Source organism: Streptomyces sp. NPDC054842 (assembly GCF_053611025.1).
The window spans coordinates 57,672-115,342 of record NZ_JBSGZN010000025.1; the positions used below are offsets into that span (position 1 = coordinate 57,672).

General features: G+C 72.2%; 45 protein-coding genes and 1 tRNA gene (2 of these 46 cut by a window edge). 20 read left to right on the plus strand and 26 right to left on the minus strand.

The genetic code is table 11. The annotated features are described in order from the left end of the window. The 5 genes from rbsK to ACWGIS_RS20725 form a co-directional block, all read right to left on the minus strand. A protein-coding gene (rbsK, locus tag ACWGIS_RS20705; protein WP_453363893.1) for a ribokinase crosses the window boundary here: on the minus strand, positions 1 to 506 show its 5' portion. It extends 397 nt beyond the left edge of the window; 506 of the gene's 903 nt are visible here — the first part of the coding sequence; its start codon is at positions 504 to 506; the stop codon falls past the left edge of the window. After that, entirely contained in the window at positions 503 to 1,885 is a 1,383-nt protein-coding gene (locus tag ACWGIS_RS20710; protein ID WP_453363894.1) for an ADP-ribosylglycohydrolase family protein, read from the minus strand. Before ACWGIS_RS20710 ends, rbsK begins: the two co-directional genes overlap by 4 nt. After that, a complete protein-coding gene (locus ACWGIS_RS20715) occupies positions 1,873 to 3,036 on the minus strand; it encodes an ADP-ribosylglycohydrolase family protein (protein WP_453363895.1) in 1,164 nt (387 codons plus the stop codon). The genes ACWGIS_RS20710 and ACWGIS_RS20715 overlap by 13 nt, the downstream gene beginning before the upstream one ends. 7 nt (positions 3,037 to 3,043) lie before the next feature. Continuing rightward, complete coding sequence (locus ACWGIS_RS20720) at positions 3,044 to 4,156, minus strand: ADP-ribosylglycohydrolase family protein (protein ID WP_453363939.1); 1,113 nt, start codon at positions 4,154 to 4,156, stop codon at positions 3,044 to 3,046. A 596-nt stretch (positions 4,157 to 4,752) separates the two neighbouring features. Then, the gene (locus ACWGIS_RS20725; protein WP_453363896.1) at positions 4,753 to 5,841 is read right to left on the minus strand and encodes an ADP-ribosylglycohydrolase family protein; all 1,089 of its coding nucleotides are present in this window, start codon (positions 5,839 to 5,841) and stop codon (positions 4,753 to 4,755) included. Positions 5,842 to 6,153: 312 nt separating this feature from the next. Here ACWGIS_RS20725 and ACWGIS_RS20730 point away from each other — a divergent pair, with 312 nt between their 5' ends. The 3 genes from ACWGIS_RS20730 (at position 6,154) to ACWGIS_RS20740 (ending at position 13,291) form a co-directional block, all read left to right on the plus strand. Continuing rightward, positions 6,154 to 6,885, plus strand: coding sequence for a VIT1/CCC1 transporter family protein (locus ACWGIS_RS20730; RefSeq protein ID WP_453363897.1), 732 nt, complete (start codon positions 6,154 to 6,156; stop codon positions 6,883 to 6,885). 360 nt (positions 6,886 to 7,245) lie between these two features. Next, entirely contained in the window at positions 7,246 to 11,838 is a 4,593-nt protein-coding gene (gene gltB, locus ACWGIS_RS20735) for a glutamate synthase large subunit (RefSeq protein ID WP_453363898.1), read from the plus strand. Next, positions 11,831 to 13,291, plus strand: coding sequence for a glutamate synthase subunit beta (locus tag ACWGIS_RS20740; protein WP_453363899.1), 1,461 nt, complete (start codon positions 11,831 to 11,833; stop codon positions 13,289 to 13,291). The genes gltB and ACWGIS_RS20740 overlap by 8 nt, the downstream gene beginning before the upstream one ends. 147 nt (positions 13,292 to 13,438) lie before the next feature. Here the strand turns inward: ACWGIS_RS20740 and ACWGIS_RS20745 are convergent, their stop codons facing one another. Continuing rightward, entirely contained in the window at positions 13,439 to 14,326 is an 888-nt protein-coding gene (locus ACWGIS_RS20745; RefSeq protein ID WP_453363900.1) for a chitosanase, read from the minus strand. A gap of 37 nt (positions 14,327 to 14,363) precedes the next feature. Next, on the minus strand, positions 14,364 to 15,281 hold the full coding sequence (locus ACWGIS_RS20750) for a rhomboid family intramembrane serine protease (RefSeq protein ID WP_453363901.1): 918 nt from the start codon (positions 15,279 to 15,281) through the stop codon (positions 14,364 to 14,366). 170 nt (positions 15,282 to 15,451) lie between these two features. On the opposite strand from ACWGIS_RS20750, the gene ACWGIS_RS20755 reads away from it, so the two are divergent. Beyond that, complete coding sequence (locus tag ACWGIS_RS20755; RefSeq protein ID WP_453363902.1) at positions 15,452 to 16,171, plus strand: vWA domain-containing protein; 720 nt, start codon at positions 15,452 to 15,454, stop codon at positions 16,169 to 16,171. Beyond that, positions 16,168 to 16,719 carry a HutD/Ves family protein gene (locus tag ACWGIS_RS20760; RefSeq protein ID WP_453363903.1) on the plus strand — a complete coding sequence of 184 codons (552 nt, stop codon included), beginning with the start codon at positions 16,168 to 16,170 and terminating at the stop codon, positions 16,717 to 16,719. The genes ACWGIS_RS20755 and ACWGIS_RS20760 overlap by 4 nt, the downstream gene beginning before the upstream one ends. A 341-nt stretch (positions 16,720 to 17,060) precedes the next feature. On the opposite strand, the gene ACWGIS_RS20765 is transcribed toward ACWGIS_RS20760, so the two are convergent. Together ACWGIS_RS20765 and ACWGIS_RS20770 are read right to left on the minus strand one after the other, a co-directional pair. Further along, entirely contained in the window at positions 17,061 to 18,038 is a 978-nt protein-coding gene (locus tag ACWGIS_RS20765; protein ID WP_453363904.1) for an acyl-CoA dehydrogenase family protein, read from the minus strand. After that, positions 18,038 to 19,183, minus strand: coding sequence for an acyl-CoA dehydrogenase family protein (locus ACWGIS_RS20770; RefSeq protein WP_453363905.1), 1,146 nt, complete (start codon positions 19,181 to 19,183; stop codon positions 18,038 to 18,040). Before ACWGIS_RS20770 ends, ACWGIS_RS20765 begins: the two co-directional genes overlap by 1 nt. 82 nt (positions 19,184 to 19,265) lie before the next feature. On the opposite strand from ACWGIS_RS20770, the gene ACWGIS_RS20775 reads away from it, so the two are divergent. The 3 genes from ACWGIS_RS20775 to ACWGIS_RS20785 are packed head-to-tail and all read left to right on the plus strand — an operon-like array spanning position 19,266 to position 21,863. Then, a complete protein-coding gene (locus ACWGIS_RS20775; RefSeq protein WP_453363906.1) occupies positions 19,266 to 20,057 on the plus strand; it encodes an SDR family oxidoreductase in 792 nt (263 codons plus the stop codon). 15 nt (positions 20,058 to 20,072) lie between these two features. Continuing rightward, entirely contained in the window at positions 20,073 to 20,687 is a 615-nt protein-coding gene (locus tag ACWGIS_RS20780) for a TetR/AcrR family transcriptional regulator (protein ID WP_453363907.1), read from the plus strand. Positions 20,688 to 20,705: 18 nt separating this feature from the next. Next, positions 20,706 to 21,863 carry an acetyl-CoA C-acetyltransferase gene (locus ACWGIS_RS20785; RefSeq protein WP_453363908.1) on the plus strand — a complete coding sequence of 386 codons (1,158 nt, stop codon included), beginning with the start codon at positions 20,706 to 20,708 and terminating at the stop codon, positions 21,861 to 21,863. 316 nt (positions 21,864 to 22,179) lie between these two features. Here the strand turns inward: ACWGIS_RS20785 and ACWGIS_RS20790 are convergent, their stop codons facing one another. The 4 genes from ACWGIS_RS20790 to ACWGIS_RS20805 are packed head-to-tail and all read right to left on the minus strand — an operon-like array spanning position 22,180 to position 25,710. After that, positions 22,180 to 23,241, minus strand: a complete 1,062-nt coding sequence (locus tag ACWGIS_RS20790; protein ID WP_453363909.1) for an NAD(P)H-dependent flavin oxidoreductase — start codon at positions 23,239 to 23,241, stop codon at positions 22,180 to 22,182. After that, positions 23,241 to 24,056 (minus strand): CoA-transferase subunit beta, encoded by an 816-nt coding sequence (locus tag ACWGIS_RS20795; protein WP_453363910.1) that lies wholly within the window; start codon positions 24,054 to 24,056, stop codon positions 23,241 to 23,243. The genes ACWGIS_RS20790 and ACWGIS_RS20795 overlap by 1 nt, the downstream gene beginning before the upstream one ends. Further along, entirely contained in the window at positions 24,053 to 24,919 is an 867-nt protein-coding gene (locus tag ACWGIS_RS20800) for a CoA transferase subunit A (protein ID WP_453363911.1), read from the minus strand. Before ACWGIS_RS20800 ends, ACWGIS_RS20795 begins: the two co-directional genes overlap by 4 nt. Beyond that, positions 24,916 to 25,710, minus strand: a complete 795-nt coding sequence (locus ACWGIS_RS20805) for an enoyl-CoA hydratase family protein (RefSeq protein WP_453363912.1) — start codon at positions 25,708 to 25,710, stop codon at positions 24,916 to 24,918. Before ACWGIS_RS20805 ends, ACWGIS_RS20800 begins: the two co-directional genes overlap by 4 nt. A 93-nt stretch (positions 25,711 to 25,803) precedes the next feature. On the opposite strand from ACWGIS_RS20805, the gene ACWGIS_RS20810 reads away from it, so the two are divergent. Further along, a complete protein-coding gene (locus tag ACWGIS_RS20810; RefSeq protein ID WP_453363940.1) occupies positions 25,804 to 26,544 on the plus strand; it encodes an SDR family oxidoreductase in 741 nt (246 codons plus the stop codon). Between the two features lies 1 nt (position 26,545). After that, positions 26,546 to 27,478: an SDR family oxidoreductase gene (locus ACWGIS_RS20815; protein WP_453363913.1), complete on the plus strand. Its 933-nt coding sequence runs from the start codon at positions 26,546 to 26,548 to the stop codon at positions 27,476 to 27,478. A 242-nt stretch (positions 27,479 to 27,720) separates the two neighbouring features. Here the strand turns inward: ACWGIS_RS20815 and ACWGIS_RS20820 are convergent, their stop codons facing one another. Then, positions 27,721 to 28,620, minus strand: a complete 900-nt coding sequence (locus tag ACWGIS_RS20820) for a hypothetical protein (protein WP_453363914.1) — start codon at positions 28,618 to 28,620, stop codon at positions 27,721 to 27,723. A gap of 519 nt (positions 28,621 to 29,139) precedes the next feature. Between ACWGIS_RS20820 and ACWGIS_RS20825 the strand changes: the two genes are divergently transcribed. Beyond that, entirely contained in the window at positions 29,140 to 29,916 is a 777-nt protein-coding gene (locus ACWGIS_RS20825; RefSeq protein ID WP_453363915.1) for a S1 family peptidase, read from the plus strand. Positions 29,917 to 30,214: 298 nt separating this feature from the next. Here the strand turns inward: ACWGIS_RS20825 and ACWGIS_RS20830 are convergent, their stop codons facing one another. Next, the gene (locus ACWGIS_RS20830) at positions 30,215 to 32,122 is read right to left on the minus strand and encodes a glycoside hydrolase family 35 protein (protein WP_453363916.1); all 1,908 of its coding nucleotides are present in this window, start codon (positions 32,120 to 32,122) and stop codon (positions 30,215 to 30,217) included. Between the two features lie 142 nt (positions 32,123 to 32,264). On the opposite strand from ACWGIS_RS20830, the gene ACWGIS_RS20835 reads away from it, so the two are divergent. The 5 genes from ACWGIS_RS20835 (at position 32,265) to ACWGIS_RS20855 (ending at position 39,759) form a co-directional block, all read left to right on the plus strand. After that, positions 32,265 to 33,149 carry a helix-turn-helix domain-containing protein gene (locus ACWGIS_RS20835; RefSeq protein ID WP_453363917.1) on the plus strand — a complete coding sequence of 295 codons (885 nt, stop codon included), beginning with the start codon at positions 32,265 to 32,267 and terminating at the stop codon, positions 33,147 to 33,149. 11 nt (positions 33,150 to 33,160) lie between these two features. Beyond that, the gene (locus tag ACWGIS_RS20840) at positions 33,161 to 33,532 is read left to right on the plus strand and encodes a chorismate mutase (protein ID WP_453363918.1); all 372 of its coding nucleotides are present in this window, start codon (positions 33,161 to 33,163) and stop codon (positions 33,530 to 33,532) included. Between the two features lie 134 nt (positions 33,533 to 33,666). Continuing rightward, the gene (gene pepN / locus ACWGIS_RS20845; RefSeq protein WP_453363919.1) at positions 33,667 to 36,165 is read left to right on the plus strand and encodes an aminopeptidase N; all 2,499 of its coding nucleotides are present in this window, start codon (positions 33,667 to 33,669) and stop codon (positions 36,163 to 36,165) included. Positions 36,166 to 36,943: 778 nt separating this feature from the next. Beyond that, positions 36,944 to 38,344 carry a pyridoxal phosphate-dependent decarboxylase family protein gene (locus ACWGIS_RS20850; protein WP_453363920.1) on the plus strand — a complete coding sequence of 467 codons (1,401 nt, stop codon included), beginning with the start codon at positions 36,944 to 36,946 and terminating at the stop codon, positions 38,342 to 38,344. Beyond that, positions 38,341 to 39,759, plus strand: coding sequence for a lysine N(6)-hydroxylase/L-ornithine N(5)-oxygenase family protein (locus ACWGIS_RS20855; protein ID WP_453363921.1), 1,419 nt, complete (start codon positions 38,341 to 38,343; stop codon positions 39,757 to 39,759). The genes ACWGIS_RS20850 and ACWGIS_RS20855 overlap by 4 nt, the downstream gene beginning before the upstream one ends. Positions 39,760 to 39,847: 88 nt before the next feature. On the opposite strand, the gene ACWGIS_RS20860 is transcribed toward ACWGIS_RS20855, so the two are convergent. Then, on the minus strand, positions 39,848 to 41,653 hold the full coding sequence (locus tag ACWGIS_RS20860; protein ID WP_453363922.1) for a bifunctional metallophosphatase/5'-nucleotidase: 1,806 nt from the start codon (positions 41,651 to 41,653) through the stop codon (positions 39,848 to 39,850). A gap of 141 nt (positions 41,654 to 41,794) precedes the next feature. Here ACWGIS_RS20860 and ACWGIS_RS20865 point away from each other — a divergent pair, with 141 nt between their 5' ends. Then, a complete protein-coding gene (locus ACWGIS_RS20865) occupies positions 41,795 to 42,490 on the plus strand; it encodes an SIMPL domain-containing protein (protein WP_453363923.1) in 696 nt (231 codons plus the stop codon). Positions 42,491 to 42,617: 127 nt separating this feature from the next. Continuing rightward, positions 42,618 to 44,054 carry a pyruvate kinase gene (pyk, locus tag ACWGIS_RS20870; RefSeq protein WP_453363924.1) on the plus strand — a complete coding sequence of 479 codons (1,437 nt, stop codon included), beginning with the start codon at positions 42,618 to 42,620 and terminating at the stop codon, positions 44,052 to 44,054. Between the two features lie 44 nt (positions 44,055 to 44,098). Here the strand turns inward: pyk and ACWGIS_RS20875 are convergent, their stop codons facing one another. Further along, entirely contained in the window at positions 44,099 to 44,857 is a 759-nt protein-coding gene (locus ACWGIS_RS20875; RefSeq protein WP_453363925.1) for a helix-turn-helix domain-containing protein, read from the minus strand. Between the two features lie 106 nt (positions 44,858 to 44,963). Continuing rightward, positions 44,964 to 45,038 (minus strand) — tRNA-Leu (locus ACWGIS_RS20880). Between the two features lie 104 nt (positions 45,039 to 45,142). Between ACWGIS_RS20880 and ACWGIS_RS20885 the strand changes: the two genes are divergently transcribed. Next, positions 45,143 to 45,799 carry an ANTAR domain-containing response regulator gene (locus tag ACWGIS_RS20885; RefSeq protein ID WP_355790610.1) on the plus strand — a complete coding sequence of 219 codons (657 nt, stop codon included), beginning with the start codon at positions 45,143 to 45,145 and terminating at the stop codon, positions 45,797 to 45,799. 273 nt (positions 45,800 to 46,072) lie between these two features. Here the strand turns inward: ACWGIS_RS20885 and ACWGIS_RS20890 are convergent, their stop codons facing one another. The 8 genes from ACWGIS_RS20890 to ACWGIS_RS20925 form a co-directional block, all read right to left on the minus strand. Next, positions 46,073 to 46,789, minus strand: a complete 717-nt coding sequence (locus ACWGIS_RS20890; protein ID WP_453363926.1) for an ABC transporter ATP-binding protein — start codon at positions 46,787 to 46,789, stop codon at positions 46,073 to 46,075. After that, positions 46,786 to 47,676, minus strand: coding sequence for an ABC transporter ATP-binding protein (locus ACWGIS_RS20895; RefSeq protein WP_453363927.1), 891 nt, complete (start codon positions 47,674 to 47,676; stop codon positions 46,786 to 46,788). Before ACWGIS_RS20895 ends, ACWGIS_RS20890 begins: the two co-directional genes overlap by 4 nt. 5 nt (positions 47,677 to 47,681) lie before the next feature. Next, the gene (locus tag ACWGIS_RS20900) at positions 47,682 to 49,475 is read right to left on the minus strand and encodes a branched-chain amino acid ABC transporter permease (RefSeq protein ID WP_453363941.1); all 1,794 of its coding nucleotides are present in this window, start codon (positions 49,473 to 49,475) and stop codon (positions 47,682 to 47,684) included. A 5-nt stretch (positions 49,476 to 49,480) separates the two neighbouring features. Then, entirely contained in the window at positions 49,481 to 50,413 is a 933-nt protein-coding gene (locus ACWGIS_RS20905) for a branched-chain amino acid ABC transporter permease (RefSeq protein WP_355779188.1), read from the minus strand. A 300-nt stretch (positions 50,414 to 50,713) separates the two neighbouring features. Continuing rightward, positions 50,714 to 51,937 carry a branched-chain amino acid ABC transporter substrate-binding protein gene (locus tag ACWGIS_RS20910; RefSeq protein WP_453363928.1) on the minus strand — a complete coding sequence of 408 codons (1,224 nt, stop codon included), beginning with the start codon at positions 51,935 to 51,937 and terminating at the stop codon, positions 50,714 to 50,716. A gap of 740 nt (positions 51,938 to 52,677) precedes the next feature. After that, entirely contained in the window at positions 52,678 to 53,568 is an 891-nt protein-coding gene (locus tag ACWGIS_RS20915; RefSeq protein WP_453363929.1) for a trypsin-like serine protease, read from the minus strand. Between the two features lie 131 nt (positions 53,569 to 53,699). Beyond that, complete coding sequence (locus ACWGIS_RS20920; protein WP_453363930.1) at positions 53,700 to 54,188, minus strand: PaaI family thioesterase; 489 nt, start codon at positions 54,186 to 54,188, stop codon at positions 53,700 to 53,702. Between the two features lie 61 nt (positions 54,189 to 54,249). Further along, complete coding sequence (locus tag ACWGIS_RS20925; RefSeq protein ID WP_453363931.1) at positions 54,250 to 56,529, minus strand: FdhF/YdeP family oxidoreductase; 2,280 nt, start codon at positions 56,527 to 56,529, stop codon at positions 54,250 to 54,252. A gap of 169 nt (positions 56,530 to 56,698) precedes the next feature. Between ACWGIS_RS20925 and polA the strand changes: the two genes are divergently transcribed. Continuing rightward, positions 56,699 to 57,671, plus strand: partial view of a DNA polymerase I gene (gene polA / locus ACWGIS_RS20930; RefSeq protein ID WP_453363932.1) — the 5' end (the start) only. Its footprint extends 1,754 nt past the window's final position; only the first 973 of its 2,727 coding nucleotides appear in the window; its start codon is at positions 56,699 to 56,701; the stop codon falls past the right edge of the window.

Genomic DNA, 57,671 nt, shown 5'->3' on the forward strand with positions numbered 1-57,671 from the left:
GGCAGCGGCCGGACGGGGGAGGGGGTCAGGATCGTGCGGACTCCGTGGGCGCGGGCGGCCTCGGCGCCGGCGATCACGGCCGCGAGCGGGATCTCCAGCTGGAGCAGCAGCGCGTCGGCGGCGGCGATGAGGGCCTCGTCGCCGGGGGCCAGGTGGTCGACGGTGCCGTTCGCGCCGGGGATGACGACGATGGCGTTGGCACCCTCGTCGTCCACGACGATGTGCGCGGTGCCGGACGGGCCCTCGGTGGTGCGCAGATGGTCGGTGTCCACGCCCGAGTGTTCGAGGGTGGCGCGCAGTCCGGCCCCGAACGTGTCGGAGCCGACCGCGCCGATCATCGAGACGTCGGCGCCCGCGTGGGCGGCGGCGACGGCCTGGTTGGCGCCCTTGCCGCCGGGGATGGTGCGGAACTCCCGGCCCGTCACGGTCTCCCCGCGCCGCGGGGCCTTGGCGACGTACGCGACGAGGTCCATGTTCGTGCTGCCGAGCACGGCGATGAGGGTCATGGGCGGCTGGCCTCCTGAGGGCTCTGGTGGTGGGTGAGCTGGGCGAGGGTGTCGAAGCCGACGCCGTCGAAGTCGGCGATCGAGGTGGCCAGTCGGTTCTTCAGGAGCGCGGTCCACCGGTCGGGCAGGGCGGCGGGGTCCCGCGCCAGCAGGCCCGCGACGCTGCCCGCCGTCGCGCCGTTGGAGTCGGTGTCCCAGCCGCCCGACACCGCGCGGCAGACCGAGCCGGTGAAGTCGCCGTCCGCGTGGGTGAGCGCGGCGGCGAGCAGGGCGGTGTTGGGGACGGCGTGCACCCAGTGGTAGGCGCCGTGCGTGGCGTGCAGTACGTCCACCACCGCGTCGAAGTCCTCGGTCGTACGGGCCAGTTCGACGGCGTGGCGGACCGCCGCGGCCAGCCGGGAGCCGGCCGGGACGACGGCGAGTCCCGCGCCCAGGCAGGCGTGCACGTCGCTCCCGCCGCCGGCCGCCTCGGCGATGACGGCCGCCGCGAACATGGCCGCGTAGACGCCGTTCGCCGTGTGGGTGAGGACGGCGTCCCGGTGGGCCTGCTCGGCGGCGGCCGCCGGGTCCCCGGGGTTCGTCCAGCCGTGGACGTCCGCGCGGATGAGGGCGCCGATCCACTCGCGGAACGGGTTGCGGTGGCGGGCCGTGCGCGGGGGTTCCACCCCGCTGAGGAGGTTGCGGTACGCGACGCGTTCCGCGGTGAACGTGCGGCCGGCCGGGAGTTCGTCCAGCCAGAGCCGGGCCACGTCGGCGGTGGTGAAGCCGCGGCCGTACCGCTGGAGCAACAGCACGTTCAGCAGCGGGTAGTTGAGGTCGTCGTCCTCTGGCATGCCGTCGATGTTCTCGGCGAGGGAGTTCGGTGCGGAGCGCCGGTTCCAGGGGTGGGCCGCCGCCAGCGCGGGGGGCAGTCCGCGGGCCGTGAACCACGTGTGCAGGGGCCAGTTGCCGGTGGCCCGGGCCAGTGCGCGGATCGCGTGCAGGGGCAGTTTCTCCACCGGTTTGCCCAGGAGGCAGCCGACGGCCCGGCCGACCCAGGCGGCCTCCAGCGGGAGCGGGCCGGGCGCCCGCGCCGGGGTGCCGGCCGCGTCGCGGGCGGGCCAGTCCGGGCAGCGGTCCCTGATCCCTTCGAGGCCGGTCGGCTCCCGGTCCGCCAGGGCGGCGGGCAGGTCGGCCAGTTCGTCGAGCAGGTCCTCGGCGAGGACACGCAGGTAGGGGGAGGCCGGAGCCGTCGAGGCGCCCGCCCGGGCGGGCGACGCGGGGCCGCCGGCCGCCCGCCAGCGGGCCGCGACGGCGGCCGGCTCGCGGCCGTCCTCGGCCGCCTGGCGCAGTTCGTGGCCGAGCAGGTCCTCGGGCTGCACCCACGTCAGCCGGAGCATGGCGCCCCCGTGAGGGCGCCGAACGCCGCCTCGTGGGCCCGCCGGCGCCGTACGTCCCGGGCGAAGATCTCGCGGGCGACCTCCGCGAGGGCCGTCGCGGGCGCGTGCAGGTCGAGACGGCTCGCCTCGGCGACCGCCTTCGCCCAGTCCTCGGGGACCGCCGAGCCCAGTGCGCCGGCCAGGGCGCCGGACATCGTGGCGATGGAGTCGCAGTCCCGGCCGTAGTTGACCGAACCCAGCACGGCGTGCCGGTAGTCGCCGCCGGCGACCAGCAACATGCCCAGCGCGACCGGGAGTTCCTCGATCGCGTGCAGACGGGAGGGGCGGCGGGCGCCGAGCGAGGGGGAGCGGTAGTCCGGGCCGACCGTGTCGTAGGGGGCCACGGCCTCGCGCAGCGGCCGCAGCGCCGACTCGAAGTCCGTGTGCCGGACGGCGACTTCGCAGACGGCCTCGACGGCGGCCCGCGTCCCGTCCTTGGCCAGGGCGAGGCAGGCGTCGACGACCGAGGCGGGGGTGGCCCCCGGGGCGCACGCCGCGGCGACCGCCGCCGCGAAGACGCCCGCCGCCTCACGGCCGTACGACGACTGGTGGGCGCCGGCGACGTCGAGCGCCTCGGCGTACGCGGCGGCGGGATGGCCCGCGTTGACCAGGCCGACCGGCGCCATGTACATCGCCGCACCGCAGTTGACGATGTTCCCGGTGCCGGCCTCGCGGGGGTCGACGTGCCCGTAGTGGAGCCGGGCCACCAGCCACTTCTCGGCGAGGAAGATCCGCTGGAGCGGGAGGGCCTCCGCCTCCAGCTCGGGGATCCAGCGCGGGGTGCCCATCAGGTCCGGGACCAGGTGCTCGGCGACCGCGTAGGCGTCGAGGTGGTCGCGGACCGCGGCGTACACGCGGACCAGGGCGTGCGTCATCAGGGTGTCGTCGGTGACGTGCCCGTCGCCCTTGTGGTACGGGGCGATCGGGCGGGCGGTGCGCCAGGTGTCGCCGTTCCAGGGGCCGACGACACCGTGCACGCGGCCGCCGTGACGTCCGAGGATCTGCTCCGGGGCGTAGCCCTCGACCGGCCCGCCGAGGGCGTCGCCGACGGCGGCTCCGACGAGGGCCCCGGTGATCCGTTCTTCCAGGGTTTCCGTGGTGGTGGGCGTCATGCCCGAATCATCCCCCTGGTGTGCTCGGTTCCGTGGCTGCCAGGAGTCCGGCGAGTTCCACCAGGTCGGTGCCCGTGAGGCGGGGCAGGGCGCAGCCCGAGAGCGTGCGGCAGGCGTCGCGCCAGGCGGCGGGGACCGAGTCGCCGCCGCCGAGCGCGCCGGTCAGCGCGCCCACCAGGGCGGGGGCGGAGTCGGCGACCCGGGACAGGCACGCGGCGGCCGGCACCGCCTCGGCGATCCGGCCGCCCGCCGCGGTGGCGAGGGCGAGGGCGACCGGGACGGTCTCGGCGGCGGCGATGCCGTAGCTGTAGACGTGGTCGACGATCTGGTGCTCCAGCAGCGGTACGAGCCCGAACGTGCTGTCCGCCGCCCTGGCGAGGGCGATCGCGTGCCGGGCGTTGCGCCCGATCTCCGTCGCCTCCGGCAGCTCGGCGAGCGCGGCCGTCACGCAGGCGTCGACGTGCGCCCCGGTCAGGGCGAGCGCGAGCGCGGCGGCCATGGCGCGGGCGCCGTGCACGCCGTCGCCGTCCTGGGTGTAGCGGGCGTCGAACTCGGCGAGTTCCGCGGCGGGTCCGGGCTCGCCGGGGTGGGCCACGGCGAGCACGCAGGCGCGTACGCAGGCAGCGTCGTCGAAGTAGTGCGGGTTGTCGTGGCCGGTGGCGGGCGGGCGCAGGCCGGCGGCGAGGTTGCCGAGGCCGGCCCGGACGGAGATCCGGGCGCGCAGCGGCAGGACGGCCGACTCGACCTCCGGGGCGCGTTCGGCCGCGGCGGCGACCTCGCCGGCGACGGCGTTCCACGCCAGGTCGATGGCGGCGCGCATCCGGCGCTCCCGGCTGAGGTCGCCTAGCGCCCCGGCGTCCCCGGCCCGCAGGACCGCCTCGGCCGCGAACGCCGCCCACTCGGCGTCGTCCGACGGGCCGAGCCGCAGGGGCTCGGGCGGCTGGTTGAGGGCGATCGGCACGGGCAGCGTGGTGGTGGCGTTCTGCTCCGCGAAGGTGTCCAGCTCCCGGGTGAGGCGCCGCGTCCACTCGGGCATCCGCGCGGCCCGGTGCCGGGCCGCGGGCCATCCGGCCGCGTCCCCCGCGGCCAGCCCGAGCAGTAGCCCCTCGATCCGCCGCACCGCCGCCCCGCCCCGGCCCTGGGTGACCCGGCCGGACCCCGCCTCGGGGACCGTCTTGATGAGGATGACGAGCGGCGAGCCGGGCCGTGACGCTGGGCCGTCGCCGACGGTGGGTCCGGTCGCCGGGGTGGTGGGAGGTGGGGCGGGGTGGGGCGTGGGGGTGTCGTCGGTGGGGGCGGTCGGTGTCGTGGCGAGGGCGCTGGGCGGGGTGCCGGGGAGGGCCGGGGAGGTGTCCTTGCACGGGGTGTTGGGGCCGGTTGCCGGGGTTGTGGGTGGTGGGACCGGGTGGGGCCTGGGGGTGTCGTCGGTGGGGGCGGTCGGTGTCGTGGCGAGGGCGCTGGGCGGGGTGCCGGGGAGGGCCGGGGAGGCGTCCTCGCTCGGGGCGGTGGGGCCGGGTGCCGGAGTGGTGAGCGGTAGGTCGGGGCGGAGTGCCGGGGTGTCCCTGCCCGGCGTGCAGGCCGGGGCCGCGGTAGGGGGTCCAGCGGGTGTCGGCGGGGTGTCGTCGGTGAGTGCCGGGGCCGTGAGGCCGGTGGGGAGTGCGGCGGGGGCGTCGGACGCCGCGCCCTCGCCGGGCTCGTCTCCGACCAGGCCGGGCGTCACGGCCGTACCCCGTCGAGGTGGGCCGCGCCGCGCTGCGGGTCCTGGACCGTGCGGGCCGCGGGGCCGGCGCCCGCGGTCCACCTGTCCTCGTCCTCCGGGGTCAGCAGCTCCGCCACGTCCAGCACGTGGTGGCCCGCCATGGAGGGCAGGCAGCTGCCCCGGGCCGGACCGATGGCGGACGCCCACGCGGCCGGCACGGAGCGGGCGCCGCACGTGGCGCCGGCCAGCGCCCCGGCGACCGCCGCCGTCGTGTCCGCGTCGCGTCCCATGTTCACGGCCGTGAGGACGGATTCCGTGAAGTCGCCGTCGGCGGCCGCGTACGCGCCGAAGGCGAGGGCGACGGCCTCGGGGGCCAGGTCCGTCCACGGGTAGCCGCCGATGACGACCGCGGAGCGGACCGCGCGTTCGCCCCGGTGGGCGACCGCGACCGCGCGCCGCAGGGACCGGGCCGTCCAGGAGTCGTCCGGGATCACAGCGAGGGCGCAGGCCACGACGGCGATGGTCGGCGCCCCGGTCATCGCCGCCGCGACGCCCGCCGCCACCGCCTGGCCGCCGTAGATGCCCTCCCCCTCGTGGCTGACCGAACCGTCGATCGCCACCAGGCGGGCCGCCTCCGCCGGACGCCCCGCCGCGAAGACGCCGAAGGGGGCCGCGCGCATCGCGAGACCGTCGCTCCAGGCGTGCCGGTGCTGGGCGGAGATCGGCGCCGCCAGCCCCCGGCGCAGGTTCTCCAGGGTGCCCCGCTCGCTGAACCCGGCGCCCCGGAACGGGCCCTCGTCCCGGTCGGCGATCCACTGGTGCCAGGCCGTCTCGACATGGGTCACGGTGAGGGCCGAGCCGTGGCGGGCCAGCAGCAGCCCGGAGAAGATCGCGTACTCGGTGTCGTCGGTGCCGGCCGGGTGCTCGGCGACGTAGCCGGTGATCCGGCCCCACCGCGCCCGGATCTCGGACGGCTTCATGTTCTCGGCGGGCGCTCCGAGCGCGTCCCCGACGGCGAGGCCGAGGAGCGCACCGCGCGCCCGGTCGCGCAGGTCGGCGGCGTCCTGGGATGCCGGGCCCGAGGGAATGCAGGCGATGGAAGCCATACGGTGCCTCTCTCTCGCGGCTCCCGTCACGGCGGGCGGAGCCACAGCGCGGAACCGTGTGCGGCACCAGGGCGCGGAACCGTGCGCGGAACCCTTTGCGGATCTGTCCCACCGGAACGGTTCGGCACTGCCTCGCGGCCCGTAGCGTCACCCGGTCGACAGCCGTGCGAGGTGATCCACGGAAGAGCGGCGGAGGGCAAAGATGCAGGTTAGCGCAGCCTTTCCTTGCTGGCGGGCGTGAAATTCCCGGCGTACCTTTGTTGTTGTCGAAAAGTAGAACTCGTCCAAACAATGCCTGCCTGGGGGACCGCGATGGCCATCATCGACACCGAAGCCGCACTGCACGAAGCCCACCGCGACAACCACACGCACCGCGACGTCACCGGCGGATGGCTGCGTCCCGCCGTCTTCGGCGCGATGGACGGACTGGTGTCCAACCTCGCCCTCATGACCGGCGTCGCCGGCGGGTCCGTGGCCCACCAGACCATCGTCGTCACCGGGCTCGCGGGTCTCGCGGCCGGCGCCTTCTCGATGGCCGCGGGCGAGTACACCTCGGTCGCCTCCCAGCGCGAGCTGGTCGAGGCCGAACTCGACGTCGAGCGGCGCGAGCTGCGCAAGCACCCGAAGGACGAGGAGCGCGAGCTCGCCGAGCTGTACGAGGCCCGCGGCGTCGACCCGGAGCTGGCCGGGGAGGTCGCCAGGCAGCTGTCGCGCGACCCCGAGCAGGCACTGGAGATACACGCGCGCGAGGAACTCGGCATCGACCCGGGCGACCTGCCCTCGCCGTCCGTCGCCGCCGTCTCCAGCTTCGGGTCCTTCGCCCTGGGCGCCCTGCTTCCCGTCCTGCCCTACCTGCTGGGCGCGACCGCGCTGTGGCCCGCGGTGCTGCTGGCGCTCCTGGGGCTCTTCGCGTGCGGCGCCGTGGTGGCCAGGGTGACGGCGCGTTCCTGGTGGTACAGCGGTCTGCGGCAGCTCGCTCTCGGTGGCGCCGCGGCGGGTGTGACGTACGCCCTGGGCAGCTGGTTCGGCACGGCCGTAGGATGAGGCCCGACGGACTTATGCACGGGACTGCATAAGTAGTTGTTACTCGGCGGTTTCGAACGCTTAACCACTGGGCATGACCCGTAAGCGCGTGGGCAACGAGGCCCGCGCCGCACCCTGCGCGACGGGCGACGACGCCCGCCGGGCCCGGGCCCCAGGACATCGATCTGTCCGCGGGGGCCCCACACTCCACCGCCGTGCGCGGTACCCCCGCCGCGACCGCGGTGTCCGCATGTTGGAACGAAGTATCCGGTTCCCGAGAACCGTCCCATCATGTAACCTGCACGAAATTTTGCACTCCACCGCAGAGGGCCAACGTCGTCCCTCGGCAATGCATATGCCACGACGACGACGGGAGAGCCGATGCGTACGCCGCGCCAGCCGTCCCAGCACTCCGCGAATGGCCAGAACTGGTCCTTCATGGATGCTCGCCCTGCTGCGCAGGGTATGTACGACCCCCGCAACGAGCACGACGCCTGCGGCGTCGGCTTCGTGGCCACCCTCACCGGCGAGGCGAGCCATGCGCTGGTCGAGCAGGCGCTCACGGTTCTGCGCAACCTGGAGCACCGCGGTGCCACCGGCTCCGAGCCCGACTCGGGCGACGGTGCCGGCATCCTGTCCCAGGTCCCGGACGCCTTCTTCCGTGAGGTGGCGGCCTTCGAGCTGCCCGAGGCCGGTTCCTACGCGGTCGGCATCGCCTTCCTGCCCCAGGACGGCGCCGACGCCGCCGTCTCACGGATCGAGACGTTCGCCGCGGAAGAGGGCCTCACCGTCCTCGGCTGGCGCGAGGTCCCGGTCGCCCCGCAGCTCCTCGGCGCCACCGCGCGCTCGACGATGCCCGCCTTCCGCCAGCTCTTCGTGGCCGACGGTGTGAGCAGTGGCATCGCGCTCGACCGCAAGGCGTTCGTGCTGCGCAAGCGCGCCGAGCGCGAGGCCGGTGTCTACTTCCCGTCCCTGTCGGCCCGCACCATCGTCTACAAGGGCATGCTGACCACCGGCCAGCTCGAGCCCTTCTTCCCGGACCTGTCCGACCGCCGCTTCGCCTCCGCGATCGCGCTCGTGCACTCCCGGTTCTCCACCAACACCTTCCCCAGCTGGCCGCTCGCCCACCCGTACCGCTTCGTCGCGCACAACGGCGAGATCAACACGGTCAAGGGCAACCGGAACTGGATGAAGGCGCGCGAGTCGCAGCTCGTCTCCGACCTGTTCGGCAGCGACAAGCTGGAGCGCATCTTCCCCGTCTGCACGCCGGACGCCTCCGACTCGGCGTCCTTCGACGAGGTCCTGGAGCTGCTGCACCTCGGCGGCCGCTCCCTGCCGCACAGCGTGCTCATGATGATCCCGGAGGCGTGGGAGAACCACGACTCCATGGACCCGGCCCGCCGCGCGTTCTACCAGTACCACGCCACGCAGATGGAGCCCTGGGACGGCCCCGCCTGCGTCACCTTCACCGACGGCACCCAGGTCGGCGCGGTCCTCGACCGCAACGGCCTGCGCCCCGGCCGCTACTGGGTCACCGACGACGGCCTCGTCGTCCTCGGCTCCGAGGTCGGCGTCCTCGACATCGACCCCGCGAAGGTCGTCCGCAAGGGCCGCCTCCAGCCCGGCCGCATGTTCCTCGTGGACACCGCCGAGCACCGCATCATCGAGGACGACGAGATCAAGGCCGCCCTCGCCGCCGAGAAGCCCTACGCGGAGTGGCTGGAGGCCGGCGAGATCGAGCTGTCCGACCTGCCCGAGCGCGAGCACATCGTGCACACGCACGCGTCGGTCACCCGCCGCCAGCAGACCTTCGGCTACACCGAGGAGGAGCTGCGCGTCATCGTCGCGCCGATGGCCCGGGCCGCCGCCGAGCCGATCGGCTCGATGGGCACGGACACCCCCATCGCCGCGCTCTCGCAGCGCCCGCGCCTGCTCTTCGACTACTTCACGCAGCTGTTCGCGCAGGTCACCAACCCGCCGCTGGACGCCATCCGCGAGGAGCTCGTCACCTCCCTGCGCTCCTCGCTGGGCCCGCAGGGCAACCTCCTGGAGCCGACCGCCGCGTCCTGCCGGAGCGTCACCCTGCCGTTCCCGGTGATCGACAACGACGAGCTGGCCAAGCTCATCCACATCAACGCCGACGGCGACATGCCCGGTATGAAGGCCGCGACGCTGTCCGGCCTGTACCGGGTCTCCGGCGGCGGCGACTCGCTGGCCGCCCGGATCGAGGAGATCTGCGCCGAGGCCGACGCCGCCATCGAGAACGGCGCCCGGCTCATCGTCCTGTCCGACCGGCACTCCGACGCCGAGCACGCGCCGATCCCCTCGCTGCTGCTCACCGCGGCCGTCCACCACCACCTCATCCGCACCAAGCAGCGCACCCAGGTGGGTCTGCTGGTCGAGGCCGGCGACGTCCGCGAGGTCCACCACGTGGCCCTCCTCATCGGCTACGGCGCCGCCGCCGTCAACCCGTACCTGGCCATGGAGTCCGTCGAGGACCTGGTCCGCGCGGGCACGTTCCTGGAGGGCATCGAGCCCGAGCAGGCCATCCGCAACCTGATCTACGCCCTCGGCAAGGGCGTCCTGAAGGTCATGTCCAAGATGGGCATCTCGACCGTCGCCTCCTACCGCGGCGCCCAGGTCTTCGAGGCCGTCGGCCTGGACCAGGCCTTCGTCGAGAAGTACTTCAACGGCACCGCGACGAAGATCGGCGGCGCCGGCCTCGACGTCATCGCCAAGGAGGTCGCCGCCCGCCACTCCAAGGCGTACCCGGCCTCCGGCATCGCGCCCGCGCACCGCGCCCTGGAGATAGGGGGCGAGTACCAGTGGCGCCGCGAGGGCGAACCGCACCTGTTCGACCCGGAGACGGTCTTCCGCCTCCAGCACTCCACGCGCACCCGCCGCTACGACATCTTCAAGAAGTACACGGACCGCGTGAACGAGCAGTCCGAGCGCCTGATGACGCTGCGCGGCCTGTTCGGCTTCTCCTCCGGCCGCGAGCCGATCTCCATCGACGAGGTCGAGCCGGTCACCGAGATCGTCAAGCGCTTCTCCACCGGCGCCATGTCGTACGGCTCCATCTCCAAGGAGGCGCACGAGACCCTCGCCATCGCCATGAACCAGCTGGGCGGCAAGTCCAACACCGGTGAGGGCGGCGAGGACGCGGACCGGCTGTACGACCCCGCGCGCCGTTCGTCGATCAAGCAGGTCGCCTCCGGCCGCTTCGGCGTCACCTCCGAGTACCTGGTCAACGCCGACGACATCCAGATCAAGATGGCGCAGGGCGCCAAGCCCGGCGAGGGCGGCCAGCTGCCCGGCCACAAGGTGTACCCCTGGGTCGCCAAGACCCGGCACAGCACCCCCGGCGTCGGCCTGATCTCGCCGCCGCCGCACCACGACATCTACTCCATCGAAGACCTCGCCCAGCTGATCCACGACCTGAAGAACGCGAACCCGCGGGCGCGGATCCACGTCAAGCTGGTCTCCGAGGTCGGCGTCGGCACGGTCGCCGCGGGTGTCTCCAAGGCGCACGCGGACGTGGTGCTCATCTCCGGCCACGACGGCGGCACCGGCGCCTCCCCGCTGACCTCGCTCAAGCACGCGGGCGGCCCCTGGGAGCTCGGCCTCGCCGAGACCCAGCAGACCCTGCTGCTCAACGGCCTGCGCGACCGCATCGTCGTGCAGACCGACGGCCAGCTGAAGACCGGCCGCGACGTCGTCATCGCCGCGCTGCTCGGCGCCGAGGAGTTCGGTTTCGCGACCGCGCCGCTCGTCGTCTCCGGCTGCGTCATGATGCGCGTCTGCCACCTCGACACCTGTCCGGTCGGCATCGCCACCCAGAACCCCACCCTGCGGGACAGGTTCGCGGGCAAGGCCGAGTACGTCGTGAACTTCTTCCAGTTCATCGCCGAGGAGGTCCGCGAGATCCTCGCCGAGCTGGGCTTCCGCTCCATCGAGGAGGCCGTCGGCCACGCAGAGGCGCTCGACGTCACCCGTGCCGTCGACCACTGGAAGGCGCAGGGCCTGGACCTGTCCCCGCTGTTCTACGTGCCCGAGCTGCCCGAGGGCGCCTCGCTGCACCAGGTGATCGAGCAGGACCACGGCCTGGAGAAGGCGCTGGACAACGAGCTGATCAGGCTCGCCGGCGACGCGCTGGCCGCGAACTCCCAGGCCGACGCCCGCCCGGTCCGCGCCCAGGTCCCGATCCGCAACATCAACCGCACGGTCGGCACGATGCTCGGCCACGAGGTGACGAAGAAGTTCGGCGGCGCGGGCCTGCCCGACGACACCATCGACATCACCTTCACCGGTTCCGCGGGCCAGTCCTTCGGCGCCTTCCTGCCGCGCGGTGTCACGCTGCGCCTGGAGGGCGACGCCAACGACTACGTCGGCAAGGGCCTGTCCGGCGGAAGGGTCGTCGTCCGTCCCGACCGGGGCGCCGACCACCTCGCCGAGTACTCCACCATCGCGGGCAACACGATCGCGTACGGCGCGACGGGCGGAGAGCTGTTCCTGCGCGGCCGCACCGGCGAGCGCTTCTGCGTCCGCAACTCCGGCGCCACCGTGGTGTCCGAGGGCGTGGGCGACCACGGCTGCGAGTACATGACCGGCGGTCACGCGGTCGTCCTCGGCGAGACCGGCCGCAACTTCGCGGCCGGCATGTCCGGCGGCATCGCGTACGTCATCGACCTGAACCCCGACAACGTGAACGCCGCCAGCGTCGGCGCGGTCGAGGCCCTCGACGACACCGACAAGCAGTGGCTGCACGACGTGGTGCGCCGCCACCAGGAGGAGACGGGCTCGACCGTCGCCGAGAAGCTCCTGGCCGAGTGGGACACCGCGGTGGCCCGCTTCAGCAAGATCATCCCCAGCACGTACAAGGCAGTGCTCGCCGCCAAGGACGCCGCCGAGCGAGCCGGTCTCTCCGAGACCGAGATCACCGAGAAGATGATGGAGGCGGCGACCAATGGCTGATCCCAAGGGCTTTCTCAACCACGGCCGCGAGGTCGCCCGGTCCCGCCCCGTCGAGGAGCGCGTGCGGGACTGGAACGAGGTCTATGTTCCCGGCTCGCTGCTGCCGATCATCCCCACGCAGGCCTCGCGCTGCATGGACTGCGGCATCCCGTTCTGCCACAACGGCTGTCCGCTCGGGAACCTGATCCCCGAGTGGAACGACTACGCCTACCGCGAGGACTGGCAGGCGGCGTCGGAGCGGCTGCACGCGACCAACAACTTCCCGGAGTTCACCGGGCGCCTGTGCCCGGCGCCCTGTGAGTCGGCCTGCGTGCTCGGCATCAACCAGCCCGCCGTGACCATCAAGAACGTCGAGGTCTCGATCATCGACAAGGCGTGGGACACCGGGGACGTCGCCCCGCAGATCCCCGAGCGCCTCAGCGGCAAGACGGTCGCCGTCGTCGGCTCGGGCCCGGCGGGCCTCGCCGCCGCCCAGCAGCTGACCCGGGCCGGCCACACGGTCGCGGTGTACGAGCGCGCCGACCGCGTCGGGGGCCTGCTGCGCTACGGCATCCCCGAGTTCAAGATGGAGAAGCGGCACATCAACCGGCGTATCGAGCAGATGCGCGCGGAGGGCACCCGCTTCCGGACCGGCATCGAGATCGGCCGCGACCTCAAGGCGACGGACCTGCGCAAGCGGTACGACGCCGTGGTCGTCGCCGCCGGCGCCACCACCGCCCGCGACCTGCCCGTCCCGGGCCGCGAACTGAACGGCATCCACCAGGCGATGGAGTACCTGCCCCTCGCCAACAAGGTGCAGGAGGGCGACTACGTGGCGCCCCCGATCACCGCCGAGGGCAAGCACGTCGTCGTGATCGGCGGCGGGGACACCGGCGCCGACTGCGTCGGCACCGCCCACCGCCAGGGCGCCGCCTCCGTCACGCAGCTGGAGATCATGCCGAGGCCCGGCGAGGACCGCGCCCCGCACCAGCCGTGGCCGACCTTCCCGATGCTGTACAAGGTCACCTCCGCGCACGAGGAGGGCGGTGAGCGGGTCTACTCCGTCAACACCACCCACTTCGAGGGCGACGAGGACGGCAACGTCCAGTGGCTGCACCTCGTCGAGGTGGAGTTCGTCGACGGCAAGCTCACCCAGAAGCCGGGCACGGAGCGGAAGATCCCGGCCCAGCTGGTCACCCTGGCGATGGGCTTCACCGGCACGGACGTCCAGAACGGCCTGGTCTCGCAGTTCGGCCTCGACCTCGACGAGCGCGGCAACATCGCCCGCGACGGCGACTACCAGACCAACGTGCCCGGCGTCTTCGTCGCCGGTGACGCGGGCCGCGGCCAGTCGCTCATCGTCTGGGCCATCGCGGAGGGCCGCTCGGCCGCCCGCGGGGTCGACCGCTTCCTGACCGGGGCCAGCGACCTGCCGGCCCCGATCCGCCCGACGGACCGCTCCCTCATGGTCTGACGCCCCACCCCCACAGTCGTCCCGTACAAAGGCGTACGGAACTGAACGCGGCGCCTGCCCGTCCCCGACCGGACCTGGGTGGGCGCCGTGGTGCGTCCGCGTCCGGGCGGTCCGGGTGGGCGCCGTGGTGCGTCCGCGTCCGGGCGGCTACCCGACCTCGTACGTCTCCCCGTAGACCTTCCACGTCAGCGGGGTGTCCAGGTCCAGGTTGCCGTCGTACAGGAAGCGGCGCTGGGCGGTGTCGATGCGGCTGGTGTCGCGGTGGTCGGGGGACGCCTTCATGGCGCGGCGGCGGATGTCCAGGAAGATGTCGAGGTACGCCTTCTCGGAGCCGCCCTCGGCCGGGGTGTCCGCCTGCGCGATCGCCCTCTCGCGCATGCCGTCGAAGCCGTCGGGGCCCCGCCCGGCGCCGTGCATGACCATCGCGTCGTAGTAGACGAACTGGCCGAGCGTGCCGAGACCGTCGAGCTTCGCGCGCCGGACCGCGGGATCGAAGTACACGCGGTCGCGCTCCTCGTCCTGGACCCGGCGGAACGCCGCGACGCGGGCCTCCGCCTTCCAGGCCGCAGTGAACCGCGGCCCGAGACCGCGGTGGGAGTCCGTGCCGTCCACCTCGCGCAGCGCCGGGAGGTAGCGCGCGAGCGGGTTGCCGGGCCGCTCCTCGGTGTAGCGCTCCACGACGGTGAGCAGGTCGTGGGTGCCGGAGCAGAAGCCGACGATGCCGGCGGTGTAGCCCCGGCCGTCCCCGATGTCCTCGATGTAGCCGTACTGCCCGCGCCAGTCGAGCGTGGAGTTCTCGGCGCTCGCCACCAGCTGCTGGGCCAGTTCCTTCTTGCCGGGCGCGGCGAGGCCGGACGGCCGGGGAGCGGTCCGTCCGCCGCCCGCCTCGGGCGCGGCGGACGGACCGGCGGGCCGCGACGCGGTCGCGCCGCCCTTGTCGTCCCGCGTGCCCGCGTGATCGGGCAGCGCGCACCAGACGGCCGCCGCGGCCACGAGGGGGACGGTGGCCCACAGCAGGCCGACGGCACGTTTCATGCCGCACAGGGTACGGCGGGCACGCACCCCGCAGGGCTCAGGCCAGTCCGCTCGCCAGGGCCGACTGCTTGACCACCGCCAGTACCACCAGGAGCGTCAGCAGCGCCACGCACGCGCAGGCCTGCACCAGCGCCCGGTGGCGCCCGCGCGGCGCGTAGGCGTAGGCGAGGGTCACGGCGCCGCCCGTCAGCAGACCGCCCAGGTGGCCCTGCCAGGACGTCAGGCCCGCCGAGATCAGCAGCCAGAGCAGCAGACTCCCGATGAACTGGTTGACCTGCCGCATGTCCCCGCCGATCCGGCGGGCCGTCACGTAGTACGCGGCACCCACTCCGAAGATCGCGCCCGAGGCGCCGACCACGGGGACGTACGGCGCGATCAGCAGCACCAGGACCGAGCCGCCGAGCGCCGACAGCAGGTACAGGGCGAGGTAGCGGACGCGGCCGAGCCGGGCCTCCACGACGACGCCCAGGCTCCACAGCGAGGCCATGTTCATCACGATGTGCAGGATGCCGAACGGCGTCTCCGTGGCGGGCAGATGGAGGAACGCGCCGGTCAGCAGCCGGTACCACTCCCCGTCGATCACACCCTCCGGGTGGTAGCCGGCGGGGTAGCCGTCCAGCCAGCCGTAGTGCCCGTCCGGTCCGGACAGGCCGGCGCCCAGCATCTGGAAGCGGCTCGTCACGTCGGAGCGGGCCAACTGGGCGAGGTAGGCGAGCACGTTGAGCGCGATCAGCACGTACGTCACCACGGGCACCGTCGAGATCCGGCCACCGAAGACGGTCCGGGCCTGCCGGATCGACCGCGCGCCGTCCCGCACGCACTCCACGCACTGGTGACCGACGGCCGCCTCCCGCATGCAGTCCGGGCAGATGTAGCGGTCGCAGCGGGTGCAGCGGACGTGCGACTCCACCTTGGGATGGCGGTAGCAGGTGGTGACGGTGGACTCGGACTCCACGCCGGCTCCTCACAGATACGGATGACACGGGGACGGTGTGCCGGTGGGGTCGGCGGCGAACAAACTAGCGAACGCAGGTCAGGGGCCCGGAAGCGGGGCCGTCCGGGTGACCGCGGTGGCGTAATCTCGGCATGCGCGTGTCCGGGGAGCGCAGCGAGAGGGGAGCCCGCATGGCCGGGATCAGTCTGAGCAAGGTGCAGGAGACGGCGCCCGCGCTGGTCAGCCTGTACAAGACCGCCGGGGTGTCCCTCACCGAGCACGGGCTGGACGGGCAGCGGGCCGCCGTCTACCTCGTCGTGGACTACTCCGGCTCCATGAAGCCGTACTACAAGGACGGCAGCGTGCAGGCGCTCGCCGACCGGGTGCTGGGTCTCGCGGCGCACTTCGACGACGACGGGAGGGTCCCCGTCGTCTTCTTCTCGACCGACATCGACGCGGTCACCGACATCGCGCTCGTCAACCACCGGGGCCGGATCGAGCAGATCGCTTCCGGGCTCGGCCACATGGGCAGGACCAGCTACCACCTGGCGATGGACGCGGTCATCGACCTGCACCTGGACAGCGGCGCCACGGAACCGGCGCTCGTCGTCTTCCAGACCGACGGCGGCCCCATCAACAAGCTCGCCGCGGAGCGGTACCTGTGCAAGGCGGCCGAACTCCCGCTGTTCTGGCAGTTCGTCGGCTTCGGCGACCCGGGCAGCAGGCAGTTCGATTTCCTGCGCAAGCTCGACGAGCTGGCCGTCCCGCAGAAGCGCGCCGTCGACAACGCCGGTTTCTTCCACGCCGGTTCGGACCCGAGCGCGGTGTCCGACGCCGAACTGTACGACCGTCTCGTGGGCGAGTTCCCGCAGTGGCTCGCCGCGGCGCGGGCGCGCGGCATCGTACGGTGACCCGGCTGCTGCCCGCCGCCACACGCACCGCCGTGCCCTGGCGCAACGGGGGCGGTGTCACGCGCGAGATCGCGGCCTGGCCGCCGGGCGCGGACATGACCGACTTCGTCTGGCGCGTGAGCCTGGCCGAGGTCGGCGCGGACGGGCCGTTCTCCGCGTTCCCCGGCGTCGACCGCACGCTGACCGTCGTCGAGGGCGCCGGGATGGACCTCACGGTGGGCGGCGAACGGCGGCTCGTCGACACCCGCCACGTGCCGCGGCACTTCCGGGGCGACGTGCCGACCCACTGCCGGCTGATCGCCGGACCCGTCGTGAACCTCAACGTCATGTGGCGCAGGGACTGCGGCCGTCCGGCTCCGACCGTCGCGGTGGTCCGCGGCCACCTCGCCCTGCCCGCCGCGCCCGTGCTCGTCGTCGCGCTCGACGGGACCGCCGAGGTCGCCGGGACGGTCCTCGGCCGGTACGACGCCGTCCTACTGGCCGGCCCGGACACCGTGCTGCACGCCGAGGGCCGCACCGCCGTCATCGGCAACGTCCGGCAGGACTGACGCGGCCCGCCGTACACCCCCGACTCCCGCGCGTCCGGGCCTCGTTGACCTTGCGGAGTCTCCGGGCCGCCCTGAGGCCGAGCCCTCGTGCCGCCCTGAGAAGGCTCGAAAGGAGCGGCGCCTCGCGGTGGTTGCGCGCACGGCCGCCCCGCGCCCTGCCCGGAAGGGGCACCGCCCGCCGCCCCGCGCCTCACCCGGAAGCGGTGTCTCGCGGTGGGCCCGCGCGCGGCCGCCCGCGCCCCGCCCGGAAGCAGCCCCGGGGACCCCGCGTACGGCCGCCCGAGTCCCGCCCGGGCCGCGGACCCGCATCCCGGAGCCGGCGCGGGAGGAGCACCCGGGCCTCACGGGCGGCGGGCGCCGTCCATGACGCGGGCCCGGCACTCGGACGGCGTCCCCCACGCCGTCCGCAGGGCGCGGGCCCGGGTCAGCCAGAGCGAGAGGTCGTACTCGGTGGTGTAGCCGATCGCGCCGTGCAGTTGCAGCGCGGTCCTGGCCGTCGCGTACGCGCTCTCGCAGGCCAGCACCTTGGCGGCGGCCACGTCGGCCGGGTCCATCGTGAGCGCGGCACCGAACAGCATCGGCCGGGCGAACTCCAGCGCGGTCCGCGCGTCCGCGAGCCGGTGCTTGACGGCCTGGAACGAGCCGACGGGGACACCGAACTGGGTGCGCCGCTTCACGTACGCGACGGTGCGGTCCAGCAGCGTGAGCCCGGCACCGAGGGCCTGGGCGGCGGTGGCGACGCGGGCCCAGAGCAGGGCGCGGGCACAGGCCCGGGTGACGTCGGGGCCGGCGGCCAGCAGTTCGCCGCCCGGCAGGGGGCGGGTCAGCCGGCGGGACGAGTCCAGCGACACCCGCGCCGGACCGTGGCCGGGAGCCGCCCGCAGCTCGTCGCCGCTCACCGCGAGGACCACCTCCGCCGCCTCGCCGTCCAGCGCGTACGCGTCCCCGAAGGCCAGCGTCGCCAGGGACCCGCCCGACACCAGCGCCGGCAGCAGCCGCCCGGCCGGGCCCGGGTCGTCGAGCCCCGCCAGCAGGGCGGCCGCCGCCACCGTCTCCGCCAGCGGACCGGGCACCGCGTGCCGCCCCGACTCGACGCAGGCGACGGCCAGTTCCACCGGCAGCGGCCCGACCCCGCCGTACGCCTCGGGCACCGCCAGCGCGAAGACGCCCGCGTCGGCCAGCCGGGACCACAGCGCCCGGCCCGGCGCCCGCTCGCCTGCGCCCCAGGCCCGCACGACCGCCGGGGTGTCCGCGGACGTCAGCATCGCGTCGAGCGAGCGGGCGAAGGCACGCTGCTCGGCGTCCGGCAGGAAACGCATCACCGGCGCCCCTTTGGCAGGCCGAGCAGCCGCTCGGCGACGATGTCGCGCTGGATCTCGTTCGTGCCCGCGTAGATCGGGCCGGCCAGCGCGAAGACGTACCCCTGCGCCCACTCGGTGCCGGACAACTCCCCGTCCGGGCCCAGCAGATCGAGCGCCGTCTCGTGCAGCGCGAGGTCGAACTCGGACCAGAACAGCTTGTTCAGGCTGGACTCCGCGCCCGGGGTCTCGCCCGCGGTGGCACGGGACGCGTGCGCGTACGTGAACAGCTGATAGGCGCGGGCACCGATCACCGCGTCGGCCACCCGGTCCCGCAGCGCCGTGTCCGCCGGGTCGGCGCGCTCGTGCCAGAGCCGGGTCAGCCGGTCGGCGGCGGCGAGGAAGCGGCCGGGGGAGCGGAGCGTCAGACCGCGCTCGTCCCCCGCTGTCGACATGGCGACCCGCCAGCCGTCGCCCGGCTCGCCGATCACGTCCTCGTCCGGCACGAAGACCCCGTCCAGGAAGAGTTCGGCGAAAGCCGGCTTGCCGTCCAGGCGGCCGACCGGCCGGACCGTCACCCCGGGCGCCCGCAGGCCGAACATCAGATACGTCAGCCCCTGGTGCCGCCTCGGCGCGTCCGGGTCGCTGCGGAACAGCCCGAACGCCCGGTCCGCGAACGCCGCCCGCGACGACCACGCCTTCTGCCCGCTCAGCAGCCAGCCCCCCGCGGTGCGCACCGCGCGGGACCTGAGCGAGGCCAGGTCGGACCCCGCCTCCGGCTCGGACCACGCCTGCGCCCAGATCTCCTCACCGCGCGCCATCGGCGGGAGGACGCGGGCGCGCTGCTCCCGCGTGCCGTGCGCGAAGAGGGTCGGGGCGAGGAGGCTGACGCCGTTCTGGGCGACCCGGCCCGGGGCGCCGGCCGCCCAGTACTCCTCCTCGAAGACCAGCCACCGGACGAGATCCGCGTCCCGGCCGCCGTACGCCGCCGGCCAGGACACCACCGACCAGCGGTCGGCGGCCAGTTCGGCCTCCCAGGCGCGGTGGGCGGCGAAGCCCTCGGCGGTCTCCAGGGAGGGCAGCGGCTCCACCGGGACGTGGGCGGCGAGCCAGGCCCGGGCCTCGGCGCGGAACGCCTCGTCGGCGGGGGAGTGCGTGAGATCCATGGCGGCACCCTTCGGTGACGGGGCTCGGGCCGGCGGCGGCCGCACCTTCCCTAACAAGTGTTTGGTAGGTTAGCTTGGGGCCATGAGCGACGTCGAGAGCCCGGCGTACGTACCGGGCCACGGGCTGCTGAGCGGCCGCACCGCCGTCATCACCGCCGCCGCCGGCGCCGGCATCGGCGGAGCCACCGCCCGCCGCTTCCTGGAGGAGGGCGCGCGTGTCCTCCTCAGCGACGCCCACGCACGACGCCTGGAGGACACCGCCCGCGCCCTGGCCGAGGAGTTCGGCACCGCGAACGTCGCCGCCCGGCCCTGCGACGTCACCGACGAGGACCAGGTCCACGCCCTCTTCGACACCGCCGCCGGTCTCCACGGCCGCCTGGACATCGTCGTCAACAACGCGGGCCTCGGCGGGACCGCGCCCCTCGTCGACATGACCGACACGCAGTGGGCGAAGGTCCTCGACGTGACGCTGACCGGGACCTTCCGCTGCACCCGGGCCGCCCTGCGCCTGTTCCGGCACCACGGCCACGGCGGAGTCGTCGTCAACAACGCCTCCGTCGTCGGCTGGCGCGCCCAGGCCGGACAGGCGCACTACGCCGCCGCCAAGGCCGGGGTCATGGCACTCACCCGGTGCGCCGCGATCGAGGCCGCCGCCTACGGGGTCCGGGTCAACGCCGTCTCGCCCAGCCTCGCCATGCACCCGCACCTGGCGAAGGTCACCACCCCCGAACTGCTGGCGGAACTCACCGCCCGCGAGGCCTTCGGCCGGTACGCCGAGCCCTGGGAGGTGGCCAACGTGATCGTGTTCCTGGCGTCCGGCTACTCCTCGTACCTCACCGGCGAGGTCCTGTCCGTCAGCAGCCAGCATGCCTAGGACCACAATGAGCGTGTGCCTACCAAGAAGAAGCCCCAGGTGACCGCATCGCCGGAGCGGCGCCGTGAACTCCTCGGCACGGCCGCCGAGGTGTTCGCCGACCAGGGCTACAACGCCACCACCGTCCGCAAGATCGCGGACCGGGCCGGAATGCTCGCGGGCAGCCTCTACTACCACTTCGACTCCAAGGAATCGATGCTGGAGGAGATCCTGCGGACCTTCCTCGACGAGCTGTGGGACGGCTACGACACCGTCCTCGCCGCCGGACTCGGGCCCCGGGAGACCCTGGAGGCCCTCGTCACCGAGTCGTTCCGGGAGATCGACCGGCACCGCGCCGCCGTCGCCATCTACCAGAAGGAGTCCCGGCACCTCGTCGCGCAGGAGCGGTTCGCGTTCCTCGCCGCGTCGCAGCGCAACTTCGAGAAGGCGTGGCTCAGCACGCTGCAACGCGGCGTCGCCGCCGAGGTGTTCCGCGCCGACCTCGACATCCGGCTCGCCTACCGGTTCGTGCGCGACACCGTGTGGGTCGCCGCGTCCTGGTACCGGCCAGGCGGACAGCACAGCCCCGAGGAGATCGCCCGGCAGTACCTGTCGATGGTGCTGGACGGGATCACCCCACGCGACACGTGACCCTGGAGGGACACCGTCATGGCCGAGGCCTACATCGTCGAAGCGGTCCGCACCCCCGTCGGGCGACGCGGCGGGGGACTGGGCGGTGTGCACCCGGCCGACCTGGGCGCCCACGTCCTCAAGGCCCTGCTCGGGCGCGGCGGGGTGGACCCCGCCGCCGTCGAGGACGTCGTCTTCGGCTGCCTGGACGCGGTCGGGCCCCAGGCCGGGGACATCGCCCGCACCAGCTGGCTGGCCGCCGGACTGCCCGAGGAGGTACCCGGCGTCACCGTCGACCGCCAGTGCGGGTCCTCCCAGCAGGCCGTGCACTTCGCCGCCCAGGCCGTCCTGTCCGGCACGCAGGACCTCGTGGTCGCGGGCGGTGTCCAGAACATGACGCAGATCCCCATCGCCTTCGCCTCCCGCCGGGCCGCCGAACCGCTCGGCCTCACCGAGGGCCCCTTCGCGGGCAGCGAGGGCTGGCGGGCCCGCTACGGCGACCTGCCCGTCGACCAGTTCCACGGCGCCGAACTGATCGCCGCCAAGTGGGGCATCACCCGCCGCGACCAGGAGGAGTACGCCCTGCGCTCGCACCGGCGGGCCCTGCGCGCCGCCGACGAGGGCCGCTTCGCCCGCGAGACCGTGGCGTACGGAGCCGTCACCGCCGACGAGGGGCCGCGCCGGGACACCTCGCCGGAGAAGATGGCCGCCCTGAAACCGGTCGTCGAGGGCGGCACCATCACCGCCGCCTGCTCCTCCCAGGTCTCCGACGGCGCCGCCGCGATGCTGCTCGCCTCCGAACGGGCGCTCCGCACCCACGGGCTGACACCGCGCGCCCGCGTCCACCACCTCTCCGTCCGCGGCGAGGACCCCGTCCGCATGCTGTCCGCGCCCATCCCGGCCACCGCGCACGCCCTGAAGAAGACCGGCATGTCCCTCGACGGCATCGACCTGGTGGAGATCAACGAGGCCTTCGCGCCGGTCGTCCTCGCCTGGACGCGGGAGACCGGGGCGGACCCGGAGAAGGTCAACGTCAACGGCGGCGCCATCGCCCTCGGCCATCCGCTCGGCGCCACCGGCGTGAGGCTCATGACGACCCTGCTGCACGAACTGGAGCGCACCGGCGGCCGCTTCGGCCTCCAGACGATGTGCGAGGGCGGCGGCCAGGCCAACGTGACGATCATCGAACGCCTCTGAGGCGGGCGGCGCGTCCGGCGCGTGCGGCGCTTCCGGTGCCTCCGACGGCCCCGGCGCGTGCGGCGTTCTTGCTTCCTTGGCGCGTCCCACGTTCGTGGCACCGACCCATGTCCAAGCACGCCTGCGAGTCCGCGAGTCCGCGAGTCCGCGAGTCCGCGAGTCCGCACGTCTGCGCGTCTGCCTATCCGCGCGTCCGCGCATGCTGTGTTCGTGAGGATGCCCGAGGGAGGGCTCAGGCGGACGTGCTCTCAGGGGCCTGGCAGTGAGTGACGCCGGGCATGGGTGATCCGGGACCGCCCCGGTCGAGACGGGCGTCTCAAGGGGTGGGCGGCGCGGCGGTGGCCAGCGCCCGGAGCGTCGCGTCGGCCTGCGCCATCACCCGCTCGACCAGCTCCGCGCACGACGGCAGGTCATCGATCACGCCCGCGACCTGACCGGCCGACATCAGCCCCAGATCCGTACGGCCGTCCACCATCGACGCCCTGAGCAGCATCGGCGTGTTGGCGGCCATCAGCACCTGGCTCCAGGCCAGGTCCCTGCCGTGCCGCATCGCGAGTCCGTCGCGGACCATCCGGGACCACGACAGGCCGGACACCTTCCGGAACCCGGCGGCCCGCCGCAGCGCCCGCGCCAGCGACCGCGCGCGGCCCGACCGCTCCAGTGCGTCCACCAGGTCCGTCCGCAGCATCCGGTGCGCAAGTCCGTCGACGGCCGTGGTGACCGTGACGTCCTTGACCGTCGCCGCCAGATACCTCGCCAGCACGGCGGCCGGGACCGTCGAGTCCGACGTCAGCAAAAAGCGCGTGCCCATCGCCACGCCCGCCGCGCCGTAGGCCAGCGCCGCCACCAGGCCCCGCCCGTCGTGGAAACCGCCCGCCGCCACGACCGGGATGTCCACCGCGTCCACCACCTGCGGCAGCAGCACCGTCGTCGCCACCTCGCCGGTGTGCCCGCCGCCCTCGCCGCCCTGCACGATCACCGCGTCCGCGCCCCAGGCGGCCACCTTCTCGGCGTGCCGCCGCGCGCCGACGGACGGGACCACGACGACACCCGCCTCCTTCAGCTCGCCGATCAGCTCCCGCGAGGGGGCGAGCGCGAAGGACGCGACGCGCACCCCCTCCTCGACGACGATCCGCACCCGGTCGCCGGCGTCCCCCGCGTCCGCGCGCAGGTTCACCCCGAACGGCGCGTCCGTACGGGACTTGACCTCCCGTATCGCCTCCCGCAGCCGGTCGGTCGTCATCGTCGCGGAGGCCAGGATGCCGAGGGCGCCCGCGTTCGCCGCGGCGGAGACCAGGCGGGGCCCCGCCACCCAGCCCATGCCGGTCTGCACGACCGGATGGCGGACGCCGACGAGCCGGGTCAGCGCGGTCTCCATCAGCGCCCCGCCGGGCGCGGGGCGGGTGCGGCGGGGTCGGCCACCTCGCGGTCCCGGGCCCCCTCGGGATCGACGACCTCGCGGAGCAACCGGCGCTCCTCGTCGGTGGGTTCACGGGTGGGGGGTACCTCGTCGGGGACGTGCAGCGCGAAGCCGGTCGCCGCCCGGACCTGCTCGACGGTGACGCCCGGGTGCAGGGACGCCAGGCGCATCGCGTGGTCGGGGGTGTCGAAGTCGAAGACACCGAGGTCGGAGACGACGCGGGCGACGTGGTGGTAGCGGCCGGCGCCGGGCCCCGCCGCCGCGGCCCGGTCGTACCCCACCCCGCACACCATGTCGACGGCCGCGACGAAGACGCGCGGCGAGTGCCTCGGCACCCAGTAACTGGTCGGATTGTTCAGGGTGTTGGCCGGGGCGCCTCGCACGCCGAGGAGCTGGCGGGCGGGCCGGGCCCAGTCACCGACGCACGAGATGTTCTGGTTGCCGAAGCGGTCGAGCTGGCTCGCGCCCATCATCACGTGCCGCCGCCCGCCGGTCACCATGGCCAGGTGCGCGCGGTACGGCAGCCAGCCCTCCGGGGTGCCGTCCGGCCGCACGAGCATCGCCTCGCCGTCGGTGAGCAGCAGGTCGGGTGCGAACGTGCGCCGGGCGAGCCGGGCGCCGAGGGACGGGATCACGCCCATGGCGGCGGCGAGCACCTCCCCGGCGCCGCGCCAGGTCTCGGCGCAGGCGATCACGCAGTACTCGGCGCGGGTGGGCGGGGCAGGCGGTGCGGCGGGGCTGGGCGGGGGAGGTGGTGCGGCCGGGGTGCTCATGTGGTCCCTTCCTTCCGCCAGGCGCGGACGGCGCGCTGGTAGTCCCGTTCGTCGCCGCTCAGGAACCGCTCGGCGAACTCGGCGTAGGGCATGGCGGCGTACAGCTTCTGGAAGGTCTCGTCGCGGCCGTGGTCCGGGGCGCAGGACGTGAAGTGCGCGCCGTCCGGTGCCTCGACGACGCCGGTCACGTACGACCGCTTCAGCAGCAGCGTCTGCGGGGCGGCGTCCGCGGTCAGCGCGGCGGTCTCCACGAGCCGCTCGCACGAGACGTACGCGGCGTCGGCCGCCTCGCAGAACAGGTCGTCGAAGTAGGGGTCGGGGCCCAGGTACTGCCCGTTGCCCAGGCGGTCCGCGCGGTTCATGTGGACCAGCGCGGCGTCCAGGCGCAGGGCCGGCATGGCGACGAACTCCTCCCGCATCCCCGTGGAGGCGTCGGCGTACGGCGACGTGACCGTCCGCAGCGCGGGGTTGACCCGCATCACGTCGGAGCCGAGGCCGGCCCGCACCGGCAGGAACGGCAGCCGGTTGGCCGCCGCGTGCAGCCCCCACATGAACATCGCCTCGTCGATCTCCGTCAGCTCGAACTCCGCCCGCTGCCGCGCCGCGCGGTAGTGCGGTTCGAGCGGGATCGAGTCGAGGGTGACGAAGGGGGTGACGAGTCTTCGGAGGCGGCCCGCGGCGGCGAGCAGACCGACGTCCGGGCCACCGCACGAGACGACGGTGAGATCGGTGATCCGGGACCGGAGCAGTGCTCTCACCAGGGCCATCGGCTTGCGGCGCGAGCCCCAGCCGCCGATGCCGAGCGTCATCCCGCTCTCCAGACGGCCGACGGCCTCCTCGGCCGACATCGTCTTGTCGCTCATCGCGCCCCCTCCGCGCCGCCCGACGGCTCACCCGCCGGAACGGGCGCCGGCTCCCCGCCGAAGCGGTCACGGACCCGGCCGGCGACCCCGCTCAGACCGGCCTCGAAGGTGAAACCCTGCTCGAAGCGGTAGCTGCGGCGCACGTCCACCGGATCGATGCCGTTGATGGCGGCCTTGGCGAGCCGGACCAGAGCGCCGTCCTTGGCGGCGATCTCGCGGGCCAGCTCTAGGGCCCCCGCGGCCAGTTCGCCACGCGGCACGACCCGCCACACCGAGCCGTGCGCGTGCAGCTCGGCGGCGGTCGCCGTGCGCGAGGTGTAGTACAGGACGCGCATCAGGTGCGGCGGGACCAGCCGGGCGAGATGGGTCGCGGCGCCGAGCGCGCCCCGCTCCAGCTCCGGCAGCCCGAACGTGGCGTCCTCACTCGCGACGATCGCGTCCGCGTTCCCCACCAGGCCGATACCGCCGCCCAGGCAGAAGCCGTGCACCGCCGCGACGACCGGCACCTCGCACTCGTACACCGCGGCGAAGGCCTCGAAGCAGCCCCTGTTCGCCCCGATCAGCGCGCCGTGCCCCTCGGTGTCCCGCTGTATCTCCTTGAGGTCGACGCCCGCGCTGAACCCGCGCCCGCGCGCCCCGAGCACGACGCAGCGCACGGCCGGGTCGCGGCCCGCCGAACGCACGGCGTCGGCCAGCTCGAACCAGCCCCGCACCGGCAGCGCGTTCACCGGCGGATAGTCGACCGTGACGACGCAAATCCCGGATTCCGGGGACGAGGTGGAGACACCCATGGGCGCATCAGCTACCTTTCCACCAAACGTTTGTTAGGTGACACCGTCGAAGCTAGCAGCGAACCCATCCGAGCGGGAGGCCCTGTGGACGACGTGGATCTCGGCGGCAGGACCGTCGTCGTCACCGGAGGCACCCGCGGCGTGGGCGCCGGGATCGCACGGGCCTTCGCCGAGGCCGGCGCCGACGTCGTCGTCTGCGCCCGCAGGCCGCCGCCGCGCCCCGTCGAGGGCGTCGGCTTCACCTCCGTCGACCTGCGCGACCCGGAAGCCGTCCGCGACTTCTTCGACGGCCTGGCCCGCGTCGACGTCCTGGTCAACAACGCGGGCGGCACCCCGTACCGGCCGCTCGCGGACTCCGAGGCCGAGCGGCACGCCCGCGTGATCGAGCTCAACCTCACCGCGCCGCTGACCGCCTCGCTCGCCGCACGCCGCCAACTCCGCCGCGCCAAGGGGGCGATCGTCATGATCGGCAGCGTGAGCGGCACCCGGCCCTCGCCCGGCACGGCGGCGTACGGCGCGGCCAAGGCCGGACTGGAGAGTCTCGCCCGTTCGATGGCCGTCGAGTGGGCCCCCGACATCCGCGTCAACACCCTCGTCGTCGGCATGGTCCGCACCGAGCGGACCCACCTGCACTACGGCGACGAGGACGCGGTCGCCGCCGTCGCCCGCACCGTCCCGCTCGGACGCCTCGCCGAACCCGCCGACGTGGGCCGGGCCGCCGTCTTCCTCGCCTCCGACGCCGCCGCGTACGTCAGCGGGGCGAGCCTGCTCGTGCACGGCGGCGGGGAACGTCCCCGCTTCCTCGACGCGGCGACCACGGGCAAGGAGGACTGACATGGGCGCACCGCTGCTGTGCGAGGGGCGGGTCGTCGTGGTCACCGGCGCGGGCCGCGGACTCGGCCGGGCGCACGCCCTCGCCTTCGCCGCCGAGGGCGCCCGCGTCGTCGTCAACGATCTCGGGGTCGGCCTCGACGGCACCCCGGACCCCGGCAGCCCGGCCGCGCGGGTGGCCGAGGAGATCCGCGCGGCGGGCGGCACCGCCGTCGCCCACGGCGGCGACGTCGCGACCACCGAGGGCGCCGCGTCCCTCGTACGCGCCGCCCTCGACACCTACGGACGCCTCGACACCCTCGTCAACAACGCCGGCTTCCTCCGCGACCGGATGCTCGTCAACCTCGACGAGGACGACTGGGACGCCGTACTGCGCGTCCACCTCCGAGGCCACTTCCTGCCCCTCCGGCACGCGGCCGCGCACTGGCGGACGGAGGCGAAGGCGGGACGCCCGCCGCACGCCCGCGTCGTCAACACCAGCAGCGGCGCGGGCCTCTCGGGCTCGGTCGGACAGGGGAACTACAGCGCCGCGAAGGCCGGGATCCTCGGGCTGACCCTGGTCGCCGCGGCCGAACTCGCGCGGTACGGCGTCCAGGTCAACGCGATCGCCCCCGCGGCCCGCACCCGCATGACCGAACAGGCATTCGCGCAGGCCATGGCCCCGCCGGACACCCCCGGCGCCTTCGACGCGATGGCCCCCGCGAACGTGTCGCCGCTCGTCGTCTGGCTCGGCTCCACCGCCTGCGCCGGCGTCACCGGACGGGTCTTCGAGGCCGAGGGCGGGCGCATCACGGTGATGGAGGGCTGGAGTGCCGGTCCCACCGCCGACAAGGGCGCGCGGTGGACTCCCGCACAGGCGGGGGAGACGGCACGGGAACTCCTGGCCGAGGCGGCGGCCCCGGCACCGGTCCACGGCGCGGGGGACGGGACGCCGTGACGGGGGGCGGGGGAGCGGATGGCGTGACGTGGTGCGGGGGAGCGGACTCGGTGACGTGGCCCAGGGGAGCGGACGGGAGGCCCTCAGGCGGGGTGGCGTAGGCATCGGTGGTCCGGGCGTCCGGCGGGCTCATGCGGTCAGCCGCGCGGACCGAAGGACGGCTCGGCGCCCGGAGGAGCTACCGGACGGGCCCCCGGAGACGAGAACCGGGCCTCGGCGCCCGTCACCGTCGACAGCGCCGGTCAGGTGTCGCACTCCAGCACCGTCCGGCACAGGGCGCAGCGGGCCCGTACCCGGCCGCGCACGGGGACCCGGATGCGCTGGTGGCAGGTGGGGCACGGGAACGACACCCGCAGCGGCCCGCCGGCGTCCGGCGTGAACGCGTAGGGCACGCCCGGCTGGAGGTCGGGCGGGGACCCGTGGTCCTGCGCGTGGCGGCGGTCCTTCGCGTAGCGGCGGCGGCCCGCCCAGCCCGCCGCGGTCAGCGGCGGCTGCCGCTCGTCCATGCGGGCCCGCGCCATGCCCTTCGTGTACGCCGTGTACGCCTGCGGGCTGGTGAACCACACCGACGGGTCCTCGCCGAAGACCAGGGCGCGCTTGGCGAGCACGTAGCCGAACTCCTCCGGCGTCAGGTAGCCGAGCTTCTGCGAGGAGGAGGCGTCCTCCCGGAAGGCGTCGAGCAGGAGCCAGCCCGCGCCGAGGTACGCCGCCGCGGTGTCCGTGAGGATCTCGTTGTCCCGGGTGCCGGGGAAGGAGAGGTCGAGGCGGTGCAGGTAGACGTGCATCACCTCGTGGGCGAGGGCGGCCCCGATGTCGCGCCGGTGGGTGCGGAAGCGGTCGTTGAGTTCGACGAAGTACTCGGGCCCCGCGGTGAGTTCGACGTTCGCCGCGTGGGTCATTTCGCGGAAGCCGACGACCATCCTGGCGTCGGGGAGCCGGTAGTGGCGCACCATCTCGCGCGCCACGCGCTGGGCGCCCAGATGCAGGTCGTCGGTGTCGCAGAAGGCCACGTCGGCCGGGGGCACGCTGCTCGCGAACGTCCGGACGGTGTCGTGGGACAGCCGTCTGTAGAGCGCGGTGATCGCGGCCCGCACGGTGTCCAGGTGCGGGTAGCCGTGCTCGACCGGTCCGCCGTTCGCCACGTCCGCACCCCCTGAAGACGCCGGAACAGGCCCCGGGGGAGACCTGGACTCCTCTCTCCACTTTACGGGGACGGCCGCTGCGTGGGCGCGGCCGTTTCGGCGGGCGGAGCCGTGCACGCGCGCGTGGCCGTTCGGGCGGGCGTGGCCGTGCACGCGCGCGTGGAGCTGTTCCGCGGTACGTCCACCGGACGCGCGCGTGGGGCTGTTCCGTGGCAGCCCACCGGCAGGGCGGGGGCGGCCGAGGGCTCCAGAGGCCCGTACGCGTGGGGCGGCCGCTTTCGCCAGGCGTACTTCTGTCGGGCTCGTGGGACGGCCGGGTGGACGTCCTCGGGCCGGACGTCCTCGGGCCGGACGTCCTCGGGCCGGACGTCCTCGGGCCGGACGTCCTCGGCTCGGCGTGGCCGGAAAGGGCGCCTTGTGGGGCGAGTGCGGCGGTCCCGATAATCCAACCGCGCGTTGTCGGGGTCATGCCATGCGACCCGGTTCCCCGCGCAACCCCCCACGAAAGGAAGCACGTTGATGTCTCTCCGCAAGTTCACCGGGCTCAGACGTCTCCTCGCGGCCGGCGCCGTGGCCCTCGCCGCCGTCTCCCTCCAGCCCCTGTCCGCCCAGGCGGCACCGCAGCCCGTCGTCGGCGGGACCCGGGCCGCGCAGGGCGAGTTCCCGTTCATGGTCCGCCTCTCCATGGGCTGCGGCGGCGCCCTGTACGCCAAGGACGTCGTCCTGACCGCCGCGCACTGCGTCAGCGGCTCCGGGAACAACACCTCCATCACCGCCACCGCCGGCGTCGTCGACCTGCAGAGCAGCGGCGCGACCAAGGTCAGGTCCACCAAGGTGCTCCGGGCCCCCGGCTACACCGGCCAGGGCAAGGACTGGGCCCTCATCAAGCTCGCCCGGCCCATCGAGCTGCCCACCCTGAAGATCGCCACCACCACCGCGTACAACAACGGCACCTTCACCGTCGCCGGATGGGGAGCCGCACGCGAGGGCGGCTCCCAGCAGCGGTACCTGCTCAAGGCCGCCGTCCCCTTCGTCGACGACGCCACCTGCCGTCAGGCGTACGGCAGCGACCTCGTGCCCGGCGACGAGATCTGCGCGGGCTTCCCGCAGGGCGGCGTCGACACCTGCCAGGGCGACTCGGGCGGACCCATGTTCCGCAAGGACGACACCGGCGCCTACGTCCAGGTCGGGATCGTCAGCTGGGGCGAGGGCTGCGCGCGGGCCGGGTACCCCGGTGTCTACAGCGAGGTGTCGACCTTCGCGGCCGACATAGCCCGGGCGGCGGCCGGACTCTAGCCGTCACCACACCGCTCGGGCCCCGTCCGGGCCCGAGCGGCACCCGAGGACGTGCGGGCCCTCCCTCCGGCAGGGCCCGCACCCCCGCCACCGCATCGGTGACACCCGAAGTACGGCACCCGCTACGCCCCCGGAACAGCGTCCGCACCGCCCTTTCCCGGGCGGCGGTGGCGCCTCCGAATCAGGCGTCCGCACCGCCCCCGCCCCGGCCAGGGCGTCCGCACCGCCCCCGCCCCGGCCAGGGCGTCCGCACCGCCCCCGCCAAGACCTCGCCCACGCCCCCGCGCGATCGCCGGCCTCACCCCGTCCCGGCACCCGCCCCCGACTCCACGGCGCCCGCCCCCGACGCCACCACACCCGCCCGGGACTCCGACTTCACCGCGGCCCCTCCCGGCGCCACCGCACCCGGGGCGCGCAGAACCGGTGGCGACGACACCGCCGCCCCCGCGCCGGACGCCTCCGGGGAACCCGGGGCCCGTGCACCGGCGCCCTCGCACTCCAGCACCCACACGTCGTTGGCGCCCTCCCGCAGCACCGGCCCCGGCACGTACAGCGCCCGCTGCGGCCCGACCGACCAGTACCGGCCCAGACAGAAGCCGTTGACCCAGGCGAACCCCCGCGTCCAGCCCGGGAGTTCGAGGAAGGCGTCCCCCGTGCCCCGCACCGTCACGGTGCCGCGGTACAGCCCCGGGGCTCCGTCCGCGGGCACCGGCGCGAACGGGACGCGGTCCACCTCGGCCACATCGTCCAGCGCGTCGATCCGCAGTCCGCGCGCCCGCACCCCGTGCAGGTACTGCCGCTCGTGCAGCAGCCCGCCGGTGATGCCCTTCGGCTCGCCCGTGCGCGGCCCGTAGTTGACCCGCCCCAGCGACTCCACCCACACCTCGACGCGCGCCGGCCCCGCCACCGGCTCCCGGAGCTGCTCGTCGCCCTCCGACAGCACCCCCGCCGGCACCCCGTCGACGCTCACCACGGCCAGGTCCCGCAAGCCCCGCAACGTCAGCGGACGCGGCTGCCGGGGCCCCGGAACGCTCACCTCGTACTTCACCAGCCCCCGGTCCACGTCGAGTTCCTCGAACGTCGGCGGCACCGGATGCTCGCCCAGGGGACCGCCCACCGCGTCCAGCACCGTGTCCAGGGACGCCCACCCCTCCAGCGCGGCCACCGCGGACCCGCCCAGCACCGCCGGGGCCGGCGGCACCTCCGGCAGCGGCCCGTCCGCGTACGCGGCGAGCACCTCACGGAAACGCCAGAACTTCTCGGTGGGGCGCCCCAGTTCGTCGATCGGCGCGTCGTAGTCGTACGACGTCACGTCCGGCTCCAGCGGACCCTCGTGCAGCTCACCGCCACCCCGGTTGGCACCCGCCCAGCCCGCGAAACTCGTACCGCCGTGCGCCATGTACAGGTTGACCGACGCCCCGCACTCCAGAATCTCCCGCAGCGCCGACGCCGCCTCCCCGGGATCCCGTACGACGTGCCCGGCGCCCCAGTGGTCGAACCAGCCGCACCAGAACTCCATGCACATCAGCGGACCCCGCGGCCGGTGCTCCCGCAGCGCCGCGAACGCCTCACGCGCCCGCGAACCGAAGTTCACCGTCGCCAGCACCCCCGGGACAGCGCCACCGGTCAGCATGTGGTCCTCGGGACCGTCCGAGGTGAACAGCGGCACACTCACCCCCTCGGCCCGCAGCAGGTCCGCCAGCCACCGCAGATACACCGCGTCGGAACCGTAGCTGCCGTACTCGTTCTCGACCTGCACCATCAGCACCGGGCCGCCGCGGTCGACCTGCCTCGGCACGACCTCCCGCAGCAGCCGCCCGAACCAGCGCTCCACCGGCGCCAGGAAACGCTCGTCGCGGCTGCGCAGCGCGACCCCCGCCCCCGTCAGCCAGTGCGGCAGCCCCCCGTTCTCCCACTCCGCGCAGATGTACGGCCCCGGACGCACGACCGCCCACAGCCCCGCCTCCCGCACCGCGTCCAGGAACCGGCCCAGCCGACCCACGTCACGAAAGCGCCCCGGGGACGGCTCGTGGAGATTCCACGGGACGTACGTCTCCACGCAGTTGAGCCCCATCGCCCTCAGCATCCCCAGCCGGTGCCCCCACTGCGCCTCGTGCACCCGGAAGTAGTGCAGCGCACCGGACAGCAGCCGCACCGGCCGCCCGTCCAGCAGAAAATCCTCTTCCCCCACCGTGAACTCGCTCATGCCCACCACCCTCACCCCCTGGCGGGAGCCACGTCCATGGACAAAGATCAGCGCGGGTTGGACCAATCGACGACCCCGGAAACGGCCCCCGGCGAGCCCACCACAGCCCCGGAACCCGCACGAGAAGGGCAGGAGGCGGACCATGTACCGGACCTGGATGCGGTACCTCACCCCCGGCCCCGCCCACCACCGGCTCGGCCTCGCCTGCCTCGGCGTCGGACTCCAGCACGGCGAACTGCCCACCGTCGGACCCCGCACCCTCGACCACCACGTCGCCGTCCTGATCACCGCCGGCAACGGCTGGTACCAGGACCCCCACGGACACCGGCACACCGTCACCGCCCCGGCCCTGCTCTGGCTCACCCCCGGCGTACCCCACCACTACGGGCCCGACCCCGCCTGGGACGAGTGCTTCGTCGACTTCACCGGCCCCGCCACCGACGGCTACACCGAACTCGGCTACATCGAACCCGGCCGGCCCGTCGTCCCCCTCGCCGACGCCACCGCCGCCCGCGCCACCATCACCCGCATCGCCCGCGCTGCCCGCCGCGACAACCCCCTGCTCGAAGTGGAGACCGGCGCCGCCGTCCACGAACTCCTCGTCGCCCTGCGCCGCGCCCGCGCCGACCTCACCCCCGACGGCGACGAAGTCCTCCAGGCACTCGCCCGCGACGCCTTCCAGCCCCTCACCGTCGCCGAACACGCGGCCCGCCACGGCATGACCCCCGCCGAACTGCGCACCGCCGTCCGCCGCGCCGCCGGCTCCAGCCCCAAGGACTACCTCCTCGGCATCCGCCTCGGCCACGCCAAGGAACTCCTCGCCGCCACCGACCTGCCCGTCGCCCAGGTCGCCCGGCGCGTCGGCTACGACGACCCCGCCTACTTCTCCCGCCTGTTCACCCGACGCGTCGGCACGGCACCCGTCCGCTTCCGCGAACAGCAGGCCCGCACCGCACCCGGCGAGTGGAGCGACCGGATGCCCGACCCCGACGATCCACCGATGATCGGAGAACCCCCCGCCCCTTAGGGTGAACTCCCATGACCCACGGCAATTTCAACGAAGCGAACACCCCGGCCGGACACGACGCCGTCGACCCCGCCGTCCGCGCCGAACTCGGCCGGCTCCGCGACAGCATCGACAACATCGACGCCGCCGTCGTCCACATGCTCGCCGAACGCTTCAAATGCACCCAGCAGGTCGGACACCTCAAGGCCCGGCACCAGCTGCCGCCCGCCGACCCCGCCCGCGAGGCCCGCCAGATCGCCCGGCTGCGCCAGCTCGCCGAGAACGCCAAACTCGACCCGGCCTTCGCGGAGAAACTCCTCAACTTCATCATCGCCGAGGTGATCCGCCACCACGAGCACATCGCCGACCACTCCGGAGGCGACCCCACCGGCCCGCCGCGGTGACCCCGCGCCCACCGGCCCGCACCCCCGCCCCCGACGGAACCTGACCCGACCGCACGCCCCCGCCCACCACCCCACCCCGGGACAAACGCCGTGTACCGATCCGGCGCTGTGCCATCCCGACACCATCGGGCAGCATGTCCCCCATGTCCGTACTGACGCGCGACGAAGCGCAGACCCGTGCCAAGCTCATCGACGTCCACCGCTACACGATCGCCCTCGACGTGACCGGCGGAGACGAGACCTTCGACTCCCTCACCGCCATCCACTTCACGGCCCGCGCGGACGCGGACACCTTCGTCGAGCTGAAGCCCGCCGACCTGCGCTCCGTCACCCTCGACGGACAGCCCCTCGACCCCGCCACCCTCACCGGGAACCGGCTCCCCCTCACCGGCCTCACCGCCGGCGAGCACGAACTGCGCATCGACGCCGCCATGCGCTACTCCCGCACCGGCGAAGGCATGCACCGCTTCACCGACCCCACCGACGGCGAGACCTACCTCTACACCCAGCTGTTCATGGACGACGTCCAGCGCGTCTTCCCCGCCTTCGACCAGCCCGACCTGAAGGCCGTCTTCGACCTGACCGTCCACGCCCCCGACGGCTGGACCGTCCTCGCCAACGGCATCACCGAACACCTCGGCGACGGCCACTGGAAAGCCGCCCCCACCCCCCGCGTCTCCACCTACCTCGTCGCCGTCGCCGCCGGCCCATGGCACTCCGTACGCACCGAACACCAGGGCCTGCCCTTCGGCATCCACTGCCGCCGCTCCCTCGCCCCGTACCTCGACGCCGACGCCGACGAGATCCTCGACGTCACCCGCGCCTGCTACGACCGCTACCACGAGAAGTTCGAGGAGCCCTACCCCTTCGACTCCTACGACCAGGCGTTCGTCCCCGAATTCAACGCCGGCGCCATGGAGAACCCCGGACTCGTCACCTTCCGCGACGAGTTCATCTACCGCTCCGCCGTCACCGACACCGAGCGGCAGACCCGCGCCATGGTCATCGCCCACGAGATGGCCCACATGTGGTTCGGCGACCTCGTCACCCTCCGCTGGTGGGACGACATCTGGCTCAACGAGTCCTTCGCCGAGTACATGGGCTACCAGACCCTCACCGAAGCCACCCGCTTCGACGACACCTGGACCGACTTCGGCGTCGCCCGCAAATCCTGGGGCTACGACGCCGACCAGCGCCCCTCCACCCACCCCGTCGCCCCCGACCCCGACGCCGTCCCCGACACCGCCTCCGCGATGCTCAACTTCGACGGCATCTCCTACGCCAAGGGCGCCTCCGCCCTGCGCCAACTCGTCGCCTGGCTCGGCGAGAAGGACTTCCTCACCGGCATCAACACCCACTTCGCCCGCCACAAGTTCGGCAACGCCACCCTCGCCGACTTCATCGCCTCCCTCGCCGACGCCACCGACCGCGACGTCCACGCCTGGGCCGCGGCCTGGCTGCGCACCACCGGCGTCGACACCCTCACCCCCACCGTCACCGCCGGCGACGACGGCACCTGCACCCTCACCGTCGACCACGCCGGCAGCCGCCCCCACCGCATCGCCGTCGGCCTCTACGACCACGACCTCACCGACGACGGCCGCCTCACCCTCCGCGGACGCCTCGAACTCGACGTCCCGCAGAACACCCCCGCCCCCATCGGCAAACGACCCGCCCTGCTCCTCCTCAACGACGGCGACCTCACCTACGCCAAGGTCCGCTTCGACCCCGAATCGTTCGCGACCGTCCGCCACTCCCTGTCGGCCCTGCCCGCACCCCTCACCCGCGCCGTCGTCTGGAACGCCCTCCGCGACTCCGTACGCGACGGCGAACTGCACCCCGCCGCCTACCTGGAGGCCGCCCGCGCCCACCTCCCGCGCGAGACGGACCTCGCCGTCGTCCAGGGCGTCCTGTCCTTCGCCACCGTCCAGGTCGCCGACCGCTACCTCCCCGCCGAGGACCGCCCCGCCGCCCTCGCCACCCTCACCGACCTCTGCCGCGACCTCATCCGCCGCACCGAGGACGGCCGCGACCCCGGCCTCCGGCTGACCGCCGTGCGCCACTGCATCGACGTCGCCGCCCACCCCGACACCATCAGCGCCTGGTTCTCCGAGGGCACCGTCCCCGGCGGCCCCGAACTCGACCCCGAACTGCGCTGGCGCATCCTCGGCAGGCTCGCCGTCCTCGGCGCGATCGACGACGCCGTCATCGAGGCCGAACTCGTCCAGGACCCCAGCGCCACCGGCCGCGAAGGCGCCGCCCGCTGCCACGCCGCACTGCCCGACCCGCAGGCCAAGAGCAGGGCCTGGGACGAGATGTTCGCCTCCGACGACCTCTCCAACTACCTGTTCACCGCCACCGCCCAGGGGTTCTGGCAGCCCGAGCAGAGCGACCTGCTCCGCCCCTACGTCGAGCGCTATTGGCAGGACGCGATCGCCGTCGCCGCCCGCCGCGGCCCCGCCATCGCCGAAGCCGCCGGACGCTGGGCCTTCCCCGCCCACGCCGTCTCCGCCGACACCCTCCGCCTCGGCGAGCGGTGCCTGCGCGACGGCGACCCCATCCCGGCCCTCCGCCGCAAGCTCGCCGACCAGCTCGACGACCTTGCCCGGGCCCTGCGGGTCAGGGAGGCGTAACCCCCGACGGCCCCGGCCGTACGACACCCGAGGGCGCCCGGCACCAACCCGGGCGCCCTCTCCCGTACGCCCTCGTCGGCCCTCGGCCGAGCGTCCGCCTCGACCCGACAGACCGCGAAACCGACACCTCCAACTGGCCGCTCGGCCCGCCCCGGGCCCACCCCAGTACCGGGGGAGTGCCCGGCGTGCACCCAGTCGGGCGGTCCGGCGCGCCCGCCCACGCACCGGGCCGCCCGGTCCACGCGGGACCTGCGGACGTTCGGCCCGCGCGGGGCCTGCGGACGTTCGTTGCGCGCGGGGCCTCCGGGCGTTCGGTCCGCCCCCGCACCCACCGGAGTACCGGGGGAGTACCGCACGTGGCCCCGCCGGGCGGGACGGTGTGCACACCCGTCACCGGGCCGCCCGGTCCGCGCGGGGCCTCCGGACGCTCAGCCCGCCACGGGCCCACCCCAGCAACCGGGGGAGTGCCCGGCGTGCACCCGGTCGGGCGGTCCGGCGCGCCCGCCGGGCTCCGGGCTGCCCGGTCCGCGCAAGGGCTGACACAGATCACGTCCGGCGGTCCGGCGGTCCGGCTGCCCGGCGTGCCGTCGGGCCGCATCCGCCCGGGCCGGGAGGAGCCGCCCGCTTCGGCCGGTGCCCTAGCATCCCCGCGCCCCCCACACCTTCCGCCCACCCGGCAGTACCCCCTTTCGGGTCCCGGTCGTTGGGCTTTCCGGGCGCGCCGCACCCCTCGCGTCCACGCTGGAACCCCCTGCCCCGCGCCCCCTCGGAGACGCCCATGAGCTCGCCGCCCCTCGCCTCAGGTCCCGACGGCCCCGGCGCACTGCGGCCCCTGCTCGACACCGTCCTCGACGCCCTGCGCGAGGGCGCCGCCACCCGCGGCGGCCCCCTGCCCGCGGGCGGCCCGCAGACCGTCGCCCACCGCCTACGGGACGCCCTCGGCGACGCACTGCCCCGCGAAGGCTCCGACGACGCCCTGCACACCCTCGTGCGCGCCCTCGCCGAAGGCGCCGCCGACCCCGCCGACCCGCTCTGCGCCGCCCACCTCCACTGCCCGCCCCTCGCCGTCGCCACCGCCGCCGACCTCGCCGCCTCCGTCCTCAACCCCTCCCTCGACTCCTGGGACCAGGCCCCCGCCGCGTCCGAACTGGAAACACTCGTCACCGACGCCCTCGCCGCCGAGATCTACCCACCCGACCCCCACGAGACGAACACCCGAACGAAGAAAGGTGCCGCCCTCGTCACCACCGGCGGCACCGAAGCCAACCAACTCGCCCTCCTCCTCGCCCGCGAGACCCACAGCGCCACCCAACTCGTCTGCGGAGCCAACGCCCACCACTCCCTGCGCCGCGCCGCCTGGCTCCTCGGCCTCCCCGAACCCGTCGTCGTCCCCGCCCCCGCCGGCACCATGGACCCCGCCGCCCTCGACGACGCCCTCACCGAACTCCCCGGCCCCCGCGGCTCCTTCCTCGTCGCCGCCACCGCCGGCACCACCGACGCCGGACTCATCGACCCCCTGCCCGACATCGCCGACCGCTGCGCCGCCCACGGAGCCCGCCTCCACATCGACGCCGCATACGGCGGCGCCCTCCTCCTCAGCGACCACCACCGCACCAAACTCGACGGCCTCGCCCGCGCCCACACCGTCACCCTCGACCTGCACAAACTCGGCTGGCAACCCGTCGCCGCCGGCCTCCTCGCCGTACAGGACCCCGACGACCTCCACGTCCTCGGGCACTCGGCCGACTACCTCAACGCCGACGAGGACACCCACGCAGGCATCCCCGACCTCCTCGGCCGCTCCCTGCGCACCACCCGCCGCCCCGACATCCTCAAAATCGCCGTCACCCTCAAAACCCTCGGCCGCACCGGACTCGGCGCCCTCATCGACCGCGTCTGCGCCCACGCCCGCGAACTCGCCGCCCTCATCGAAGCCCACCCCCACTTCGAGCTCTACGACCAGCCCACGATCAGCACCGTCCTCTTCCGGCCCGCCGAAGCCACCGACGACACCGTCGCCGCCGTACGCCGCACCCTCCTCACCGAAGGCCGCGCCGTCCTCGGCCGCGCCACCCTCGACGGCCGCCTCTGGCTCAAAGCCACCCTGCTCAACCCGCACGCCCGGACCGGCGACCTGGCCGCGCTCCTGAAACTGGTGGAAGGACACACAGCCCGATGAGCCCGACGCCCATCCCCCCACACCACGAACCCGAAGCACCCCGCGACCTGGTGGGCATCGGCATCGGCCCCTTCAACCTCTCCCTCGCCGCCCTCGCCCACCCCCTCACCGAACTCGACACCGTCTTCTACGAACAACGCCCCACCTTCGACTGGCACCCCGGCCTCCTCATCGACGGCACCACCCTCCAAGTCCCCTTCCTCGCCGACCTCGTCACCCTCGCCGACCCCGCCAGCCCCTGGACCTTCCTCAACTACCTCAAAGCCCGCGACCGCCTCTTCCCCTTCTACTTCGCCGAGCGCTTCCACATCCAACGCGCCGAATACGACGGCTACTGCCGCTGGGTCAGCGACAACCTCCCCGGACTCCACTTCGCCCACCAGGTCGACGCCGTCCGCTGGAACCCCGAACGCGCCCTCTTCGAAGTCGACTACACCCAACTCGACAACGACGGCGAAGCCGAAGCCCTCGGCCGCACCTACACCCGCAACATCGTCATCGGCGTCGGCACCGCCCCGCACATCCCCGACGCCCTCAAACCCCTCGTCGAAGCCCCCGGCGTGCCCGTCATCCACGCCGCGGACTACCTCGAACACCGCGACCGCTTCCTCACCGCCGACCACATCACCGTCATCGGCGCCGGACAATCAGGCGCCGAAGTCTTCCTCGACCTCCTCCGAAACCGCCCCACCGGACGCGAGAAGATCCACTGGCTCGCCCGCACCGAAGCCTTCGCCCCCATGGAGTACTCCAAACTCGGCCTCGAACACTTCACCCCCGACTACACCCGCTACTTCCACGCCCTCACCGAACCCGTACGCGACCGGCTCCTCGCCGCCCAATGGCAACTCCACAAAGGCATCGACGCCGACACCATCGCCGCCATCCACGACGAGCTCTACCGCCGCACCCTGCACGGCGGCTGGCCCGACGCCGTCCTCACCCCCGCCGTCCACGTCCGCACCGCCGGACGCGTCGCCACCACCAAAGTCGAACTCCACCTCGAACACGTCCAGCAAGGCACCCGCTCCCGCCTCACCACCGACGCCGTCGTCCTCGCCACCGGCTACCGCGAACGCCCCCTCGGCCGCATCCTCGCCGGACTCGACCCCTACCTGCGCCGCGACAGCGCCGAACGCCCCCGCATCGACGACCGCTTCCGGCTCGTCCTCGACCCCTCCGTCGCCGGCAACGTCTACGTCCAGAACGCCGAACTCCACACCCACGGCGTCGGCGCCCCCGACCTCGGCCTCGCCGCCTGGCGCAGCGCCACCATCCTCAACACCCTCACCGGCAAAGACCCCTACCCCCTCCCCGACCGCACCTCCTTCACCACCTTCGGACTCGACCCCACACCCCACGTCCCCCACGCCCGCCGCGCCCCCGTCCTCACCCCCCTCGTCGACGAACGCTGACACCGGCGCCGGCCGCGACCGACAGCACAAAGCCCCGGACCAGGACGGCACCACCGTCCCAGCCCGGGGCCCACACCCCGGCCGGCTCCTAGAAGACCGGCACACCGTCCCGCGTCAGCCGCCAGTCCACCGACGCGAACTCCGCCGGATCCAGCACACCCTTCGCCGTCACCCACTCCGCGATCCGCGTACGGATCTCCGTCGACTCCGACCACAGCTCCTTCGCCGACGCCACGTGCGGGAAGGCGCCACCGCCGTTCGCCCGGTAGTTGTTCACCGCGAACACGAACTGCTGGTCGTCCGCCAGCGCCGCACCCTTGTACGACAGGTTCCTGATCCGCGAACCCGGCGCCTGCGCGATGTCGATGTCGTACTGCAACCCCGACACGTAGTCGTAGTTGTAGTCCGGCCGATTGTTCGCGTTCGTCAGCTTCTCCGTGTCCACCGCCGCGTCCGGCGCCGTCCGCACGAAGTACTCCGCCGAATACTCCAGATACGCCCGCACCTGAGCACCCGTCAGCAACTTCGCCACCAGCGTGTTGTCATACACGTACAGACTCGACAGATCCCGGATCGTCACCTCGCCCGCCGGGATCTCCGACGTCCGCGAGAACGGCGACGCCTGCGCGATCACCGGCAACGACGCGTACTCCGTACCCGCCAGCGCCGCCCGGACCACGTCCTCCTGCACCTTCGTGATCAAGTCGATGATCGGCGCGTCCTTGAACCTCGCCTCCACCGTCGTCAACGTCTGCGTCGCCGTCCCCACCACCTGGTTGACGTACGCCACCACCGTGTCGTGCTCCGCCTTCAGCAGCTTCGTGATCCGCGGATCGTCCGCCACCGTCCGCGAATCACGGAGCGACGCCGCCACCGACTCGACCCGCCACCGGCCCTTCTCGAAAACCAACTCGAAGTCGAACAGCGACAACCGCTCCGCGTAACACAACGGCTCCGACAACACGACCGTCCGGCCCGTCGCCGCGTTCGTCACCTTCAGCTCCGGAATCTCCACATGCGCGTGCCCCACCAGGATCGCGTCGATCCCCGGCACCTGCTGCGCCACCAGAGCCGCCGAATTCTCCACATACGGCAACTGATCACCGTACGACGACGTACCCGACGAACCACTGTGCGCCGACACCACCACCACGTCCGCACCCATCGACCGCAGCTTCGGCACCCACTTCGCCGCCTGCTCCTCAAGCCCCGGGAACGTCAACTTGCCCTGCACATACGCCTTGTCCCAGATCGCGATACCCGGATTCGTCAACCCCAGCACCGCCACCCGCACCGGCGGCAGACCCGGCACCCGGAACGTCTTCATGAAGTACGGCGGGAAAGCCGGCCTCAACGTCTTCGCGTCCAGCGCATTCGCACCCAGCAACGGGAAATCACACTGCGACTCGAACTTCCGCAGCGTCTCGAGCCCGTAATTGAACTCATGGTTGCCCAGCGCCACCGCGTCATAGCCGATCGCGTTCATCGCCTGCGCCATCGGATGCACCGGACCACCCTTCGCGGTGATCGGATCCACCTTCGCGTAGTAATACGTCAGCGGCGTGCCCTGAATCGTGTCACCCGCGTCCAACAGCAGCGTGTGCGCACGGCCCTTCTCCTCACGGACCTGCTCCACCAGCGTCGAAATCCGCGCCAGGCCCATCGCGTTGCCCTTGGCGTCGGAGTACTCCGCGTCCTTGAAGTAATCCCAGTTGAAGACATGCCCATGCAGATCGGTCGTGCCCATCACCGTCAGCGCATACCGCTTGGGACGCTTCGCACCCCCCTCCGCCACCGCCGCCTGCGCGGCCGGAGCACCCGCCGCACCCGTCAGCGCCACCCCGGCACCCGTCACAGCGGACCTCTTCAGAAACTTCCGGCGGTTCAACGGCATGTCACAGACTCCTCGGGGCGATGGTGAACGACGCGCGTAGATTCTGACCCGGCCGACACACCCCCGAACAGATCCCGCAGGTTGCGATCTGATGACCGGCAGACCCCACAACCCCGCCACACCGGTGACACAGTGGGACGTATGACCCCCACCCCCGACACCCCCCACCACAGCGGCGCCACCCCCCAAGCACCCCACCTCACCGTCCGCGGCGAAGCCCACCTCGAAGCCCAACCCGAACTCGCCCGCATCGGCATCACCCTCACCGCCCGCGGAACCGACCGACACACCACCCTCACCGACCTCACCCACCGCAACACCACCACCCTCGACCTCGTCAAAACCTACGGAGACGCCGTCGAGCACCTCGAAACCGGCACCCTCACCCTCACCCCCGAACTCACCCGCCACGGCCGCGGCGAACGCATCCGCGCCCACCACGGCCACCTCCACCTCACCGCCGAACTCAACGACTTCACCGCACTCGGCGAACTCACCACCCGCCTCGCCGACCTCGACCTCACCCGCATCGACGGCCCCTGGTGGACCCTCCGCCCCACCTCACCCACCCACCGCCAAGCCCGACAGCAAGCCGTCCACGACGCCCTCCAACGCGCCCGCGAATACGCCGAAGCCCTCGGCACCACCCTCACCGCACTCCTCGACCTCACCGACACCGAACCCCAGCCCACCCACCCCCTCGGCCGCGCCATGCGCACCATGACCTACGGCACCGAAAACACCGAAGAACCCCCACCCCTCGACCTCGAACCACAACGCCAACACCTCTACGCCCAGGTCACCGCCCGATTCACCATGGCACCACCGAATATGTAGTACCGCAGCGCTCATCAGAGCACCCCCGCGCACAATTCAACCCTTGTCAATAGCCCTTCACGCAAAGGACGTTGGGCAGTCACACACACCCAATTCCCTACCCGCCGGTAAGCCCTAGGCTCAAACCATGCGCCGAGCAAAAATCGTCTGCACCCTGGGCCCCGCCACCGACTCCTACGACCAGATCAAAGCACTGGTCGAAGCCGGAATGGACGTCGCCCGATTCAACCTCAGCCACGGCACCCACGCCGAACACGAGGAGCGCTACCAACACGTACGAAAAGCCTCCGACGAGACCGGCCGCAGCGTCGGAATCCTCGCCGACCTTCAAGGCCCGAAGATCCGCCTCGGCCGCTTCCGCGAAGGCCCCGTACTCCTTGAACGCGGCGACACCTTCACCATCACCGTCGAACCCGACACCGAAGGCGACCGCCACACCTGCGCCACCACCTACGCCGGACTCGCCACCGACGTCACACCCGGCGAACGCATCCTCGTCGACGACGGCAAAGTCTGCCTCGAAGTCACCGCCGTCGACGGCCCCCGCGTCCGCACCACCGTCGTCGAAGGCGGCATGGTCTCCGACCACAAAGGCCTCAACCTCCCCGGCGTCGCCGTCTCCGTCCCCGCCCTCTCCGACAAGGACGAAGCAGACCTCCGCTGGGCCCTGCGCACCGGCTTCGACGTCATCGCCCTCTCCTTCGTCCGCAGCGGCCGCGACATCGACGACGTCCACCGCATCATGGACGAGGAAGGCCGCCGCCTCCCCGTCATCGCCAAAGTCGAAAAACCCCAGGCGGTCGACAACATCGACGACATCGTCGCCGCCTTCGACGGCATCATGGTCGCCCGCGGCGACCTCGGCGTCGAAATGCCCCTCGAACAAGTCCCCATCGTCCAGAAACGCGCCATCAAACTCGCCAAGCGCAACGCCAAACCCGTCATCGTCGCCACCCAGATGCTCGACTCGATGATCGAGAACTCCCGCCCCACCCGCGCCGAAGCCTCCGACGTCGCCAACGCCGTCATCGACGGCACCGACGCCGTCATGCTCTCCGGCGAGACCAGCGTCGGCAAATACCCCATCGAAACCGTCCGCACCATGTCCCGCATCGTCGAAGCCGCAGAAGAGGACATCCTCGCCAAGGGACTCCCGCCCCTCACCGAACGCAACAAACCCCGCACCCAGGGCGGCTCCGTCGCCCGCGCCGCCGCCGACATCGGCGACTTCCTCGGCGCCAAGTTCCTCGTCGCCTTCACCCAGTCCGGCGACACCGTCCGCCGCCTCTCCCGCTACCGCTCGCCCATCCCCCTCCTCGCCTTCACCCCCGACCCGGCCACCCGCTCCCAGCTCAACCTCACCTGGGGCGTCGAGACCTTCCTCGGACCCCACGTCGACTCCACCGACGCCATGGTCGACCAGGTCGACGAACAGCTCCTCAAGATCGGCCGCTGCCAGAAGGGCGACATGGTGGTCATCACCGCCGGCTCCCCGCCCGGCATCTCCGGCTCCACGAACCTCGTCCGCGTCCACCACATCGGCGAGGACGACACCCCCAAGTAGCCGCCGCCCGGGCCCCTCCCGAGAAGGGGCCCACCGCGCCGCACTCAGTACTTGGGACCCACGTGCGCGTCCATCAGAGCCACGTCCGCCCTCCGGGCCACGGAGATGTTGAACGCGTTCCCGTGCCGGGTGCAGTGCGTCCACGCGACGCCGAGCTTGTCGAGGGTGTCGGTGAACAGCCGCCGGATGTCGTCGGACACGTTGGTGAAGAAGTACCGGGGGTACTCGTAGCGCTTGCGCTCACCGGCGACGACGCGTGTCGTCCAGTTGGTGATGCGGCACCCGTCGGAGTGGATGAGCCCGCGGACGAACTCCCACGGATGAACGTCGACGATCTCCTGCTGCCAGTCCGCGAGCACGATCGCCCGCTCGTGCTTCTTGCCGGGGCCGTGTTGGGGGAAGAGGGCGGGCCAGTGCGGGTAGTAGCTGACGACTGAGGTGTACCCCTGGGCCTGGAGGCGGTAGGCGTTGTGCGCTGGACTGATCGCACGTACGGCGGCCTCGCACGCCGCAATGAGTCCTGGCCATGCGTCGGCGCAAGCGACGCGCAGGTAATGGCCCTTGCCGCGCGAATGCGCGCTGATGCAACCGTCACCCAGGTAGAGGCCCAGCAGGTAGGCATACGAGATTCGGTCGGCTGGTGGCCCGGGAACCGGAGTAGCCATCCGGGGCAGAGGATGAAGCCGGGTCTGCCAGGAGCGGATGGCCGAACGGGAGATACCTGTTTCCCGGCTCACCGAATTCAGGCTGCGGCCCTGTTCCACCAGCTCGAGTGCTCGTTCGCGCGTGTTGAGGTCGTACATGCGAACACTGTGCGAAGAGCTCGCGAGCGACGTGCGGCAAAAAGCGGATGTTCACGAGAACGTGGACATCCACTTCTGAGGTGTGACCTTGTAATCCAAGGAAAAGTGCCCCGGGTCGGACTCGAACCGACACTGTATGGGTTTTGAATCCATTGCCTGCTGCCAATTGGGCTACCGGGGCCCGGTGAATCGAAGGTTGACCCCGACCCACTGCCCGACCACCTTACCGCAGCTAGGTACGCTCTTGGGAGCAGTACCTGTCTGCCCTGGAACAAGGAGCACCCCGTGACCGCCCCCGAGTCGCCCCAGCCCGTGGACGCGCCCGACGACGACAAGTCGCACGTACCTCCGCTGACGACCCGTGTCGTCATCGCCGAGGACGAGGCGCTGATCCGTCTCGATCTGAAGGAGATGCTGGAGGAGGAGGGCTACACCGTCGTCGGTGAGGCGGGTGACGGTGAGCAGGCCGTCGAGCTGGCCCGGGAGCACAAGCCGGATCTGGTGATCCTGGACGTGAAGATGCCGAAGCTGGACGGGATCTCGGCGGCGGAGAAGATCGCCGAGGAGAGCATCGCGCCGGTGTTGATGCTGACGGCGTTCTCGCAGCGTGATCTGGTGGAGCGGGCGCGTGACGCGGGTGCGATGGCGTATCTGGTGAAGCCGTTCAGCAAGAGTGACGTGGTGCCGGCGATCGAGATGGCGGTGTCGCGGTTCACGGAGCTGAAGGAGCTGGAGAAGGAGGTCGCTGACCTGAGTCAGCGGCTGGAGACGCGGAAGCTGGTGGACCGGGCGAAGTCGGTGTTGCAGACGGAGTACGGGCTGTCGGAGCCGGCGGCGTTCCGGTGGATTCAGAAGACGTCGATGGATCGGCGGATGTCGATGCAGCAGGTGGCGGAGGCGGTTATTCAGGACGCCGAGGAGAAGAAGGCGTCGAAGGGCTAGGGTCTGTCGTTTGGATCAGGCCGGCCTTGACGAACGGTTCGTCTTGGCCGACCCGAGCGGGGTCTGGTGCGTGCAGCTGCAAGGCGGAGGAGGGAGCCGACGCGGAGCGTCGGCGACCGACGACAACGCCGCAGATGTGCGTGCCAGACCCTGCGACGCCGGCATGATCCAGACGACAGGCCCTAGTCCGCCCGGTTCGGAACGTGCGAGAGGCCCGCGACCCCGTTGGTGGGGTGGCGGGCCTCTTCGTGTGCCCGGTGTGGGGCGGGGGGATCAGTCCTCGCCGAGGTAGGCCTTGCGGACGGATTCGTCGTGGAGGAGGTCCTGTCCGCTGCCGGAGAGGACGATGTTGCCGATTTCCATGACGTGTCCCTGGTCGGCCAGGGAGAGCGCGGCTTGGGCGTTCTGTTCGACGAGCAGGATGGTGGTGCCCTGGGCCTTCAGCTCGGTGATCGTTGCCATGATCTTCTGCATCATGATCGGCGAGAGGCCCATGGAGGGTTCGTCGAGCATGAGGAGTTTGGGCTGGGACATGAGGGCGCGGCCCATGGCGAGCATCTGCTGTTCGCCGCCGGAGAGGGTTCCTGCGGCTTGCTTGCGGCGTTCCCCGAGGATGGGGAAGAGGTCGTAGGCGCGCTGGATGTCCTTCTCGATGCCTGCTTTGTCGGTGCGGAGGAAGGCGCCGAGTTGCAGGTTTTCGGTGATGGTGAGCCGGGGGAAGATGTGGCGTCCCTCGGGGGAGTGCGCGAGTCCGAGGGCGACGATCTTGTGGGCGGGGATGCCGTTGACGATCTTGCCGTCGAAGCGGATGACTCCGGAGGTCGGCTTGAGCAGTCCGGAGAGGGTGCGCAGGGTGGTGGTTTTGCCGGCGCCGTTGGTGCCGATGAGGGTGACGATCTGGCCGGCTTCGACGGAGAAGGAGATGCCCTTGACGGCTTCGATCTTGCCGTAGGCGACCTTGAGGTCTTCGACCTCGAGCAGTGCGGTCACTGGGCGCTTCCTTCCTTGCTGGTGGTGCTGGTGGTGCTGGTGGTGCTCTGTGCTCCGTGTGCTTCGGCGGCTTCGACTTCGGCGAGTTCGTCGGCGCCGGGGGCGCCTTCGAAGGGGGTGCCGAGGTAGGCCGCGACGACGCGTTCGTCGCCCTGGACGACGTCGGAGGTGCCTTCGACGAGTTTTTCGCCTTGGACGAGGCAGGCGACGCGGTCGCACAGGTTGAAGATGAAGCGCATGTCGTGCTCGATGACGAGGACGGCGATGCCTTGGTCCCGGATGGCGAAGACGAGTTCTTCGGTGGCTCGGGTTTCCTGGGGGTTCATGCCGGCGGTGGGCTCGTCGAGGAGGAGGAGTCCGGGGTCGCTGGCGAGGGCGCGGGCGATTTCGAGCTTGCGCTGTTCGCCGTAGGGGAGGTTGCGGGAGAGGTGGTCGGCCTTGTGGGCGAGGCCGATGAACTCCAGCAGTTCCATGGCGCGTTCGCGGCTGGCGGCTTCTGCTTTGCGGAAGCCGGGGCCGCGGAGGAGGGCGGACCAGAGTCCTTCTTTGGTGCGGGTGTGGCGGCCGACGAGCACGTTTTCCAGGACGGTCATGTTGGAGAAGAGCCGGATGTTCTGGAAGGTGCGGGCGATGCCGGCGCTGGTGACGAGGTGGGGCTTGGGGGGCAGGACGGTGCCCTTGTAGGCGACTTTGCCCTCGGTGGGGACGTAGAGGCCGGTGAGGCAGTTGAAGAAGGTGGTTTTGCCGGCGCCGTTGGGGCCGATGAGGCCGACGATCTCGCCGCTGTTGACGGTGAGGTCGACGCCGCGGACGGCGGTGAGGCCGCCGAAGCGCATGGTGACGCCGGTGGCTTCGAGGACGGGGCTGGGGGCTGTGGTGGTGGTCATGGTGGTTACGCCCCTGCCTTGGTGACGCCGACGGTGGAGTCGGGCAGGCCTTGTTCGGGGATGTGGACGGTGTCGTCGCTCTCGTGGAATTCGAGTTGGCGGCGGCGGTTGGCGATGATGCCTTCGGGGCGGAATCGCATGAGGATGACGAGGGCGATGCCGAAGGCGAAGAGCTGGTACTCCTTGAGGAAGCCGAGCTTCTCGGGGAGGAGGTAGAGCAGGGTGGCGCCGAGGATGGGTCCGTTGACGGTGCCCATGCCGCCGAGGACGACGGCGGCGAGGAGGAACGCCGAGTTCGGGGGGACGGATCCGGCGAACTGGTAGGGGGCGGGGTTGACGCTGTAGCCGACGTGGGCGCTGACGGTGCCGGCGAGGCCGGCGAGGCTGGCGCCGAGGGCGAAGGCGATGAGCTTGACGCGGAAGCCGTTGATGCCCATGGCGGTGGCGGCGGTCTCGTCTTCGCGGATGGCGATCCAGGAGCGGCCGATGCGGCTGTCGGCGGCGCGGTTGAAGACGACGACGACGATGCCGGTGATGATCAGCATCAGCAGGAAGTAGTTGGCGAAGCGGCCGAGGGTGATCCCGGCGATGGCGTGGCTGGCACCGAAGTTGAACCCGAAGATGTCGAGGTCGGGGATCATGGAGATGCCGTTGGGGCCGTTGGTGAGGTTGGGCCCGGAGGATCCGTCGAGGTTGTTGACGCCGATGCGGAAGATTTCTCCGAAGCCGAGGGTGACGATGGCGAGGTAGTCGCCGCGCAGTCGCAGGGTGGGGGCGCCGATGAGGACGCCGAAGACGAGCGATGCGGCCATGCCGGTGAGCATGGCGGCCCAGAAGGGGAACTGGACGCCGGAGAAGCGGGAGAACTCGCTGCCGGAGACGAGGGCCGCGGCGTAGGCGCCGACGCCGAGGAAGGCGACGTATCCGAGGTCGAGGAGTCCGGTGAGGCCGACGACGATGTTGAGGCCGAGGGCGACGGTGGCGACGACGAGGATGTTGACGCCGAGGTTGGCGTTGTGTTCGTCGCTTTCGACGAAGGGGAAGATCGCCGCGGCGAGGAAGGCCATGGAGGTGGCGAATCCCTTGTGGCGGGCGTTGAGTTCGGCGAAACGGTCGAAGAGTCCGGCGGTGAGGAGTGCCCAGGCGCCGAGGACGACGAGGAACAGGTAGCCGATGAACGTTTCGCTGGCTTCGGGGTCGACGCCGATGCCGTAGGTGAAGACGATGAGGGCCACGGCGGTGGCGGCGGTGATGACGAGGCGTTCGCCCCAGGCGGGGAGGGGGGTGGCGGTGGGGAGGTGGTCGGGCTTGGTGACGTAGTCCTTGAAGGTGTCGCCCGGCTTGGGGAGGGCGAGGGTGCCGAGGAGTGCGGTCAGGGAGCCGATGGCGGCGATGTAGGCGCCGGGGTCGAGGGCGACGAGGCCTTTGAGGTCGACGGCGATCGCGATGGCGCTGAACCAGGCGACGGCGAAGGCGGAGGCCGCGGCGAGGACGACGGGCTGGGTGGCGCCGGTGGGGTTGAGCCAGCGCAGGCCGCGGATGTCCCAGAGGGTGAGGGCGTAGACGACGGTGAGCAGGCCTGCGACGAGTGCGAGGACCTGGAGTCCGGCGGGGGAGCCGTAGTAGGTGAGGTCCCCGGGGAATTCGTCGGTGTAGGTCCAGGACATGAACGTGCTGGCGATGGTGGCGACGGCGCCGGCCAGGACGAGGGCGCGGGCGGCGGTCGGGGGGAGCGCGATGAGGCCGCGGGCGGGGTCCGCCTGGGGGGTGGCCGCCGGGGTCTTCTCGGTGGTTGCCATGGTGCTCACGCCCTGTCCGCGACGCGTTCGCCGACTAGGCCTTGTGGCCTGAACAGCAGTACGAGGATGAGGAGTACGAAGGCCCAGACGGAGGACCAGCCGCCGCCGCCGAGCTGCTGCATGCCGGGGATGCCGTCGATGTAGGAGGTGGCCATGGTTTCGGCGAGGCCGAGGACGAGGCCGCCGATCATGGCGCCGTAGATGTTTCCGATGCCGCCGAGGACTGCCGCGGTGAAGGCCTTGAGGCCCATCTGGAAGCCCATGTCGTACTTGATCTGTCCGTAGCGCAGGCCGTAGGAGACGGCGGCGACGGCGGCGAAGAAGCCGCCGATGGCGAACGCGATCACGATGATGCGGTTGGTGTCGATGCCCATGAGCTGGGCGGTGTCCGGGTCCTGGGCGGTGGCCTGCATGGCGCGGCCGGTGCGGGAGAGGCGGACGAAGAGGGCGAGGGCGGCCATGCAGAGGGGGGCGGCGATGATGACGAAGGCCGCGCCGCTCTGGATGCGGATGTCGCCGATGTGCCAGGGGCCGAAGTCGAGCTGGGGGAAGGTGCGGTCGGTCTTGGCGTCGGGGTACCAGTTGAAGACGGCCTGCTGGAGGGCGAGGGAGAGGCCGATGGCGGTGATGAGGGGTGCGAGGCGTGGTGCGCCGCGCAGTGGTCGGTAGGCGAAGCGTTCTGCTCCGACGGCGATGAGGACGGAGACGAGTCCGCCGCCTATGAGCATCGCCGGCAGGGCTATCCACATGGATGTGCCGTTGGGCAGGACGTACAGGTAGACCGAGAGTGCGCCGAAGCCTCCGGTCATGAAGATCTCGCCGTGGGCGAAGTTGATGAGCTGGACGATGCCGTACACCATCGTGTAGCCGATGGCGATCAGCCCGTACATCGAGCCGAGGAACAGCCCGTTGGCCAGCTGCTGCGGCAGGGTGTTCACCGCATGGCCTCCATGTGGGTGGGGAGAGTTGAGCAGGGCGTATGAAACGGGCCGCGCGGTGACGTGTGGTCAGTGGCCGCGCGGCCCTGTGGTGGTGCTAAGGGCCTGTCGTCCGGATCAGGCCGGTGTCGCGGGGTCTGGCACGCACATCCGCGGCGTTGTCGTCGGTCGCCGACGCTCCGCGTCGACTCCCTCCTGCGCCTTGCGGCTGCGCGCACCAGATTCCGCTCGGGCCGGCCGGGACGAACCGTCGGTCACGGCCGACTTGATCCGAACGACAGGCCCTGGCGGCGGTGTGGATCAGCCGTTGAAGGTGCCGCTCTTGACGGCCTTCCACTTGCCGTCGACGACCTGGTAGACGGTGAGCTGCTTGTTGGTGGTGTCGCCGTACTCGTCGAAGGAGACGGGGCCGGCGATGCCGTCGAACTTGGTCTTCTGGACTTCCTCGACGACCTTGGCGCGGGCGTCGGAGGGGACCTTGCCGTCCTTCACGACGTTGCCGATCGCCTTGATGATGGCGGTGGCGGCGTCGTAGGAGTAGCCGCCGTAGGTGCCGTAGTCGCCCTTGAGGCCGGAGGCCTTGTACTTCTTGATGAAGTCGGCGGCGGAGGGCAGGGTGTCGACGGGCTGGCCGACGGAGGTGACGAGGTCGCCTTCGGAGGTCTTGCCGGCGGTCTCGATGTAGGTCGGGGTGAACATGCCGTCGCCGCCGAAGAGCGGGATCTTGGCGCCGGCGTCCTTGAGCTGCTTGGTGAGCTTCTCGGACTCGTCGTACTGGCCGCCGTAGTAGACGAGGTCGGCCTTGGAGTTCTTGATCTTGGTGACGAGGGCCGAGAAGTCGGTGTCGCCGGTGTTGACGTGGTCCTCGCCGGCGACCTTGCCGCCGGCCTTGGTGAAGCCGGCCTTGAAGAGCTTGGCGAGGCCGGCGCCGTAGGTCTGCTTGTCGTCGACGACGAAGACCTTGCGCTTCTTCAGCGTGGAGTAGGCGTAGTCGGCCGCGAAGCCGCCCTGGAGGGCGTCGGTGGTGGCGGTGCGGAAGTACGTCTTGAAGGGACGCTTCTTCTCGGTCTGCCAGTTCTTGCCCTGGGTGAGCTCGGGGGCGGTGTTCGAGGGGGAGATCTCGACCAGGTTGGCGGTGGCGAACACCTGCTGCATCTGGGTGGCGACGCCGGAGTTCAGCGGGCCGACGACGCCGAGGACCTTGTCGTTGCCGACGAGCTGGGTGGCGTTGGTCTGGCCCTGGGCGGGGATCGCCTTGTCGTCGAGGGCGACGACCTTGAACTTCACGCCGGGGACGAGGTTCTTCTTGTTGGCGTCGTCGACGGCGATCTGGACGCCGCCCTTGATGCCAAGGCCCGTGGCGGAGTTCTGGCCGGTCAGCGGCGCGTCGACGCCGATGATGACCTCGGTCTTCTTGCCACTGTTGTCACCGCCCTTGTCGTCGTCGCGCGAACCGCAGGCGGTCAGCGTGAGTGCTCCCGTGGTGAGCACGGAGGTGAGTATGACCAAAGAACGGTGTCGCACGTTTAATCCTCTCCCTGGCGCAGCAGCTCCATTGAGCTGCCGTGTGTCTCGCCGGGCCGTACTGGGGTGGTACAGGTGCCGTGCTGCAGACGCGCCCGGCGGCGCGGTGACTGGCCGTGACTCTAAGCCCGTCTGTGGGCGGCGGCATCGCCGTGGGCTGGCTTGTGACTTTCTTGTTATGACGTGCTGGTGGGGGAACTTCCCGGACGGGGGGTCTCGGCGGGTTTGGCGGAAAAGCTCCGGAGTCCACATTTTGAGAATCCGCACTTCCGGTTGCGCGTGGGCGTGGGTGGCGCCGGGCGGGGTGTCGGGCGGTCCGGAGGGGCCGGGGGAGGTGGTGGGAGCGCTGCCCGGGGAGGCCGGAACTGTGATGTTGTATTGCGTCTGTGTTACGCAGCGTTACGGCGGGCGGGGGTGTTCGTCTCGGTGGGCGGCCGGGGTGGGGGTCGGTGAGGTGGTGTGGGGGGTTGTTCCCGGGGTGTGCGGTGCCGGTGGTGCGAGGTGGGAGGTGCCGGAAGGGGGCGGGCCGTGCCGGGCGGACTCGCCGGGGTGGGGTCGCGGGCGTTCCTGTTGAGGGGGCGGTCGTCAACTCGCTTTCGCGTCGCTCTCGTTGAGCGCTCCTGAATGGCGAGCGGCGCCGACTCGCCCTGATTGCTGGGGAGTCGGCGCCGGTCGACGTGGTGGTGCGGTGCCGTGGTGGAGGGGCGCTCGGCGTCGTGCCGGGCCGGTGGGGCCCTGCCTTACGGCAGTTTCACGAAGGGCGCGAGGAAGGCGCGCGCCCCGGGGGTGTCCAGGCGGTATGCGACGTTGGTGGCGTAGCAGGGGGTGTCGCCGGTGATGGTGGTGGCGGCGAGGACGCGTCGGCCGTCGAGCGCGGCGAAGTTGGGGCCGCCCGAATCGCCGTAGCAGGCACCGCCGTTGCCCTGGGGTGCGGTCATGGCGAGGCGTACCCAGGCGTCGTTGAGGGCGTCGAAGGAGACGGGTGCCTTCATGCGGACGCCGCCGCCGGGGTGGGTCTGGCCGCCGGGGCCGTTGAGGGCTTCCTGGGTGCCGTATCCGGCGACGGTCCAGTCGGTGGCGTCGAGTCCGCGCGGGCCGAGGGCGCCGAGTTGTCCGGCGGTGGGGAGGGCGGCGGGGGTGAAGGTCCAGCGGGCGCGGACCTGGGCGGCGGGCAGTTCGACGACGGAGATGTCGTGGGTGTCGGCGGCGGGGCCCGGGTAGGCGGGGTGGGTGTGGGCGGTGCCTTCGACGGCGACGGCTTCGGCCTGGGCTGTGGGGTCGCCGGGGTGGGCCTGGGCGGCGGCGTCGAGTCCGGCCTGTACGTCCTGGTCGAGGGAGACGTAGAACCGGACGTTGTCGGGCCAGTCGGTGGTGCAGTGCGCCGCGGTCAGGAAGGTGCCCGAGTCGATCATGGTGCCGGAGCAGACCCAGTCGACGCGGTCGGGGGTGGCGGGGTTGTCGTCGTTGTCCCAGGTGGCGACGAGGGCGCCGACTTCGGTGCGCTCGGGTGCGGGGGCGGCGTTGTAGGAGTTGATGGCCGAGGAGGGCAGTGCGGTGGCGAGGACGGCGGCGCAGGCGGCCGCGGTGACGGCACTGGCGCGGGCCATGGTGGTGGCGCGTACGGCGGTCAAGAGAACCCCTTTTTGGGCTGGGTGGGACGGGTGTTCTCCTGTGGGGGGTGATCAGCGCACAGTGAAGCGTGTGGGGCGGGTGTCGGCAAGGGTGCCGTCCCGCCCCGTTCGTCGTCGCGGGTGCGCGGGGGTCAGCCCGCCGAGCGCACCCGCTCCGCGTCGCCCGGGTTCACGCCCCGCAGCATGCAGGTCAGGCGGGCGGTGCAGACGCGCTTGCCGTCCTCGTCGGTGATGACGATCTCGTACGTGGCGGTGGAGCGGCCCTGGTGCACGGGGGTGGCGACGCCGGTGACGAGGCCGGAGCGGGCGCCGCGGTGGTGGGTGCAGTTGAGGTCGACGCCGACGGCGATCTTGGAGCTGCCGCCGTGGAGCATGGCGCCGACGGAGCCGAGGGTCTCGGCGAGGACGGCGGAGGCGCCGCCGTGGAGGAGGCCGTAGGGCTGGGTGTTGCCTTCGACGGGCATGGTGCCGACGACGCGGTCCGCGGAGGCTTCGAGGATCTGGACGCCCATGCGGGTGCCGAGGTGGCCCGCGGAGAAGAGCGCGGGCAGGTCGACGCCGAGGGCGGCGTATTCGTCGAGGACCTCTTGCGGGAACTTCACGCTGTGCTGCTCGCCCATCGGGTCGGGCTCCGTTCGTCGTGGATCACTTCGTCGTGGATCGCTGTCGCTGAGCAAACGCTCAGTCGGTCGCCGATTGTTCCAGACGGACGACGACGGATTTACTGGCCGGTGTGTTGCTGGTGTCGGCGGTCGCGTCGAGCGGGACGAGGACGTTGGTCTCGGGGTAGTACGCGGCGGCGCAGCCCCGGGCGGTCGGGTAGTGGACGACGCGGAAGCCGGGGGCGCGGCGTTCGACGCCGTCGCGCCATTCGCCGACGAGGTCGACGTAGGAGCCGTCGGCGACGTCGAGGGCGCGGGCGTCCTCGGGGTTGACGAGGACGACGCGGCGGCCGTTCTTGATGCCGCGGTAGCGGTCGTCGAGGCCGTAGACGGTGGTGTTGTACTGGTCGTGGGAGCGCAGGGTCTGCAGCAGGAGGCGGCCCTCGGGCAGCTCGGGGTGTTCGACGGGCGCGGCGGTGAAGTTGGCCTTGCCGGTGGCGGTGGGGAAGCGGCGTTCGTCGCGCGGGGCGTGGGGGAGGGCGAATCCGGCGGGGTCGGCGACGCGCGCGTTGAAGTCGCTGAAGCCGGGGATCACGCGGGCGATGCGGTCGCGGATCGTCGCGTAGTCCTTCTCGAACTCCTCCCAGGGGGTGCTGCTGGCCTCGCCGAGGACGCGGCGGGCGAGGCGGCACACGATGGCCGGCTCGGACAGCAGGTGGCTGCTCGCGGGCTCCAGGCGGCCGCGTGAGGCGTGCACCATGCCCATGGAGTCCTCGACGGTCACGAACTGCTCCCCGCCGCCCTGCAGGTCGCGCTCGGTGCGGCCGAGGGTGGGCAGGATCAGGGCGCGGGCGCCGGTGACCACGTGCGAGCGGTTGAGCTTGGTGGACACGTGGACGGTGAGGCGGGCGCGGCGCATGGCCGCCTCGGTGACGTCGGTGTCGGGTGAGGCGGAGACGAAGTTGCCGCCCATCGCGAAGAAGACCTTGGCCTCGCCGTCGCGCAGGGCGCGGATGGCCCGTACGACGTCGTAGCCGTGTTCGCGGGGCGGGGCGAAGCCGAACTCCCTCTCCAGGGCGTCGAGGAAGGCGGGGGCGGGCCGTTCGAAGATTCCCATCGTGCGGTCGCCCTGCACGTTCGAGTGGCCGCGCACGGGGCAGACGCCCGCGCCGGGACGGCCGATGTTGCCGCGCAGCAGCAGGAAGTTGACGACTTCGCGGATGGTGGGGACGGCGTGCTTGTGCTGGGTGAGTCCCATGGCCCAGCAGACGATGGTGCGCCGGGAGGCGAGGACCATCTGAAGGGCCGCGTCGATGTCGGCGCGCGTGAGGCCGGTCGCGGTGAGGGTGTCGTCCCAGTCGGCGGCGCGTGCGGCCCGGGTGAACTCCTCGTAGCCGTGGGTGTGTTCGCGGACGAAGTCCTCGTCGACGGCTCCCTCGGTGTCCAGGATCAGCTTGTTGAGCAGGCGGAAGAGCGCCTGGTCGCCGCCGAGGCGGATCTGGAGGAACAGGTCCGTGAGGGCGGCGCCCTTGAGCATGCCCTGCGGGGTCTGCGGGTTCTTGAACTTCTCCAGGCCGGCCTCGGGCAGCGGGTTGACCGTGATGATCTTCGCGCCGTTCGCCTTGGCCTTCTCCAGCGCGGACAGCATGCGGGGGTGGTTCGTGCCCGGGTTCTGGCCGGCGACGATGATCAGGTCCGCCCGGTACAGGTCGTCGAGCAGGACGCTGCCCTTGCCGACGCCGAGGGTCTCGGTCAGTGCCGAGCCGGACGACTCGTGGCACATGTTGGAGCAGTCCGGCAGGTTGTTCGTGCCGAGTTCGCGGGCGAACAGCTGGTAGAGGAACGCCGCCTCGTTGCTGGTGCGGCCGGAGGTGTAGAAGACGGCCTCGTCGGGGGAGGCGAGCGCGGTGATCTCCTCCGCGACGATGTCGAAGGCCCGCTCCCAGGAGACCGGCTCGTAGCGGTCGGCGCCCTCCGCGAGGTACACGGGGTGGGTGAGGCGGCCCTGCTGCCCCAGCCAGTAGCCGCTGCGGCCGGCGAGGTCGGAGACCGGGTGCGCGGCGAAGAACTCGGGGGTGACCCGGCGCAGGGTGGCCTCCTCGGCGACCGCCTTCGCGCCGTTCTCGCAGAACTCCGCGGTGTGCCGGTGCTCCGGCTCGGGCCAGGCGCAGCCCGGGCAGTCGAAGCCGTCCTTCTGGTTGACGCGCAGGAGGGTGAGGGCGGTGCGGCGCACGCCCATCTGCTGCTGGGCCATGCGCAGGGTGTGCCCGATGGCGGGCAGCCCCGCCGCCGCGTGCTTCGGCTCGGTGACCTGCGGCGCGTCCTGGACCGGATCGCCCTTGGGCGGCTTGCTGGCCATCGCTTCGACCCCTTCGCGTGCACGCGTGCGCTGTGTTCGTCCCCGCTCGGTCCGGGGGCCCGGTGGCCGGGTCCTCGCACGGGTCCGATCCTCGCACGCGCCGCCGACGGTGTCGGCGCCCGGGCCCGGACGGCTCTCGCTGTCAGTGGGGCGTGGCAGGATCGGGGGCGTGGCAGAAACAGCATCGAAGAAGACCGAGCAGACCTCCGGCACGGGCCGTCCGCGGCTGATGCTCATGGACGGGCACTCGCTGGCCTACCGCGCGTTCTTCGCGCTCCCCGCGGAGAACTTCACGACCGCGACGGGCCAGCCGACGAACGCGATCTACGGCTTCGCGTCGATGCTGGCGAACACGCTGCGCGACGAGGCGCCCACGCACTTCGCGGTGGCGTTCGACGTGTCCCGCAAGACGTGGCGGTCCGAGGAGTTCACCGAGTACAAGGCGAACAGGTCGAAGACCCCGGACGAGTTCAAGGGCCAGGTCGAGCTGATCGGCGAACTGCTCGACGCGATGCGCGCGGAGCGGTTCGCGGTGGAGGGCTTCGAGGCGGACGACGTGATCGCCACGCTCGCCACGCAGGCCGAGGCCGCCGGGTTCGACGTGCTGATCGTCACCGGTGACCGGGACTCCTTCCAGCTGGTCTCCGAGCACACCACGGTGCTGTACCCGACCAAGGGCGTCTCCGAGCTGACCCGCTTCACCCCGGAGAAGGTCTTCGAGAAGTACGGGCTGACGCCGGCGCAGTACCCCGACTTCGCGGCGCTGCGCGGCGACCCGTCCGACAACCTGCCGGGCATCCCGGGCGTCGGCGAGAAGACCGCCGCGAAGTGGATCAACCAGTTCGGTTCGTTCGCGGAGCTGGTCGAGCGGGTCGACGAGGTCAAGGGCAAGGCCGGGCAGAACCTCCGCGACCACCTGGAGTCGGTGAAGCTGAACCGCCGGCTCACCGAGCTGGAGCGGGCCGTCGAGCTGCCGAAGACGGTCACCGATCTGGAGCGCGCGCCGTACGACCGCAAGACCGTCGCACTGGTCCTGGACACCCTGGAGATCAGGAACCCGTCGCTGCGCGAGCGCCTGTTCGCCGTCGACCCGGGAGCGGCGGAGGAGGAGGCCGCCCAGCCGGCCGCGCCCGGCGTGGAGC

Coding starts and splice junctions, on each gene's coding strand:
- ACWGIS_RS20710 (WP_453363894.1), bottom strand. CDS start 1,885: ATGCTCCGGCTGACGTGGGTGCAGCCCGAGGACCTGCTCGGCCACGAA.
- ACWGIS_RS20715 (WP_453363895.1), bottom strand. CDS start 3,036: ATGACGCCCACCACCACGGAAACCCTGGAAGAACGGATCACCGGGGCC.
- ACWGIS_RS20725 (WP_453363896.1), bottom strand. CDS start 5,841: ATGGCTTCCATCGCCTGCATTCCCTCGGGCCCGGCATCCCAGGACGCC.
- ACWGIS_RS20730 (WP_453363897.1), top strand. CDS start 6,154: ATGGCCATCATCGACACCGAAGCCGCACTGCACGAAGCCCACCGCGAC.
- gltB (WP_453363898.1), top strand. CDS start 7,246: ATGCGTACGCCGCGCCAGCCGTCCCAGCACTCCGCGAATGGCCAGAAC.
- ACWGIS_RS20740 (WP_453363899.1), top strand. CDS start 11,831: ATGGCTGATCCCAAGGGCTTTCTCAACCACGGCCGCGAGGTCGCCCGG.
- ACWGIS_RS20745 (WP_453363900.1), bottom strand. CDS start 14,326: ATGAAACGTGCCGTCGGCCTGCTGTGGGCCACCGTCCCCCTCGTGGCC.
- ACWGIS_RS20755 (WP_453363902.1), top strand. CDS start 15,452: ATGGCCGGGATCAGTCTGAGCAAGGTGCAGGAGACGGCGCCCGCGCTG.
- ACWGIS_RS20765 (WP_453363904.1), bottom strand. CDS start 18,038: ATGCGTTTCCTGCCGGACGCCGAGCAGCGTGCCTTCGCCCGCTCGCTC.
- ACWGIS_RS20770 (WP_453363905.1), bottom strand. CDS start 19,183: ATGGATCTCACGCACTCCCCCGCCGACGAGGCGTTCCGCGCCGAGGCC.
- ACWGIS_RS20775 (WP_453363906.1), top strand. CDS start 19,266: ATGAGCGACGTCGAGAGCCCGGCGTACGTACCGGGCCACGGGCTGCTG.
- ACWGIS_RS20785 (WP_453363908.1), top strand. CDS start 20,706: ATGGCCGAGGCCTACATCGTCGAAGCGGTCCGCACCCCCGTCGGGCGA.
- ACWGIS_RS20790 (WP_453363909.1), bottom strand. CDS start 23,241: ATGGAGACCGCGCTGACCCGGCTCGTCGGCGTCCGCCATCCGGTCGTG.
- ACWGIS_RS20795 (WP_453363910.1), bottom strand. CDS start 24,056: ATGAGCACCCCGGCCGCACCACCTCCCCCGCCCAGCCCCGCCGCACCG.
- ACWGIS_RS20800 (WP_453363911.1), bottom strand. CDS start 24,919: ATGAGCGACAAGACGATGTCGGCCGAGGAGGCCGTCGGCCGTCTGGAG.
- ACWGIS_RS20805 (WP_453363912.1), bottom strand. CDS start 25,710: ATGGGTGTCTCCACCTCGTCCCCGGAATCCGGGATTTGCGTCGTCACG.
- ACWGIS_RS20815 (WP_453363913.1), top strand. CDS start 26,546: ATGGGCGCACCGCTGCTGTGCGAGGGGCGGGTCGTCGTGGTCACCGGC.
- ACWGIS_RS20825 (WP_453363915.1), top strand. CDS start 29,140: ATGTCTCTCCGCAAGTTCACCGGGCTCAGACGTCTCCTCGCGGCCGGC.
- ACWGIS_RS20830 (WP_453363916.1), bottom strand. CDS start 32,122: ATGAGCGAGTTCACGGTGGGGGAAGAGGATTTTCTGCTGGACGGGCGG.
- ACWGIS_RS20835 (WP_453363917.1), top strand. CDS start 32,265: ATGTACCGGACCTGGATGCGGTACCTCACCCCCGGCCCCGCCCACCAC.
- ACWGIS_RS20840 (WP_453363918.1), top strand. CDS start 33,161: ATGACCCACGGCAATTTCAACGAAGCGAACACCCCGGCCGGACACGAC.
- pepN (WP_453363919.1), top strand. CDS start 33,667: ATGTCCCCCATGTCCGTACTGACGCGCGACGAAGCGCAGACCCGTGCC.
- ACWGIS_RS20850 (WP_453363920.1), top strand. CDS start 36,944: ATGAGCTCGCCGCCCCTCGCCTCAGGTCCCGACGGCCCCGGCGCACTG.
- ACWGIS_RS20855 (WP_453363921.1), top strand. CDS start 38,341: ATGAGCCCGACGCCCATCCCCCCACACCACGAACCCGAAGCACCCCGC.
- ACWGIS_RS20860 (WP_453363922.1), bottom strand. CDS start 41,653: ATGCCGTTGAACCGCCGGAAGTTTCTGAAGAGGTCCGCTGTGACGGGT.
- ACWGIS_RS20865 (WP_453363923.1), top strand. CDS start 41,795: ATGACCCCCACCCCCGACACCCCCCACCACAGCGGCGCCACCCCCCAA.
- pyk (WP_453363924.1), top strand. CDS start 42,618: ATGCGCCGAGCAAAAATCGTCTGCACCCTGGGCCCCGCCACCGACTCC.
- ACWGIS_RS20875 (WP_453363925.1), bottom strand. CDS start 44,857: ATGTACGACCTCAACACGCGCGAACGAGCACTCGAGCTGGTGGAACAG.
- ACWGIS_RS20895 (WP_453363927.1), bottom strand. CDS start 47,676: ATGACCACCACCACAGCCCCCAGCCCCGTCCTCGAAGCCACCGGCGTC.
- ACWGIS_RS20900 (WP_453363941.1), bottom strand. CDS start 49,475: ATGGCAACCACCGAGAAGACCCCGGCGGCCACCCCCCAGGCGGACCCC.
- ACWGIS_RS20920 (WP_453363930.1), bottom strand. CDS start 54,188: ATGGGCGAGCAGCACAGCGTGAAGTTCCCGCAAGAGGTCCTCGACGAA.
- ACWGIS_RS20925 (WP_453363931.1), bottom strand. CDS start 56,529: ATGGCCAGCAAGCCGCCCAAGGGCGATCCGGTCCAGGACGCGCCGCAG.